General features: G+C 69.2%; 54 protein-coding genes and 1 tRNA gene. 34 read left to right on the plus strand and 21 right to left on the minus strand.

Annotation, left to right across the window (positions count from 1 at the left end; genetic code table 11):
- The 3 genes from glgA to BGN98_RS07010 form a co-directional block, all read left to right on the plus strand.
- Nucleotides 1-782 (plus strand): glycogen synthase (glgA, locus tag BGN98_RS07000; protein WP_288120445.1); only part of this gene is annotated, 782 nt, incomplete at its 5' end.
- 61 nt (nucleotides 783-843) lie between these two features.
- On the plus strand, nucleotides 844-1,635 hold the full coding sequence (locus tag BGN98_RS07005; protein WP_061681523.1) for an ABC transporter ATP-binding protein: 792 nt from the start codon (nucleotides 844-846) through the stop codon (nucleotides 1,633-1,635).
- A gap of 122 nt (nucleotides 1,636-1,757) precedes the next feature.
- Nucleotides 1,758-2,015, plus strand: coding sequence for a type B 50S ribosomal protein L31 (locus tag BGN98_RS07010; protein WP_036289266.1), 258 nt, complete (start codon nucleotides 1,758-1,760; stop codon nucleotides 2,013-2,015).
- Between the two features lie 81 nt (nucleotides 2,016-2,096).
- Here the strand turns inward: BGN98_RS07010 and BGN98_RS07015 are convergent, their stop codons facing one another.
- On the minus strand, nucleotides 2,097-2,855 hold the full coding sequence (locus tag BGN98_RS07015) for an exonuclease domain-containing protein (RefSeq protein WP_414851133.1): 759 nt from the start codon (nucleotides 2,853-2,855) through the stop codon (nucleotides 2,097-2,099).
- Nucleotides 2,856-2,944: 89 nt separating this feature from the next.
- Between BGN98_RS07015 and BGN98_RS07020 the strand changes: the two genes are divergently transcribed.
- Nucleotides 2,945-3,844 (plus strand): alpha/beta fold hydrolase, encoded by a 900-nt coding sequence (locus BGN98_RS07020; RefSeq protein WP_288120448.1) that lies wholly within the window; start codon nucleotides 2,945-2,947, stop codon nucleotides 3,842-3,844.
- On the opposite strand, the gene BGN98_RS07025 is transcribed toward BGN98_RS07020, so the two are convergent.
- On the minus strand, nucleotides 3,804-4,364 hold the full coding sequence (locus tag BGN98_RS07025) for a CGNR zinc finger domain-containing protein (protein ID WP_036289274.1): 561 nt from the start codon (nucleotides 4,362-4,364) through the stop codon (nucleotides 3,804-3,806). The genes BGN98_RS07020 and BGN98_RS07025 overlap by 41 nt on opposite strands.
- Nucleotides 4,365-4,494: 130 nt before the next feature.
- Between BGN98_RS07025 and BGN98_RS07030 the strand changes: the two genes are divergently transcribed.
- Nucleotides 4,495-5,502 (plus strand): DMT family transporter, encoded by a 1,008-nt coding sequence (locus tag BGN98_RS07030; RefSeq protein WP_016465306.1) that lies wholly within the window; start codon nucleotides 4,495-4,497, stop codon nucleotides 5,500-5,502.
- Here BGN98_RS07030 and BGN98_RS07035 read toward each other — a convergent pair.
- Nucleotides 5,432-5,911 carry an Lrp/AsnC family transcriptional regulator gene (locus tag BGN98_RS07035; protein WP_036283806.1) on the minus strand — a complete coding sequence of 160 codons (480 nt, stop codon included), beginning with the start codon at nucleotides 5,909-5,911 and terminating at the stop codon, nucleotides 5,432-5,434. The genes BGN98_RS07030 and BGN98_RS07035 overlap by 71 nt on opposite strands.
- 177 nt (nucleotides 5,912-6,088) lie before the next feature.
- Between BGN98_RS07035 and BGN98_RS07040 the strand changes: the two genes are divergently transcribed.
- The 3 genes from BGN98_RS07040 to BGN98_RS07050 are packed head-to-tail and all read left to right on the plus strand — an operon-like array spanning nucleotide 6,089 to nucleotide 9,617.
- Complete coding sequence (locus tag BGN98_RS07040; RefSeq protein ID WP_288120512.1) at nucleotides 6,089-7,210, plus strand: thiamine pyrophosphate-dependent dehydrogenase E1 component subunit alpha; 1,122 nt, start codon at nucleotides 6,089-6,091, stop codon at nucleotides 7,208-7,210.
- Nucleotides 7,207-8,226 (plus strand): alpha-ketoacid dehydrogenase subunit beta, encoded by a 1,020-nt coding sequence (locus BGN98_RS07045; protein WP_016465303.1) that lies wholly within the window; start codon nucleotides 7,207-7,209, stop codon nucleotides 8,224-8,226. The genes BGN98_RS07040 and BGN98_RS07045 overlap by 4 nt, the downstream gene beginning before the upstream one ends.
- Nucleotides 8,223-9,617 (plus strand): dihydrolipoamide acetyltransferase family protein, encoded by a 1,395-nt coding sequence (locus BGN98_RS07050; protein ID WP_016465302.1) that lies wholly within the window; start codon nucleotides 8,223-8,225, stop codon nucleotides 9,615-9,617. The genes BGN98_RS07045 and BGN98_RS07050 overlap by 4 nt, the downstream gene beginning before the upstream one ends.
- 15 nt (nucleotides 9,618-9,632) lie before the next feature.
- Here the strand turns inward: BGN98_RS07050 and BGN98_RS07055 are convergent, their stop codons facing one another.
- The gene (locus BGN98_RS07055; RefSeq protein WP_016465301.1) at nucleotides 9,633-10,256 is read right to left on the minus strand and encodes a TetR/AcrR family transcriptional regulator; all 624 of its coding nucleotides are present in this window, start codon (nucleotides 10,254-10,256) and stop codon (nucleotides 9,633-9,635) included.
- A 117-nt stretch (nucleotides 10,257-10,373) separates the two neighbouring features.
- Between BGN98_RS07055 and BGN98_RS07060 the strand changes: the two genes are divergently transcribed.
- Entirely contained in the window at nucleotides 10,374-11,570 is a 1,197-nt protein-coding gene (locus BGN98_RS07060) for an acyl-CoA dehydrogenase family protein (protein ID WP_288120452.1), read from the plus strand.
- Nucleotides 11,571-11,579: 9 nt separating this feature from the next.
- Nucleotides 11,580-12,392, plus strand: a complete 813-nt coding sequence (locus tag BGN98_RS07065) for an HpcH/HpaI aldolase/citrate lyase family protein (RefSeq protein WP_288120454.1) — start codon at nucleotides 11,580-11,582, stop codon at nucleotides 12,390-12,392.
- A gap of 33 nt (nucleotides 12,393-12,425) precedes the next feature.
- Here BGN98_RS07065 and BGN98_RS07070 read toward each other — a convergent pair whose 3' ends face one another.
- Together BGN98_RS07070 and BGN98_RS07075 are read right to left on the minus strand one after the other, a co-directional pair.
- Complete coding sequence (locus BGN98_RS07070; protein ID WP_288120456.1) at nucleotides 12,426-13,034, minus strand: histidine phosphatase family protein; 609 nt, start codon at nucleotides 13,032-13,034, stop codon at nucleotides 12,426-12,428.
- 30 nt (nucleotides 13,035-13,064) lie between these two features.
- A complete protein-coding gene (locus BGN98_RS07075; protein ID WP_288120458.1) occupies nucleotides 13,065-13,940 on the minus strand; it encodes a Sir2 family NAD-dependent protein deacetylase in 876 nt (291 codons plus the stop codon).
- A 107-nt stretch (nucleotides 13,941-14,047) separates the two neighbouring features.
- On the opposite strand from BGN98_RS07075, the gene BGN98_RS07080 reads away from it, so the two are divergent.
- Nucleotides 14,048-14,854, plus strand: a complete 807-nt coding sequence (locus BGN98_RS07080) for a TrmH family RNA methyltransferase (RefSeq protein WP_288120460.1) — start codon at nucleotides 14,048-14,050, stop codon at nucleotides 14,852-14,854.
- On the opposite strand, the gene BGN98_RS07085 is transcribed toward BGN98_RS07080, so the two are convergent.
- On the minus strand, nucleotides 14,851-15,723 hold the full coding sequence (locus BGN98_RS07085; RefSeq protein ID WP_005049338.1) for an SGNH/GDSL hydrolase family protein: 873 nt from the start codon (nucleotides 15,721-15,723) through the stop codon (nucleotides 14,851-14,853). The two genes, BGN98_RS07080 and BGN98_RS07085, sit on opposite strands and share 4 nt — an antisense overlap.
- Nucleotides 15,724-15,818: 95 nt before the next feature.
- On the opposite strand from BGN98_RS07085, the gene BGN98_RS07090 reads away from it, so the two are divergent.
- The 6 genes from BGN98_RS07090 (at nucleotide 15,819) to BGN98_RS07115 (ending at nucleotide 21,715) form a co-directional block, all read left to right on the plus strand.
- Nucleotides 15,819-17,657: a DEAD/DEAH box helicase gene (locus BGN98_RS07090; protein WP_121190292.1), complete on the plus strand. Its 1,839-nt coding sequence runs from the start codon at nucleotides 15,819-15,821 to the stop codon at nucleotides 17,655-17,657.
- A 31-nt stretch (nucleotides 17,658-17,688) separates the two neighbouring features.
- A complete protein-coding gene (locus tag BGN98_RS07095; protein WP_036289305.1) occupies nucleotides 17,689-18,219 on the plus strand; it encodes an SRPBCC family protein in 531 nt (176 codons plus the stop codon).
- An 11-nt stretch (nucleotides 18,220-18,230) separates the two neighbouring features.
- On the plus strand, nucleotides 18,231-19,319 hold the full coding sequence (locus BGN98_RS07100) for a VIT1/CCC1 transporter family protein (RefSeq protein WP_288120463.1): 1,089 nt from the start codon (nucleotides 18,231-18,233) through the stop codon (nucleotides 19,317-19,319).
- Between the two features lie 73 nt (nucleotides 19,320-19,392).
- A tRNA-Leu gene (locus BGN98_RS07105) sits at nucleotides 19,393-19,477 on the plus strand.
- A 98-nt stretch (nucleotides 19,478-19,575) separates the two neighbouring features.
- On the plus strand, nucleotides 19,576-20,871 hold the full coding sequence (locus tag BGN98_RS07110; protein WP_288120465.1) for a M20/M25/M40 family metallo-hydrolase: 1,296 nt from the start codon (nucleotides 19,576-19,578) through the stop codon (nucleotides 20,869-20,871).
- A 10-nt stretch (nucleotides 20,872-20,881) separates the two neighbouring features.
- Nucleotides 20,882-21,715: an undecaprenyl-diphosphate phosphatase gene (locus BGN98_RS07115; RefSeq protein ID WP_036287774.1), complete on the plus strand. Its 834-nt coding sequence runs from the start codon at nucleotides 20,882-20,884 to the stop codon at nucleotides 21,713-21,715.
- Here BGN98_RS07115 and BGN98_RS07120 read toward each other — a convergent pair whose 3' ends face one another.
- Nucleotides 21,716-22,582, minus strand: a complete 867-nt coding sequence (locus BGN98_RS07120) for a PAC2 family protein (protein ID WP_288120469.1) — start codon at nucleotides 22,580-22,582, stop codon at nucleotides 21,716-21,718. It abuts the gene before it with no gap.
- A gap of 113 nt (nucleotides 22,583-22,695) precedes the next feature.
- Between BGN98_RS07120 and BGN98_RS07125 the strand changes: the two genes are divergently transcribed.
- From BGN98_RS07125 to lnt, 9 genes are all read left to right on the plus strand, one after another.
- Nucleotides 22,696-23,382 (plus strand): HAD family hydrolase, encoded by a 687-nt coding sequence (locus BGN98_RS07125; RefSeq protein ID WP_288120471.1) that lies wholly within the window; start codon nucleotides 22,696-22,698, stop codon nucleotides 23,380-23,382.
- Entirely contained in the window at nucleotides 23,379-24,425 is a 1,047-nt protein-coding gene (locus BGN98_RS07130; protein WP_061683416.1) for a tRNA (adenine-N1)-methyltransferase, read from the plus strand. The genes BGN98_RS07125 and BGN98_RS07130 overlap by 4 nt, the downstream gene beginning before the upstream one ends.
- Before the next feature lie 4 nt (nucleotides 24,426-24,429).
- Nucleotides 24,430-25,380 (plus strand): FKBP-type peptidyl-prolyl cis-trans isomerase, encoded by a 951-nt coding sequence (locus BGN98_RS07135; RefSeq protein WP_036287765.1) that lies wholly within the window; start codon nucleotides 24,430-24,432, stop codon nucleotides 25,378-25,380.
- 49 nt (nucleotides 25,381-25,429) lie between these two features.
- Nucleotides 25,430-26,434 carry a helix-turn-helix transcriptional regulator gene (locus BGN98_RS07140; RefSeq protein WP_036287763.1) on the plus strand — a complete coding sequence of 335 codons (1,005 nt, stop codon included), beginning with the start codon at nucleotides 25,430-25,432 and terminating at the stop codon, nucleotides 26,432-26,434.
- Complete coding sequence (locus tag BGN98_RS07145) at nucleotides 26,431-27,399, plus strand: helix-turn-helix transcriptional regulator (protein WP_016465288.1); 969 nt, start codon at nucleotides 26,431-26,433, stop codon at nucleotides 27,397-27,399. Before BGN98_RS07140 ends, BGN98_RS07145 begins: the two co-directional genes overlap by 4 nt.
- A 59-nt stretch (nucleotides 27,400-27,458) precedes the next feature.
- Nucleotides 27,459-27,704 (plus strand): twin-arginine translocase TatA/TatE family subunit, encoded by a 246-nt coding sequence (locus tag BGN98_RS07150; RefSeq protein ID WP_036287757.1) that lies wholly within the window; start codon nucleotides 27,459-27,461, stop codon nucleotides 27,702-27,704.
- A gap of 65 nt (nucleotides 27,705-27,769) precedes the next feature.
- A complete protein-coding gene (tatC, locus tag BGN98_RS07155; protein ID WP_036287794.1) occupies nucleotides 27,770-28,522 on the plus strand; it encodes a twin-arginine translocase subunit TatC in 753 nt (250 codons plus the stop codon).
- Nucleotides 28,519-30,999, plus strand: coding sequence for a DEAD/DEAH box helicase (locus BGN98_RS07160; protein ID WP_288120476.1), 2,481 nt, complete (start codon nucleotides 28,519-28,521; stop codon nucleotides 30,997-30,999). Before tatC ends, BGN98_RS07160 begins: the two co-directional genes overlap by 4 nt.
- Before the next feature lie 23 nt (nucleotides 31,000-31,022).
- On the plus strand, nucleotides 31,023-32,627 hold the full coding sequence (lnt, locus tag BGN98_RS07165) for an apolipoprotein N-acyltransferase (RefSeq protein ID WP_288120478.1): 1,605 nt from the start codon (nucleotides 31,023-31,025) through the stop codon (nucleotides 32,625-32,627).
- Nucleotides 32,628-32,630: 3 nt separating this feature from the next.
- Here the strand turns inward: lnt and BGN98_RS07170 are convergent, their stop codons facing one another.
- The 4 genes from BGN98_RS07170 to BGN98_RS07185 all read right to left on the minus strand — a co-directional run bounded on the left by BGN98_RS07170 (nucleotide 32,631) and on the right by BGN98_RS07185 (nucleotide 35,351).
- Nucleotides 32,631-33,005, minus strand: a complete 375-nt coding sequence (locus BGN98_RS07170; protein ID WP_005049356.1) for an RNA polymerase-binding protein RbpA — start codon at nucleotides 33,003-33,005, stop codon at nucleotides 32,631-32,633.
- Nucleotides 33,006-33,106: 101 nt separating this feature from the next.
- Entirely contained in the window at nucleotides 33,107-33,880 is a 774-nt protein-coding gene (locus tag BGN98_RS07175; protein WP_288120481.1) for a glycerophosphodiester phosphodiesterase family protein, read from the minus strand.
- Complete coding sequence (locus BGN98_RS07180; protein ID WP_288120483.1) at nucleotides 33,877-34,836, minus strand: SPFH domain-containing protein; 960 nt, start codon at nucleotides 34,834-34,836, stop codon at nucleotides 33,877-33,879. The genes BGN98_RS07175 and BGN98_RS07180 overlap by 4 nt, the downstream gene beginning before the upstream one ends.
- Nucleotides 34,836-35,351, minus strand: coding sequence for an NfeD family protein (locus BGN98_RS07185; protein ID WP_288120485.1), 516 nt, complete (start codon nucleotides 35,349-35,351; stop codon nucleotides 34,836-34,838). Before BGN98_RS07185 ends, BGN98_RS07180 begins: the two co-directional genes overlap by 1 nt.
- A gap of 151 nt (nucleotides 35,352-35,502) precedes the next feature.
- On the opposite strand from BGN98_RS07185, the gene BGN98_RS07190 reads away from it, so the two are divergent.
- Both BGN98_RS07190 and BGN98_RS07195 read left to right on the plus strand, forming a co-directional pair.
- Complete coding sequence (locus BGN98_RS07190; protein ID WP_039416052.1) at nucleotides 35,503-36,267, plus strand: SDR family oxidoreductase; 765 nt, start codon at nucleotides 35,503-35,505, stop codon at nucleotides 36,265-36,267.
- A gap of 2 nt (nucleotides 36,268-36,269) precedes the next feature.
- Nucleotides 36,270-38,252, plus strand: a complete 1,983-nt coding sequence (locus tag BGN98_RS07195) for a S9 family peptidase (RefSeq protein WP_288120488.1) — start codon at nucleotides 36,270-36,272, stop codon at nucleotides 38,250-38,252.
- A gap of 65 nt (nucleotides 38,253-38,317) precedes the next feature.
- Here the strand turns inward: BGN98_RS07195 and BGN98_RS07200 are convergent, their stop codons facing one another.
- A complete protein-coding gene (locus tag BGN98_RS07200) occupies nucleotides 38,318-38,869 on the minus strand; it encodes an HdeD family acid-resistance protein (protein WP_036287731.1) in 552 nt (183 codons plus the stop codon).
- Between the two features lie 521 nt (nucleotides 38,870-39,390).
- Between BGN98_RS07200 and BGN98_RS07205 the strand changes: the two genes are divergently transcribed.
- The 3 genes from BGN98_RS07205 to BGN98_RS07215 are packed head-to-tail and all read left to right on the plus strand — an operon-like array spanning nucleotide 39,391 to nucleotide 42,341.
- A complete protein-coding gene (locus BGN98_RS07205) occupies nucleotides 39,391-40,419 on the plus strand; it encodes a tyrosine-type recombinase/integrase (RefSeq protein WP_231477158.1) in 1,029 nt (342 codons plus the stop codon).
- A gap of 6 nt (nucleotides 40,420-40,425) precedes the next feature.
- The gene (locus BGN98_RS07210; RefSeq protein ID WP_036287725.1) at nucleotides 40,426-40,764 is read left to right on the plus strand and encodes a helix-turn-helix domain-containing protein; all 339 of its coding nucleotides are present in this window, start codon (nucleotides 40,426-40,428) and stop codon (nucleotides 40,762-40,764) included.
- Nucleotides 40,761-42,341: a site-specific integrase gene (locus tag BGN98_RS07215; RefSeq protein WP_288120490.1), complete on the plus strand. Its 1,581-nt coding sequence runs from the start codon at nucleotides 40,761-40,763 to the stop codon at nucleotides 42,339-42,341. Before BGN98_RS07210 ends, BGN98_RS07215 begins: the two co-directional genes overlap by 4 nt.
- Before the next feature lie 34 nt (nucleotides 42,342-42,375).
- Here the strand turns inward: BGN98_RS07215 and BGN98_RS07220 are convergent, their stop codons facing one another.
- Entirely contained in the window at nucleotides 42,376-43,380 is a 1,005-nt protein-coding gene (locus BGN98_RS07220; protein WP_036291260.1) for a cation diffusion facilitator family transporter, read from the minus strand.
- Entirely contained in the window at nucleotides 43,377-43,742 is a 366-nt protein-coding gene (locus BGN98_RS07225; RefSeq protein WP_288120493.1) for an ArsR/SmtB family transcription factor, read from the minus strand. Before BGN98_RS07225 ends, BGN98_RS07220 begins: the two co-directional genes overlap by 4 nt.
- 24 nt (nucleotides 43,743-43,766) lie before the next feature.
- Between BGN98_RS07225 and BGN98_RS07230 the strand changes: the two genes are divergently transcribed.
- Nucleotides 43,767-44,438 carry a cation diffusion facilitator family transporter gene (locus tag BGN98_RS07230; protein ID WP_197017322.1) on the plus strand — a complete coding sequence of 224 codons (672 nt, stop codon included), beginning with the start codon at nucleotides 43,767-43,769 and terminating at the stop codon, nucleotides 44,436-44,438.
- Between the two features lie 121 nt (nucleotides 44,439-44,559).
- Here the strand turns inward: BGN98_RS07230 and BGN98_RS07235 are convergent, their stop codons facing one another.
- Nucleotides 44,560-44,880: a hypothetical protein gene (locus BGN98_RS07235; RefSeq protein ID WP_036291262.1), complete on the minus strand. Its 321-nt coding sequence runs from the start codon at nucleotides 44,878-44,880 to the stop codon at nucleotides 44,560-44,562.
- Nucleotides 44,881-44,990: 110 nt separating this feature from the next.
- Between BGN98_RS07235 and BGN98_RS07240 the strand changes: the two genes are divergently transcribed.
- Nucleotides 44,991-45,269 (plus strand): DUF2087 domain-containing protein, encoded by a 279-nt coding sequence (locus BGN98_RS07240; protein WP_051498915.1) that lies wholly within the window; start codon nucleotides 44,991-44,993, stop codon nucleotides 45,267-45,269.
- Nucleotides 45,270-45,362: 93 nt separating this feature from the next.
- Nucleotides 45,363-46,616: an MFS transporter gene (locus BGN98_RS07245; RefSeq protein ID WP_442921713.1), complete on the plus strand. Its 1,254-nt coding sequence runs from the start codon at nucleotides 45,363-45,365 to the stop codon at nucleotides 46,614-46,616.
- Nucleotides 46,617-46,643: 27 nt separating this feature from the next.
- On the opposite strand, the gene BGN98_RS07250 is transcribed toward BGN98_RS07245, so the two are convergent.
- The 5 genes from BGN98_RS07250 to BGN98_RS07270 form a co-directional block, all read right to left on the minus strand.
- The gene (locus BGN98_RS07250) at nucleotides 46,644-46,901 is read right to left on the minus strand and encodes a DUF6458 family protein (protein ID WP_036291267.1); all 258 of its coding nucleotides are present in this window, start codon (nucleotides 46,899-46,901) and stop codon (nucleotides 46,644-46,646) included.
- A 92-nt stretch (nucleotides 46,902-46,993) separates the two neighbouring features.
- A complete protein-coding gene (locus BGN98_RS07255; RefSeq protein ID WP_288120497.1) occupies nucleotides 46,994-47,755 on the minus strand; it encodes an SGNH/GDSL hydrolase family protein in 762 nt (253 codons plus the stop codon).
- A gap of 105 nt (nucleotides 47,756-47,860) precedes the next feature.
- A complete protein-coding gene (locus tag BGN98_RS07260; protein WP_288120499.1) occupies nucleotides 47,861-49,231 on the minus strand; it encodes an MFS transporter in 1,371 nt (456 codons plus the stop codon).
- 13 nt (nucleotides 49,232-49,244) lie between these two features.
- The gene (locus tag BGN98_RS07265) at nucleotides 49,245-50,279 is read right to left on the minus strand and encodes an LLM class flavin-dependent oxidoreductase (RefSeq protein ID WP_288120500.1); all 1,035 of its coding nucleotides are present in this window, start codon (nucleotides 50,277-50,279) and stop codon (nucleotides 49,245-49,247) included.
- A 56-nt stretch (nucleotides 50,280-50,335) separates the two neighbouring features.
- On the minus strand, nucleotides 50,336-51,517 hold a 1,182-nt coding region (locus tag BGN98_RS07270), incomplete at its 5' end, for a DUF885 domain-containing protein (RefSeq protein ID WP_288120502.1).

The following is a 51,517-nucleotide window of genomic DNA, read 5'->3' on the forward strand; positions in this document are numbered from 1 at the left end:
CATACGAGAACGCCGCGGCTGTGATCGCGGTCAGCGACGGGATGCGCCGCGACATCCTGCGCAGCTATCCCTCCCTCGATCCCGCGAAGGTGCGTGTGATCTACAACGGCATCGACGTCGAGGCGTGGCATCCGCGAGAGGATCACGCGCTTCTCGAGCGGTACGGCATCGACCCGAACCGCCCATCCGTCGTGTTCGTCGGCCGCATCACGCGGCAGAAGGGTCTTCCCTACTTCCTCCGAGCCGCCGCCGAGCTTCCTGCCGAGGTGCAGATCGTCCTCTGTGCCGGCGCCCCCGACACGCCGCAGATCATGGCCGAGGTCGAAGGTCTCGTGCGTGACCTCCAGGCGTGCCGGGACGGCGTCGTGTGGATCGACGAGTTCCTGCAGCGCGACCAGCTCTGCGCGATCCTGACGTCGGCCACCACGTTCGTGTGCCCGAGCGTGTACGAGCCGCTCGGCATCGTGAACCTCGAGGCCATGGCGTGCGGCGCCGCCGTGGTGGGCACCGCGACCGGCGGCATCCCCGAGGTCGTCGTCGACGGCGTCACCGGGCGCCTCGTGCCGATCGAACAGGTACAGGACGGCACGGGAACGCCCGTCGATCCCGACCGCTTCGTGGCTGATCTTGCGGCCGTGCTCACCGACGTGGTGTCCGATCCCGAGCGTGCGCGCGCGTACGGTGAAGCCGGCCGCGAGCGCGCCGCCACGGCCTTCAGCTGGCAGGCGATCGCGGACGCCACGGAGGCGCTCTATCGCGAGGTCGCCGAGCGCGCGGACTGAGTGCGCGGACTGCGTGCGCGTCCGGCGCGTACCGCCGGGATGCCCCCGATAGGCTGGGGGCATGCCTCAGGTGCTCGAATTCGTCGATGTCGTCGTCCGCCGCAATGCTCGCAACATCATCGATCGCATCGACTGGCACGTCGCCGACGATGAGCGCTGGGTGGTCCTCGGACCCAACGGTGCCGGCAAGACCACCATCCTGCAGCTCGCGGCGACGCTGATCCACCCGACATCGGGTGAGGTCACGATCCTGGACGAGCGTCTCGGACGCACCGACGTGTTCGATCTGCGGCCGCGCATCGGGTTCGCGTCGTCGGCGATGGCCCGCCGGGTTCCGCCGGAGGAGGCGGTGCTCGACGTCGTCCTGACCGCTGCGTTCTCCGTGCTCGGGCGCTGGAACGAGACCTACGAGACGATCGACGAGCGTCGCGCACGCCGCGTGATGGCCGAGTGGAAGCTAGACCACCTCGCCGAGCGCACCTTCGGGACTCTGTCCGACGGCGAGCAGAAGCGGGTGCAGATCGCCCGCGCCGTGATGACCGATCCGGAGCTGTTGCTGCTCGATGAGCCGACGGCGAGCCTCGACCTCGGCGCGCGCGAAGAGCTTCTCGAGCTGCTCAGCGGCTACGCGCAGGCGCCGACGACGCCGGCTATGGTGATGGTGACCCATCACGTCGAGGAGATCCCCGTCGGATTCACCCACGTCCTGCTCCTTCGCGACGGCGCTGTCGTGGCCGCGGGACCGCTCCAGGAGACGCTCACCGCGGAGAACCTCTCGGCCACCTTCGGCATGCCGATCGCCCTGACCGAGGAGGGCGGGCGCTACGCCGCGCGGGCTACGCACGGCGACTGAGATCCGGATTCTTCCGAGCGGCCTCAGGCTGGTATGATCGACCCTTGGTGCATGCGCGCCCGCGCCCGCATCACAGACTTCCCTCGCCCTGGCAAAATCCAGGGCACCACGTTAGGAACCCCATGAAGACTGACATCCACCCCGAGTACCAGGCGGTCGTGTTCCGCGACCTCGGCTCCGGCGAGACCTTCCTGACCCGTTCGACGGTCACGAGCGACAAGACGATCGAGCTCGACGGTGAGACCTACCCGGTCATCGACGTCGAAATCTCCTCGGCCTCGCACCCGTTCTACACGGGCAAGCAGCGCATCATGGACTCGGCCGGTCGCGTCGAGAAGTTCAACCAGCGCTTCAAGAACTTCGGCGGTTCGAGCAAGTAATCCGAATCCCGCGAAAGCCCCGCTCCGGCGGGGCTTTCGTCGTGGTGGGCGTCGAACGCCCACCACGACGCGAGCGGTCGATCAGCGGATCGGCCAGCTGCCGTCGAGGCGGTCGTCGGGGTCGAGCCGGCCGATGCGGATGAAGTAATCGGTGAGGCTGTCGGCCTGCGCGCGTGCCCACCCGATCTGACGGGTGTGCAGCTCGTGGACGGGTGTATCGAGCTCGAACCGTCGTGCCAGCGCCTGTGCGACCCGGCCCGCCGCGATCGCGTCGACGGCCGCGTCGTGCGCGCCGACGAGCGGCACGGCGTAATGCGCCGCGACGGCTTCGAGGGTGCGCTTGCCGCGGCGGAAGCGGTCGTGTGCTTTGTCCAACACGAGGGGATCGATGACCGGCGACGGCTCCAGGATCGGCGGGATGCCGTGTCGGAGCGCCTCGTATTTGAGCAGCGAGAAGTCGAACGGGGCGTTGTAGGCCACCACCGGGATGCCGGCGTCCAGCAGATCGCGCAGTGCAGAGACGACCTCCGCGATCACGGAGGGCGCGGCGGAGCCGTGCGCGCGGGCGTGTGCCGTCGTGATGCCGTGGACGGCGGTGGCGCCCTCGGGGATGTCGATACCCGGATCGGCGAGCCATGACCGCGCCCGAACGGCCGTGCCGCTGGCGTCGAGGAGACCGACATGGGCCGTGACGATACGGTCGGAGGTCACGTCGACGCCGGTCGTCTCCAGATCGAAGACGCCCACGGCATCCGCCCAGCCGAGGCGGGCAGGCCGGGTGGGAGCGATCGCGGCGGCCGGATCCTCCTCCCACAGGGGAATCGTCTGCCACGTCTGCATGCCCCCGAGGTTATGTGTGGGCGCCGACATCGCGGCGCAGGCGCGCGGGCACGACCGCCGGCGAGGGGGCAGCCTTCTAGACTTCAGGGATGACCGTCGCCTCGCCCTACGCCGACCGCCTGGCCGCCATCGCCGTGGGGCGCGACGAGATCGAGATCTCCGGGACGCGGACGGCGTACTGGGTGTACGGAGATCCCGCGGCGCCGATCACGCTCGTCGCCGTGCACGGATACCGCGGTGACCACCACGGACTGGAGCCGGTCGTGGGCTACCTCGACGGCATCCGCGTCATCTCGCCCGACCTCCCCGGGTTCGGTGAGACGCCACCGCTTCCGGGAGTGGAGCACACACTCGACGCCTACGCGCAGTGGCTGCGCGTCTTCGTGGATGCCGTGGCGCCGGGAGCCGTCGTGCTGGGGCACTCCTTCGGGTCGATCGTCGTCGCCGCGGCGGTCGCCGCAGGACTGCAGACCCCGCGCGTGATCCTCGTCAACCCGATCGGTGCCCCGGCACTGGAGGGGCCGCGCGGCGTCCTCACGCGACTGGCGGTGCTCTACTACCGCCTCGGCGCGAAGCTGCCGAAGCGGATCGGTGAGGCGCTCCTGCGAAACCGCATGATCGTCCGCGTGATGAGCGTCTCGATGGCCAAGACCCGTGACCCGCTGCTGCGCCGCTTCATCCACGACCAGCACGACACCTACTTCTCCCTCTTCCACGATCGTGACGTGCTGTACGAGGGTTTCGTCACCTCCGTCTCGAACGACGTCCGCCGCTTCGCACCGGCGATCGCGCAGCCGACGCTGCTGATCGCCGCGGAAAAGGACGACATCACGCCGATCGAGGCCGAGCGGCGGCTGCAAGGGATGTTCCCCGACGCCGAGCTGGTCGAGATCCCCGCGGTCGGCCACCTCATCCACTACGAGACTCCGCAGGCGGCCGCAGAGGCGGTCAGGCTTTTTCTCGCGCCTTCCGGCGACGGTACGCGTTGACGTTCATGCGGTTGCCGCAGTTTCCGGTGTCGCAGTAGCGCTTCGAACCGTTCTTCGAGAAGTCGACATAGACCGACTCGCAGTCGTCCGCCGCGCAGACGCGGACGCGATCCCACGCATCGGAGCGGATGACGTCGACGAACGCCATCGCCGATTCCACGAGCATCCGCATCGCCAGGGGGGCGTCGGGCGCCGTGGCATGGATGTGCCAATCGAACTGATCGTGGATGACGAGTTGGGGCAGTGCCCGACCATCGCGCAGCATCGCGTTGACGAGCGGCACGGCGCGGTCGCGATCGACGTCCCACAGCGCCCGAAGGCGCGAGCGGTTCGCGCGGACGGCGGTGAGCTCGGCGGCATCTCGGCGGAAGGCTCCGGTGTAGGAGAACTCGGCGAGGTAGGCTGCCAGATCCGCCTGCGTCTGGAGGCGGTCGACGCCGGATGTGTCGGTGTCCGGCAGGGTGTTGACCAGGGCTGCGGCGGCACGCAGAGACATTTCGGTGTCATGGATGAAGACCACGTTGACTCCTGACCTCGCCGGGCGATAGTGTCACCAGTGTATTCGCTGTTCAGTCATGACAGCCCGCACTCGAACCCGAGGACCGCCGGTGTCTCGCACCGCTTCATCCGCCCGCACGACGGGGATCGTCATGGCCGTCGTCTCGGCCCTCGCCTTCTCTTCGAGCGGACCGCTGGTCAAGCCGCTGCTCGAGGCCGGGTGGTCGCTCTCGGCGGCGCTGGTCGTGCGCATGGGACTCGCCGCGCTGATCCTGTCGCCCGCTCTCGTGCGTGCGGCGCGGCGTGAGCGCGGATTCCTCCGCCGGCACGCCCTCTCGCTCGTCGCGTTCGGGCTCATCCCGGTGCTGGGGTGTCAGCTGCTGTTCTTCTCCGCGATGCAGCGCATGCCCGTCGCCGTCGCGCTTCTCATCCAGTACCTCGCGCCGGTGATGCTCGTCGGATTCGTCTGGATCCGTACGCGACGCGCCCCGTCGCGACTCGTGATCATCGGATCTGTCGTCGCGATCGTGGGACTCGTGCTCGTCGTCGACGTCACCGGCGCCCGATTCGACCTGCTGGGCACGCTGCTGGCCCTGGGCGCGGCACTCTGCGTCTGTGTCTATTTCGTGATGAGCGAGCGCACCGGCGACGACCTGCCTCCGCTCGCGCTGGCCGCCGGCGGGCTGATGGTCGGGGCCGGTCTCATGCTCCTGCTGGCGGTCGTCGGTGCGATGCCCCTGTCCGCGCCGGCCGTCACGCTCACGTTCCGAGGGATCGATGTTCCCGGCATCCTCGCCCTCGGGTGGGTCGGAGCCGTCGGAACGACCCTCGGCTATGCCTTCGGGGTCATGGCCGTGCCTCGCGTAGGCGCTCGATTGGCGTCGTTCATCGGCCTCAGCGAAGTGCTCTTCGCGCTCGGCTTCGCCTGGCTCCTCCTCGGCGAGGCCCCATCGCCGGTCCAGATCATCGGCGGTGCGGTGCTGTTGGCGGGGGTCGTGCTCGTGCGAATGGATGCCGGCGCCGCACCTCTCGCCCCGCTTGCGGCGGATGCCGTGCTGCCGCCGACGCCCGAGTTCTCGCCCGGCGAGGTCAGCGGATCGCGTCCTCCCGTGCCGACTCCAGGAGTGGGCGGATCCGATATCCGATCACTTCGCCCATGACCAACGACGTTTCGGTGCGTTCGACCCCGTCGATCGCGAGGATCCGCGCGTCGACGTCGAACAGGTGCTGGGTGTCGCGCGCAGCGACGCGCACCAGCAGGTCGACCTGCCCGCTCATGCCGTAGGCCTGCACCACCTCGGGGAGCGTCGCGATCGCCTGCGTGATGCGGGGCAACTCCGCCTGGCGCACGGTGACGCTCACCATCGCTTCGATCGGCAGGCCCAGTGCGAGCGGGGGGATGGCCCGTTCGAACGACTGGAAGACGCCGCCGCGCTCCAGGCGCGCCAGCCGCGCCTGGACGGTGTTGCGGGACAGCCCGAGCCGTTCGGCGAGCGCCACGACCGTGGCGCGGTGATCGTCGGCGAGCGCGTTCAACAAGTCGAGGTCGACGCGGTCAAGAGATCCCATACTGCCCAACTGTACCAGCAGCAGCCGGTGCCGCATGGGCAACATGATCAGCGCGAGCAAAGATGCTTGAGCTAGGTGCCAGTTCGACGTAATCTTCCACGCAACCGGCGACGAGGCCGGCCCGGGCGGCCGCCGCGGTCCACAAGACAGCGGCTGAGCCAGAGAGGGATGACGACGATGTACACCGTGACGACAGACGAAGCGATGACCGCGCTCGACGACACGGCGCGACTGCTGACCCCCGACGGGTGCCGCATCGCGGACGCGCGGCTGGACCCCTGGGTCGAGGACCTGGACGGCGCCGCGGTGCGCGGTCTGTACCGCGACATGGCGATCGCGCGCCGGATGGATGCCGAGGGTGTGGCGCTCCAGCGCCAGGGTCACCTCGGACTGTGGGCGCCTGCTCAGGGGCAGGAGGCGATCGCCGTCGGGACGGCGCGCGCCTGCCGCGCCGACGACTTCCTCTTTCCGAGCTACCGCGAGCTGAGCATCGCGATCCTTCGCGGCGGAGTGCCCGCCGACCTCGTTCTCGCCTGGCGCGGCGAGGTGCACTCCACGTACGACCCCTTCGAGCTCCGCCTGGCATCACCGCAGATCATCATCGGCGCCCAGACCCTCCATGCCGCCGGATACGCGATGGGTATCCAGCGCGATGGTGGCGATCAGGTGGCGGTGACCTACTTCGGCGACGGAGCGTCAAGCCAGGGCGATGTCAACGAGGCGATGGTGTTCGCGTCGTCGTTCACGGCCCCCGTCGTCTTCGTCTGCTCGAACAACCAGTGGGCGATCTCCGAGCCGGTCGCGGTGCAGTCGCGCTTCCCGATCGCGGGTCGCGCCCCCGGCTTCGGCATCCCCAGCATGCGGGTGGATGGCAACGATGTGCTGGCGTGCACAGCGGCGATGCGCTGGGCGCTGGAGCACGCCCGTCGCGGTGGAGGTCCCGTGTTCCTCGAGGCCGTGACGTATCGCATGGGTCCCCACACCACCTCGGACGACCCCACGCGCTACCGGGACCGCGAAGAACTCGAGGCGTGGCGGGCGCGCGCCCCGCTGACGCGCCTGGAGGCGTTCCTGCGCGCCGCCGGTGACCTCGACGATGAGACGATCGCCGCAATCGGGAGGGAGGCCGACGGGCTCGCCGCGCAGATGCGTGAGGCGGTGCTCACGGCGCGCACCCGGCCGGCGATCGAGGTTTTCGATGACGTGTACTGCGAACCGCACACCGGCGTCGAGCATCAGCGCGCGCGTTTTGCGGCGTATCTGGACTCGTTCGCCGCCGACGCGGGGAGTGCGCGATGACGTCGCTGACGATGGGCGCGGCGCTGACGGTGGGCCTGCACCGGGCCATGGCGGCCGATGAGCGCGTGATCGTCATGGGCGAGGACATCGGCCGCCTCGGCGGCGTGTTCCGCATCACCGACGGCCTCCTCGATGAGTTCGGCCCCACGCGCGTCATCGACACCCCGCTCGCAGAGTCCGGCATCGTCGGCACGGCGGTCGGACTCGCGATGCGCGGGTTCCGCCCCGTCGTGGAGATCCAGTTCGACGGGTTCGTGTACCCGGCCTTCGACCAGATCGTCTGTCAGGTGGCCAAGCTGCACTACCGCACGCGCGGGCGCGTTCGCATGCCGCTGACCATCCGCATCCCCTGGGCGGGAGGCGTCGGCGCCGTCGAGCACCACTCGGAGTCGCCCGAGGCGTACTTCGTGCACACGGCGGGGCTGCGCGTGGCGGCCGTGTCGAACCCGCAGGATGCCTACACCATGCTGCAGCAGGCGATCGCCAGCGATGACCCCGTGGTCTTCTTCGAGCCCAAACGGCTTTACCACACCAAGGGCGAGGTCGATCTCGACGGCAACGTGGCCGATGCGGCTCCGATGGGTCTCGCGCGCGTCGAGCGAGAAGGTTCCCACGTCACACTGCTCGCCTACGGCGCGCAGGTGGCGACGGCGCTGGATGCCGCGATCGCCGCCGAAGACGACGGCATCTCCATCGAGGTCATCGACCTGCGCTCGCTCTCACCCGTCGACTACCGCACCATCGCGGCATCCGTCCGCAAGACGGGTCGCGTGGTGGTCACACATGAGGCCGGTGGCGAGGCCGGCGTGGGCGCCGAGGTCATCGCCAGTATCACCGAGCAGTGCTTCCACTATCTCGAAGCGCCTCCGCTGCGCGTCACGGGACACGACATCCCGTATCCGCCGGCCAAGCTCGAGAAGCACCACCTGCCCGATCTCGACCGGATCCTCGACGCCGTCGATCGCGTTCTCGACCGGCCGAACAGCCTCACGCCGACGGCAGGGGCGGAGCGATGATCGCGGAGTTCCTCCTTCCCGACCTCGGCGAGGGGCTGCCCGAAGCGGAGATCGTGCAGTGGCTCGTCGCCCAGGGCGATGACGTGCGTCTGAATCAGCCCATCGCCGAAGTCGAGACCGCCAAGGCGATCGTCGAGCTGCCCTCGCCCTTCGCCGGCACCGTGAGCGCGCTCCACGCCGCCGCCGGCGACGTCGTGGAGGTGGGCTCTCCTCTGATCGCGTTCGAGGTCGAGGCTCCCGCGTCGACACCCGGTGCCGCGCCCGAGCCGGGGCCCGCGGGCGCCGGGCGAGCGGAGCCCGAGCCCCCGCTGCCGAACCTCGTCGGATACGGCGCTGCGCCACGCGGCACGGGACGCCCGCAGCGCCGCGCCCGCGCGGGCGCGCGCCCCGACGAGCTCCAGGTCACCCAGACGGCCGCCGCACAGGTCATGCACGACGCCCCGCATGACGTGGTGACGCCGCTGAGGGACGACGTGCGTGATGAGCGTCCGCGCTCGACTCCGCCGGTGCGCGCCTATGCACGTGAGCGCGGCGTCGACCTGGCGCTCATCGAGGCATCCGGGGTCACCGGGATCATCCGACGCGACGACATCGACCAGTTCCTCGCCGGTCGCACCCTGAGCGCACCGGGCGCGTCGCCGGCTGATGCGCAGCGGGTGCCGCCCGCGGGGGCCGGACGGGCGGCCGGAGACCGGGAGACGCGCCTGCCGATCCGCGGCGTCCGCAAGCACACGGCCGCGGCGATGGTGCGCAGCGCCTTCACCGCCCCGCATGTCACGACGTTCCTGGAGGTCGATGTCACGGAGGCGACGCGGTTCGTCGCGAGCCTGCGCACCGACCGGCGACTGGACGGTCACCGCGTCGGCATCATGGCGGTGGTGGCGAAGGCCGTGTGTCTCGCGCTGCGCGCCGAGCCGACTCTGAACGCGGCATGGGACGAGGATGCCGCGGAGATCGTCCAGTACCACTACGTCAACCTCGGCATCGCCGCCGCGACGGAGCGTGGCCTCGTCGTCCCGCACGTCGCCGACGCCGACAGCCTCAGTCTGATCGAGCTCGCCGACGAGATCGGTCGTCTGGCGGAGACCGCGCGTTCGGGACGCACGAGCCCGTCCGCCCTCAGCGGCGGGACGTTCTCCATCACCAACTTCGGCGTCTTCGGGATCGACGCAGGCACGCCCATCCTCAACCCCGGCGAGGCCGGCATTCTCGGTCTGGGGTCAGTGCGCCGTCGGCCCTGGGAGCACGAGGGCGACATCGTGCTGCGTGACGTGATGACGCTGAGCCTGTCATTCGACCACCGGCTGGTGGACGGTCAGCAGGCGTCGCGTTTCCTGACGGCGGTCGGTGACATCCTGCGCGAGCCTGGGCGTGCGCTGCTGTTCGGGTGAGCGGTGTCGCGCGGTTCAGGGGCTGGCGAGTGCTGCGTAAGCCATCTCGGAGAGGATCTGACGCAGGAGTGCGTCCGTCTCGGCATCCACCGCCACCTCCCGACGTGTGCGCACGACGTAGGGCGTGGAGTTGATCAGCCCGAACCCCGCGTGGGCCCGCACGCGCAGGTCGGTGTCGCCGCGGTCCGGGTGCACGGCGCGGAGCGCGTCGACCCACAACTCCATGTACTCGCGCTGCAGGCGGCGGACGGTGCCGCGATCCTCATCGCTCAATCGGGTGAGGTCACGGTCCTGCACGCGGATGACATCGGCGCCTCGCACTGCGAAGTCGACGTGGAAATCGACGAGCTCACGGAGGCAGCGCTGGGCGTCGTACCCTGCCGCCGTCACGCGGCGACCGCCGGTGAGCAGATCGGCGCTGGCTCGCAGGAGGATGGCGCCGAGGAGTGCGCGCTTGCTGTCGAAGTGTCGGTAGACGGCGGGCCCGCTGACGCCGACGGCCGAGCCGAGCTCTTCGAGGCTCACGCCGTCGAACCCGTGCTGGGCGAACAGGCGTGCTGCCGCCTCGACGAGTGCGTCCGCACGCTCCGCCTTGGCGCGCTCGCGAGTGGTGCGCGATGCCCGGGAGTGCGTTGTCATTCCAGTTAATCCTCGATAACCTGAACCGGTGGGTTAATGAACACTAACCCACACGCTCGCCCGTGCGCCACGCGCGCGCGTGAGCCGTTACGCGACCGCGACATCGAAGGAGATGGCATGGCGATCCTCGACCCCCACGACTACGGATTGAGCGACGAAGAGCGGGAGTTGGCGGGGATGGTCGGTGCCTTCGCCGACGAGCGAGTCGCACCGCAGGCCTATGAAGCCGACCGCACCAAGACCCTGCCGCTGGACATCGTCGCCGAGATGGGGGAGATGGGGCTGTTCGGACTCCCTTTCCCCGAAGACGTCGGCGGGCAGGGCGGCGACTACACCGCGCTCGGGCTCGCGATCGAGGCCCTGGCCCGCGTCGACCAGTCGATCGCGATCACGCTCGAGGCCGGCGTCAGCCTCGGCGCCATGCCCGTGTACCGTTTCGGCAGCGACGCGCAGCGGGAGGCACTTCTTCCCGACCTGCTCGCGGGGCGCGCGCTCGCCGGCTTCGGTCTCACCGAACCCGAAGCGGGATCGGATGCCGGCGCGACCCGCACCACCGCTCGTCTCGAAGGCGGCGAGTGGGTCATCGATGGAGCCAAGCAGTTCATCACGAACTCCGGCACGGCCATCACGCGCTTCGTCACCGTCACGGCGGTGACCGGCCACAGCGGCGCGCGCAAAGAGATCTCCACGATCATCGTGCCCTCCGGAACCCCCGGTTTCACGGTGGGCCCGGCGTACGACAAAGTGGGGTGGCACGCGTCCGACACCCATCCGCTGAGCTTCTCGGGCGCCCGCGTCCCGGCCGAGAACCTGCTCGGCGAGCGCGGCCGCGGCTTCGCCAACTTCCTCAGCATCCTCGACGAGGGCCGCATCGCCATCGCGGCCCTCGCCACCGGTGCGGCGGAGGGCTGTCTGGAGGCGGCGCTGGACTACGCCGGCAGTCGCATCGTGTTCGCCGAACCGCTGGGTTCGCGCCAGTCGATCCAGTTCCTGCTGGCACGGATGCAGCAGCGCGTGCATCTGTCGCGCCTGGCGTGGCTGCACGCCGCGCGCCTGCGTGATGCCGGACGACCCTTCGCGACCGCTGCCGTGCTGGCCAAGCTCACGGCGGGGGAGGCGGCGATGGACAATGCGAGGGATGCGACGCAGATCTTCGGTGGCAACGGCTTCATGAACGAGTACCTCGTCGCGCGCCACTACCGCGATGCGAAGATCCTCGAGATCGGCGAGGGGACCACCGAGGTGCAGCTCCTCCTGATCGCTCGTGCCCTCGGACTGACCAGCCTCGGCGTCGGTGCACGAGAGGCCCGGTAGCGTGAACGCATGACCGCCGATTTCACGCTCGGACCCGCCCTGCTGTTCTGCCCGGCTGATCGTCCGGAACGCTTCGAGAAGGCCCTCGATCGCGCCGATGGCGTCATCCTCGACCTCGAAGACGCTGTCGCACCCGCCGACAAGGTGGCGGCGAGGGTCGCGCTGATCGACTCACAGCTCGACCCCGAGCGCGTCATCGTCCGAGTGAATGCCCTCGGGTCCGCCGAGATCGTCTCCGACCTCGCCTCGCTCTCGCAGACCGATTACCGCCGCGTGATGGTCGCCAAGGCGGAATCGGCGACGGCGATCTCCCGCATCGACCCGCGGTTCGACGTCATCGCGCTGTGCGAGACCGCTCGCGGCATCGTCGCGGCCGAGAAGATCGCCGCTCAGGACAACGTCGTCGCCCTCATGTGGGGCGCGGAGGACCTCGTCGCTTCGCTCGGAGGGACATCCAGTCGCACGCCGAAGGGGCGCTACCGCGATGTCGCACGTGCCGCCCGTTCGCGTCTTCTGCTGGCGGCGGGGACGGCGGGTATCGCGGCGATCGACGCGGTGCACCTCGACATCGCCGACGAGAAGGGGCTGGCGAAGGAGGCGCGGGATGCCGCCGCGAGCGGCTTTCGGGCCACCGCGTGCATTCATCCGGCGCAGGTCCCGACGATCCGGGCCGCCTACCGGCCCGACCCCGATACGCTCACCTGGGCCCGCGACGTGCTGGACGCCGCCGTCGGCGAGCGTGGCGCCTTCGCGTTCCGTGGTCGGATGATCGACGAACCGGTGCTGCGTCACGCCCGCACCCTCCTCGCCCGCGGAATGTGATGCCGCGGCATCCACGGAGGGATCGCGCGCGGGTCAGGTCATCGGGATCGCGGCGTACGACTGCACACTGAGGCGATCGCGCTCCAGGAGGAAGCGATGCGTGGACGCGTTGGCCAGACGCTCACCGTCGAGCGGGAACGCGCCGGAGGACGCATGCCGGATGACTTCGCGGATGAGGGCGCCGTGCGAGACGACGATCACCGTGGGCGCATGCGGTGCGGTATCGCGCCGCGCGTCGCGGACGGCGCGTTGGAGCCCCGCCAGCGCGCGGCGGCGCACCTGCGGCCAGGTCTCCGCCTCCGGCACCTCTGCCTCGGCCCACGATCCCCACCGGTCGCGGAACTCCTCGACGCTCGCGCCCTCGGCGATGCCGTACGAACGTTCGCGCAGCTGCCGGTAGGTTCGCGGCGCCGGCACTGCCAGAGTGGCGGCGATGATCCGAGCGGTCTCGACGGCGCGCGACAGATCACTCGACGAGACGACCACGGGGCCGGCGTCCGCCAGTTCTTGGTGCAGTCGTTCGGCGACCTCCTGCGCTTGAGCGCGGCCGGTGTCGTTGAGGGGGATGTCGGTGGAGCCCTGGATGCGTCTCGTCGCGTTCCAGTCGGTCTCGCCGTGGCGCACGAGGATGAGGGTCGTCACGCTTCGAGCCTAGGCGAGGTCGGCGTGGGTTCAGCGCGCCGCCGGCAGCGCGCGGGCGAACGCGCGCAGCACCTCGGTCGTGCCCGCGTCGATCTTGACCGTCGCCCGCGCATCGCCGCGTGTCTGGCCGCGGTTGACGATCACGACCGGGAGCTTGCGACGTCGGGCGCGCTCGAGCAGTCGGATGCCGGAGTTGACGACGAGAGACGAGCCGGCGATGACGAGGGCCTCGCTGGTCTGTACCAGCTGCTCGGCCTCGGTGAACTTGGCGACGGGGATGTACTCGCCGAAGAAGACGACGTCGGGCTTGAGCATCCCGTGGCACACGCTGCACTCCGGCACGACGAAGCCGTCGCTGGAGGAGGGGAGGACGTCGCCGTCGGGGCCGAGCTCGACGGCATCCGGCACCGTGATCCAGGGGTTGTCCGCCTCGACGCGCGCCGCCAGGTCGCGGCGATCGAACACCTGCCCGCAGTGCGTGCAGAGCACGCGGCGCATCGTGCCGTGCAGTTCGACGACACGGCGGCTGCCCGCGCGCACGTGCAGGCCGTCCACGTTCTGGGTGATGACCCCGCTCGCGATACCGCGGCTCTCCAGCTCGGCGAGGGCGAGATGGCCGTCGTTCGGCTGAGCGGCGGCGAAAGCGCGCCATCCCAGGTGGCTGCCGACCCAGTACCGTCGGCGAGAGGACGCACTGGAGAGGAACTGCTGCGCCGTCATCGGGGTGCGTGTGGGAGCGCCCTTGCCGCGGTAGTCGGGAATGCCGGAGTCCGTCGACACACCCGCGCCGGTGAGCACCGCGATGCGCCGACCCGAGAGGGCATCCACAGCGCGCTCGACGGCATCCGCGGTCTCCGGATCGAGGTGCGGTACGGCCTCGTGCGAGTGATCCAGCAGCGTCGACATGGCGTCCTCCCTCCCACACTCCCTCTTCGAGACTACGCGTCCCGCTTTTCGCGGAGGTTACACGCTGGTCCGTCGCCGCGGCGTCCGGGGCGTGCCAGCATGGACGGATGCCTGTGGTGCGCATCGACGATCCTGCCGACGACCGTCTCGCGGACTACCGCGACCTGACCGACGTCACCCTGCGGCGTGTGCTGGAGCCCGCGGGCGGTCTGTACATCGCCGAGTCGTCGAAGGTGATCGCCCGAGCCGTCGCCGCGGGCCACCGGCCACGATCCCTGCTGGTGCAGCAGAAGTGGCTCGACGATACGGCGCACCTCGCCGGTGACGCCCCCGTCTACCTGGTCGACGACGACGTGGCCGAGCGGCTCACCGGCTACGCCGTGCACCGCGGAGCACTCGCGGCGATGCACCGGCCGGCGCTGCCGCCCGTCGAGGAGGTCGTCGCCGGTGCGCGCCTGGTTCTCGTCCTGGAGGACATCGTCGACCACACCAACGTCGGGGCGGCGTTCCGCGCGGCCGCCGGGCTCGGCGCCGACGCCGTGCTGGTCACGCAGCGCTGCGCCGACCCCCTCTACCGTCGGAGCGTCCGCGTCAGCATGGGGACGGTGTTCCAGGTGCCGTGGACACGCCTGCCCGACGAGGCGGACGGCGGCTGGAGCGCGGGCTGCGACCTGCTGCACGATGCCGGGCTGCACCTGGCCGCCCTGGCGCTCGCCGACGATGCGGTCGCCCTCGACGCGTTTGCCGCCGCTCGTCCGCCGCAGGTCGCGCTGCTCATGGGCGCCGAAGGCGACGGGCTCTCGCGGCGCGCGCTGGCCGCGGCCGACACGGTCGTCACGATCCCGATGACGGGCGGCGTCGACTCCCTCAACGTCGCGGCGGCCGCGGCCGTGGCGCTCTGGGCCCTGCGCTAAGCCTGCCGACCCGGGGCCGCGGTGCGGTCGCGGGCCGGAGCCTCGACGGTGACCGGCAGCGGCTCGGGGCGCTTTGCGGTGATGTTGTCGCCGGAGGACTGGTGACGAAGGCGTCGCAGCACCCAGGGAACGAAGTGCGTGCGCGCCCAGACGAGGTCATTGGTGCGGGCCTCGCGCCACGTCAGCCGCGGCAGCGGATCGGGCTGCATGGGCTGCAGCTCGTTCGGCACGTTGAGCGCGCGCAGCACCATGCGGGCGATCTCGTGATGGCCGAGCGCGTTGTAGTGCAGGCGATCGTCGTCGAAGAATCGCATGTCCTGCACCTCCTTCAACGCCCACTGGTCGGCGACGATGCAGTCGTAACGGTCGGCGATCGCCCGGATGTTCTCGTTGTAGATGGCGACGCGCCCGCGGATGCCGCGGAACACCGGCGTGAACTCGGTGTCGACGCCGGTGAAGACGAGAAGCGTCGCCCCCTGGGAGCTCAGGCGCGCGACGGCGTCCTCGAACTGCTGCGCCACGGCGTCGGGATCGCCGTTGGGACGCAGCACGTCGTTCCCGCCGGCGGAGAACGTGATGAGGTCGGGGTTCAGGGCGAGGGCGGGCTCCACCTGGTCGGCCATGATCTGCGTGATCAGCTTTCCGCGGACCGCGAGGTTGGCGTAGGCGAAGTCGTCGACCTGGGCGGCGAGCACCTCGGCGACGCGGTCGGCCCATCCACGGTGACCGTCGGCGGTGCCGGGGATGGGATCGCCGATGCCCTCGGTGAAGGAGTCGCCGATCGACACCATGCGACGCCAGGGGTGCGCACTCTCGTTGGGAATGTAAGGCGAACGGTGCTCGTCGGGGGTTGCTTCGTTCCTGCGCATGGCTCTCCTGACTCGTGGTCTTCTTCGAGGCTACCGGGGAGCGGCCTTCCCACCGAGAGCCGCCGTGGGGGAGGCGTCGTTTAGGGTGGTCAGTCGTGGACGGGACGGACGAGCGAGGACAGGAGCACTTCGGCAACTTCGCCGCCGAGCACCTCTCGCCCGCCTTCCCCCAGCGCGCCCCGTGGGGAACGGCGCAGAACCTCCGCGCGTGGCAGGCCGAAGCGCTCGAGGCCTACTTCTCGGCCGACGGGCCGGACGGTGTGGGGTCCGGTCCGCGCGACTTCCTCGCCGCGGCGACCCCTGGCGCCGGCAAGACGACCTTCGCGCTGCGTCTGGCCAGTGAGCTGCTGCGCCGCGGCATCGTGGACCGCCTCGTCGTCGTCGCGCCGACCGAGCATCTCAAGACACAGTGGGCCGACGCGGCGGCACGTGTCGGCATCCGCCTCGACCCGCGCTTCACCAACCGTCAGAGCGCGCCGGCTCGTCACTTCCACGGCGTAGCCGTCACCTATGCGCAGGTCGCGGTGAAAGCCTCGGTGCATCAGCGGCTGACGATGGATGCGCGCACGCTGGTGATCCTGGACGAGGTGCACCACGGTGGCGATGCGCTCAGTTGGGGCGATGCGCTCCGCGAGGCGTACGGGCGCGCGACGCGCCGGCTGCTGCTGTCGGGAACGCCGTTTCGCAGTGACACCGCGCCGATCCCGTTCGTCGAGTACCACCCGAACGAGAAGGGCATCCGCCTTTCGCGCACCGATTACAACTACGGCTACGGGCGCGCGCTCGCCGACGGGGTCGTGCGCCCGGTGCTCTTCCTCGTCTACGCCGGCAAGATGCGCTGGCGCACGAAAGCCGGCGACGAACTCGAAGCGCATCTCGGGCAGGACAACACGAAGGACGTCACCGCCCAAGCCTGGCGCACGGCGCTCGATCCGGAGGGCGACTGGATCCCCGCCGTGCTCCGCAGCGCCGACCGCCGTCTCACCGAGGTGCGTCAGGACGTCCCGGATGCCGGGGGCCTGGTCATCGCGACGGATCAGACGGCGGCACGCGCCTACGCGGCGATTCTCCGCGAGATCACGGGCGAAGCGCCGACGGTCGTCCTGTCCGACGACAAGGCCGCCTCCGGCCGCATCGAGACGTTCGGAAATGCGACGACCCGTTGGATGGTCGCCGTGCGCATGGTGTCCGAAGGCGTCGACGTCCCCCGCCTCGCGGTCGGTGTCTATGCCACGAGCGCGTCGACGCCGCTGTTCTTCGCGCAGGCGATCGGCCGCTTCGTGCGGGCGCGGCGTCGGGGCGAGTCGGCATCCGTCTTCCTTCCCAACGTGCCGGTGCTGCTCACGCTGGCGGGGGAGATGGAGCGTGAGCGCGACCACGCCCTCGACCGCGAGGGCGGCGACGACGACGGGCTCGAAGACACCTTGCTCGCCGAGGCGGAACGAGAGGACAAGGCCTCCGACGACCTCGAGCAGGAGTTCTCCTATCAGGCGCTCGGTTCGGTCGCCCACTTCGACCGTGTGCTCTACGACGGCAAGGAGTTCGGTCAGCTGGCGGTGCCGGGAACGCCCGAGGAGGAGGAGTTCCTGGGCCTTCCGGGACTGCTCGAGCCCGAGCACGTCCACGAACTGCTCATGCAGCGCCAGTCCCGCCAGAGCCGGCACCGCCGCGCCCGCGAGGCGAAGGAGGGTGCGGCGGTCACCGAGGCACCGGATGCCGAGTCGACACTGCCGCCGGCGCTGCACCGCACGCTGCGCGAACAGCGTCAGCTGCTCAACAGCCTCGTCGGTCTCTACGCGCGCCAGAGCGGAGAGCCGCACGGAGCCGTCCACGCGGAACTCCGTCGGATCTGCGGGGGACCCGAGGTCGCGCGAGCGACGGTGGCACAACTGCAAGCGCGGATCGAGGTGCTGCGCTCGCGCGTGCGCTCCTGATCGAGCCTCGGCGACGGCTACACTCGCGCGCATGTCGCGGGAGTACGCCTTCACTTCGCACTGGCTCGTGCCGGTGTCCGCCGAGGAGTGCTGGCGCCTGTGCGAGCGGAGTCTGACGACGGGCGTCGTCGCGTGGTGGCCGGCCGTCCGCGTCGAGCCCCAGCCCCACCCGCCCACGCCCGGCGACGTCGTGCGGCTGCAGGTGCGCAGCCCGTGGGGGTATCGTCTGCGGGTCGCGCTCACGATCACCGCCGCTACGCCGCCCCGACTGTTGGCGGCCGCGAGCACGGGCGACCTGGCCGGTCGGGGGAGTCTCCGGCTCACGCCCGAAGGCGGCGCCGCCGGTGCGCGGACGGGGCTCACGTGGGTGTGGGAGGTGGCCCTCGTCCGCCGGTGGATGCGGGTGGCGAGCCCCGTTCTGCGGCCCGCGTTCGCTGCCGCGCACGCGATCGTGATGCGCCGCGGCGAGCGCGGACTCCTGGCCGAGATCGCGCGGGGTTCGGACGTCCGAAATGCTGGCAATCCCGGCGATCGGGAGTCACCCGGCACCACGCGCGGCTAGCGTGAACTCCCGTGACCGCGCAGCCCGTTCCCACGCCTCGTGACCGCCGCCGTTGGGCGCGCTACCTCGCCGACGAACGCGCGGAAGCGCAGGTGTACCGCGACCTCGCGCAGCGCCGGGAAGGCGAGGAGCGCGAGATCCTGCTGGCCCTGGCCGACGCCGAGGGGCGCCACGAGGCGCACTGGCTCGAACTGCTCGGCGGCGAACCGTCGCGCCTGCCCTCTCCGGGCCTCGGCTCCCTCCTGCTGGGATGGATGGCTCGGCGGTTCGGCTCCATCTTCGTGCTCGCTCTGGCCCAGAACGCGGAAGGGCGCTCGCCGTACGAGAGCGAGCCGTTCGCGACGGCACGCATGGTCGCTGACGAGAAGATCCATCGTGAGGTCGTGCGAGGTCTGGCCGCGCGCGGGCGGCGGCGATTGTCTGGCACGTTCCGCGCCGCGGTGTTCGGCGCCAACGACGGCCTCGTCTCCAACCTCGCTCTCGTGATGGGCATCGGCGCCACCGGCGTGGGGGCGCAGTTCGTGCTGTTCAGCGGCGTCGCCGGCCTTCTCGCCGGCGCCCTGTCCATGGGGGCGGGGGAGTACGTGTCGGTGCGCTCACAGCGGGAACTGCTGGATGCCACGGAGCCGAGTGACTACGCCGACCATGTGCTGCCGGACCTCGACCTCGATGCCAACGAGCTCGCTCTGGTCTACCGTGCGCGGGGTGTCGGTGAACGCGACGCCGAGAAGCGTGCGCGCCAGATCGTCGAGGCCGCGCAGGCCGCCGACCGCAGTGAGCCGTACCGCTTGCACCGCGCCGCCGGAGCCGATCACGAAGTGGTCGGCAGTGCTCTGGGCGCCGCCGGGTCGAGCTTCCTCTTCTTCGCGTCCGGCGCGATCATCCCGGTGCTGCCCTGGATCTTCGGGCTCAGCGGGCTCCCCGCCGTCGTCCTGGCCCTCGTGCTCGTCGGGACGGCGCTGCTGGGCACGGGAGCGATGGTGGGCCTGCTGTCGGGTGCGCCGCCGCTGCGGCGAGGGCTGCGGCAGCTGGCGATCGGTTTCGGGGCGGCGGCGGTGACGTACGTGCTCGGTCTGCTCTTCGGTGTCTCGGCGGGATGAGCCCGGCCCCGATTCCGCGTCTGGCTCGGAATCTGGTACTGTCGATCTTCGGTTGCGAAACCGAAAACCACCTGCGCGGGTGGCGGAATAGGTAGACGCGCTAGCTTGAGGTGCTAGTGCCCGTATAGGGCGTGGGGGTTCAAGTCCCCCCTCGCGCACAGAAGGAGAAAGGTCCCGTCAGGGGCCTTTTTCTTTTGTCTCCAGAGACGTGTCCTCCGCTCTCGGATCGTGGCATCGGGAGCGCTAGCGTGGAGGCATGCCCTCCTCCGAACTCCCCGAGGTCGCCCGCGTCGCGCGTGACCTGATCCGTTTCGACACCACCAACTTCGGCGAGGGGCGCGCGCACGGGGAGCGAGAGGCCGCCGAGTACGTGGGCGCCTACCTGGAGGCGCTCGGCCTGCGTCCCGAGTACTACGAGCCCATCCCGCGCCGCACCAACCTCAGCGTGCGGGTGCCGGGACGCAATCGCGACAAGCCCGCCCTCGTCCTGCACGGCCACCTCGACGTGGTCCCCGCCGTCGCTGACGACTGGAGCGTCGACCCGTTCGGCGGCGTGATCAGGGACGGAATGCTGTGGGGGCGCGGTGCCGTCGACATGAAGGACATGGACGCGATGATCCTCACCTCTGTCGCCGAGCTCCTGAGAGCGGGGGAGCAGTCGGAGCGCGATCTGATCCTCACGTTCTTCGCCGACGAGGAGAACGGCGGGGTGGAGGGCTCGCAGCTGGTCGTGCGGGATCGGCCGCACTGGTTCGACGGCGCCACGGAGGCCATCAGCGAGGTCGGCGGCTACTCGATCCCGGTGGGCGAGCAGCGCGCCTATCTGCTGCAGGTGGGGGAGAAGGCCCTCGTGTGGCTTCGGCTGCGCGCTCGCGGCACCGCCGGCCACGGCAGCCGCTTCCACCCGGACAACGCCGTGACGCGGCTGGCCGAGGCCGTCGCCGCCCTCGGCCGGTCGGTCTGGCCGCTCGAGCTCACCGCCACCACGCGCCAGACCGTCGACGGTCTCGCGGCCCTGTGCGGCGTCGACCCCGCCGATCCGGATGCCGTGGCAGACGCGACCGGCGCGGCATCCGGTTTCCTGCGTTCCACCTTCCGCACGACGACCAACCCCACGGGTCTCGTCGCGGGGTACAAGCACAACGTCATCCCGGATGCCGCGGTCGCGACGATCGACGTGCGCACGCTCCCGGGGCAGGAGGAGCGGGTGCTCGCGGAGATCCAGCGCATCGTGGGCGACGACATCGAGGTCGAGATCTCGCATCGCGACATCGGGCTCGAGGTGCCCTTTCATGGAGAGCTCGTGGAGGCGATGGTCGGGGCGCTCGAGCGGCACGATCCGGGGGTTCCGGTGCTGCCCTACCTGATGGGCGGCGGCACCGACAACAAGGCCCTCGCCGAGCTCGGCATCGCCGGATACGGGTTCGCGCCGCTGCGGCTTCCCACGGATCTCGATTTCACCGGTATGTTCCACGGTGTGGACGAACGCGTCCCCATCGACGCGTTGGTCTTCGGGCAGCGCGTGCTCACCGATCTGATCCGCACGTACTGAAAGGGCCCCCATGCACCTGTTCGAGGCGATCATCCTGGGCCTGGTCCAGGGACTCACCGAGTTCCTCCCCGTCTCCTCCAGTGCCCACCTGCGCATCATGGGCGAGTTCCTCCCGTCCGCCGAAGACCCCGGCGCGACCTTCACCGCCATCACCCAGATCGGCACCGAGCTCGCGGTGCTCGTCTACTTCTGGGGCAAGATCGTGCGGATCATCTCCCAGTGGGCGAAGTCGCTGACCGGCCGCGTGCCGCGCAACGACCCCGACGCCCGCATGGGGTGGATCGTCATCATCGGCACGATCCCGATCGGCATCGCCGGATACCTGTTCCAGGAGTCCATCCGCAACACGTTCCGCAACCTCTGGCTGGTCGCGATCGTGCTCATCGTCTTCGGTCTCCTGCTCGGCGCCGCCGACGCGTTGGGGCGCCGCACCCGCACCGAGAAGGACCTGACCTACGGGCACGGCCTCGCTCTGGGCCTGGCCCAGATGCTCGCCCTCGTCCCGGGTGTCTCGCGCTCCGGTGCGACGACGACGATGGGCCTGGCCCTGGGCTACACCCGTCCGGCCGCGGCGGAGGTCGCGTTCCTGCTTGCGGTGCCGGCCGTGTTCGGCAGCGGCCTCTACGAGCTGGTGCAGGCCATCAAAGACCCGGGCGACCAGGTGTACAACATGTTCGAGACGGGCGTCGCCACGGTCGTCGCGTTCGGCGTGGGCCTCGCGGTGATCGCGTTCCTGATGCGCTACCTCAAGCGCGGCAGCTTCCTGCCGTTCGTGCTCTACCGGCTTGCGCTCGGCATCCTGTTGATCATCCTGCTCAGCTTCGGCGTCCTGCAGGCGTACTGATCAGGAGCGGCGAGGGTCGGGCGGACCAGGTTTGCCGGGACCCTCGCCGCCCCGGCGCAGGTACCGCTCGAACTCCTGCGCGATGGCGTCGCCGGACGCCTCGGGCGAGTCCCAGGTGTCGCGCGTCTGCTCCAGCTGGTGGATGTACTCGGTCATCTCCTCGTCGTCGGCCGCGGCCGCGTCGATCGATGCCTCCCAGGCCAGTGCCTGAGCGGGGAGCTCCCCGCGCGCCACGACCGCGCCCGTCAGATCGGTGACGCGGTCCAGCAGCGCGACCGTGGCCTTCGGTGACGGGGTATGGCCGGCGACGTAATGCGGAACGTTCGCCCACAGCGCCGCCGTCGGGATGCCGGCCGCCTCGGCAGCCGCAGTGAGCACGCTGAGGATGCCCGCCGGGCCCTCGTAGGTGGGCTTCTCGAGGCCGAGCGCGCCGCGGAGGGTGTCGTTCTCGCTGCCGGCGAACACCGAGATCGGTCGCGTATGCGGAACGTCGGACATCATCGAGCCCAGCGCGACGATGCCGGTGATGCCCTCCGTGAGCGCGGCGTCCACGAGCTCGGCGGCGAACGACTGCCAGGCGCGCGCGGGCTCGACCCCGGACAGCACCCACAGGCGTGTGCCGTCGGCGGGATGGAGCGGTCGCCACAGTGTGGCGTCCGGCCAGGTGAGCGTGCGCGAGCCGTCGGCGTCGAGAGTGATCTGTGGGCGGGTGTACTGGTAGTCGAAGTACAGCTCCGGGTCGACGGCGAAGACCTCCCGGTACGCGCCGGACTCGCGGATGTGCGCCGCGGCGGCGGAGGCGGCCTCACCCGCATCATTCCAGCCGTCGAAGGCCACGATCAGCACGCGGTTACCCAGTTCGTCCACTCCGCCCCTCTCGCACGGTCCATCGATTCCTCCACGATACGCGCCGACGCCGTCGCGAGGGCGGCCGTCACGCGCGCGACAGCGGCGCCGAGGGGCGTCGGTAGCATGGACCGATGAGCTCCGCCCTCCCCGCCGCCGTTCTCTGGGACATGGACGGCACCCTCGTGGACACCGAGCCCTACTGGATGGAGGCCGAGACGGCCCTCGTCGAGAGCTTCGGCGGCACCTGGACGCACGAACAGGCCCTGACTCTGGTGGGTCAGGGACTCGAGACCTCCGGGGCGATCCTTCAGGAGGCCGGCGTGCGGATGTCCGTCGCCGACATCATCGCCCACCTCACCGCAGAGGTGACGCGCCTGCTTTCGGAGCGGGGGAACCCTCTGCGTCCCGGGGCGCACGAGCTGCTGACCGCGCTGCGCGGCGCCGGCATCCGCTGTGCGCTGGTGACGATGTCGATGCGGCGGATGGCATCACAGGTCGTCGCGCCCTTTCCCGAGCTGTTCGAGATCATCGTCGCGGGCGATGACGTCACGCGTCCCAAGCCGTTCCCGGACGCATATCTGCATGCGTGCCGTGCCCTCGGCATCGACCCCGCCGACGCCGTCGCGATCGAGGACTCGCCGACGGGCGTGCGCGCCGCCGTCGCCGCGGGCGTCACGACGATCGGGGTGCCGCTGATGGTCTCGCTCGTCGGGACGGGCGCCCACACCGTGTGGCCGACACTCGCAGGCCGTACGCCCGAGGACATCGCCGCGGTCCACGCGGCGCACCGGACCCACCGCACAGGAGAGCACGCGTGACCACCCCGACATCCCTCGTCGACCTGCGCCCGAGCGGCCCGTTCCGCCTGGGCGACCGCGTGCAGCTGACCGGACCCAAGGGCCGCCTCCACACCGTCACCCTGCGGGAGGGCGGCGAGTTGCACACCCACCACGGCGTGCTCAAACACGAACAGCTGCTCGGTCAGCCCGACGGGTCGGTGGTGACCAACTCCGGTGGTCACGAGTACCTGGCACTGCGGCCGCTGCTTCGCGACTTCGTGATGTCGATGCCGCGCGGTGCTGCCATCGTGTACCCGAAGGATGCCGCGCAGATTCTGGCGTCCGCCGACATCTTCCCCGGCGCGACGGTGGTCGAGGCGGGTGTGGGCTCGGGCGCGCTGTCGATGTGGCTGCTGCGCACGATCGGTCCGGCGGGGCGCCTGATCTCCTTCGAGCGCCGTGACGAGTTCGCGGAGGTGGCTCGTGCCAACGTGGAGACCTTCTTCGGGCACACGCCCGGCAGCTGGGAAGTTGTCGTGGGTGATCTCGTGGAAGAGCTTCCCGGTGCGGTGGGCCCGGCATCCGTGGATCGCGTCGTTCTGGACATGCTGGCCCCGTGGGAGTGCATCGACGCGGTTGCCGACGCTCTCACGCCCGGGGGTGTGGTGCTCTGCTACATCGCCACCGCGACCCAACTCAGTCGTGTCGCGGAGTACATCCGCGCCACCGGTCTGTTCACCGAGCCCGAAGCGACCGAGACGATGGTGCGTGGATGGCACGTCGAGGGACTCGCGGTGCGACCGGATCATCGGATGGTCGCACACACGGGGTTTCTCATCACGGCGCGTCGCCTGGCACCGGGTGCGATGCCCCCGGACGTGCGCAAGCGCGCACTGAAGAAGCCCAGTTATGCCGATGAGGACGTCGAACTCTGGACGCCCGGGGCCGTCGGCGACCGTCAGATCACCGACAAGAACCTCCGCAAGCGCGTGCGCGAGGCACAGCGCGCAGCGGACGGCGCTCGGCAGGCGACGGCCGACGCCGTCACGGCCGGGCGCGGTGCACCGGACGACGTAGACTGATCCGGTGCGCCGGATCCCTGCTGCCCTCGCCGTCATCGGCCTGTCTGCTCTGACCCTCGTCGGATGCGCTTCGACGCCCGGATCGGCGGCCTCGTGCGACCGCCCCACCGACAGCTCGGGTGTGCTCAACACGGTGAGCGTCTCCGGGGCTGAGGGCGCCCCCAACGTGACCTTGAGCGCTCCGGTCTACGTCGATCACACGGTCGCCGTGGACGAGACCGTCGGCTCCGGCCTGCGGGTCACCTCCGACATGCAGGATGTGCAGTTCACCATCACGATCATGAGCGGGTCGACCGGTCAGAAGATCCTGACGTCGGGCACGCAGGTGACGCCGCTGTCGAAGTGGCGTGAGCAGTACGCCGGCTTCGCCGAGCTGATGACCTGCGCGACCGAGGGCTCCCGCATCCTCGGCGCCGTTCCGGCCAGCGCGCTGTCGGCCGAGGCCGCGCAGGGGTGGGGCCTCACCGGCGCAGACTCGATCGTCGTGGCGATCGACCTGCAGAAGGTCTACCTCGCCGCGGCGGACGGCACGCCCCAGTACAACGATCGACGGGGGATGCCCTCCGTCGTGCTGGCTCCCAACGGCACGCCGGGCATCATCATCCCGGACACCGCGCCGCCGTCCGACCTCGCCGTGGAGGTGCTGAAGAAGGGCGACGGCCCCGCCGTCGGAGACGGCGATCAGATCCGGATCAACTACACGGGCCTCACGTGGGCCGATCGTAAAGTGTTCGACTCGACGTGGGATAAGGGGGCATCGACGGCGGTCACGCTGGATGCCGTCGTGCCGGGCTTCGCGCAGGCTCTGAAGGGGCAGACGGTCGGGTCGCAGATCCTCGTGGTGATCCCGCCGTCCCTCGGCTATGGGGACAAGACCACCTCATCGATCCCCGCGGGCTCGACGCTCGTGTTCGTCATCGACGTGCTGGGCGTGGACACTCCCGCCGCCCCCTGACCCCGCGCGGCACCGCCGCCGCTCCACAGGCGGCGCCTAAGATTGACGGGTGCCCACCGAGACCAGCCGCAGCGCGCCCGAGGAGCGCCTCGTCAACCTGGTGGTCGCACTCATGGCGACGGAGCAGGGGCTGACGAAGGACACGATCCTCTCGTCGGTGGCCGGCTACCGCGAGCAGGGTTCCGCGGGGGCTTCCAAAGACGCGCTGGAGAAGATGTTCGAGCGCGACAAGGAGAATCTCCGCTCGCTCGGCATCCCCGTGGAGACCATCGGCGACTACGCCGACCCCGACGATCTCCGTGAGGCGCGGTACCGCATCCCCACCGCAGAATACGAGCTTCCCGCCGACATCGAGTTCACGCCGGCCGAGCTCGCCGTGCTGAACCTCGCCGGCGGTGTGTGGAGCGAGAGCTCGATGTCGGCCGATGCGCGCAGCGGCCTGCGCAAGATCCGGGCGTTGGGCATCGACGTCGACGCGCCGATCATCGGCTACTCGCCGCGCGTGAACCTGCGCGAGCCCGCCTTCGCGCCGATGCAGCGCGCGATCGAACAGGGCCGCGTCGTCGAGTTCTCCTATCTGAAGGCGGGAGAGGAGAGTGCGCGCGTGCGTCGCGTGCAGCCCTACGCGTTGATCGAGTACGAGGCGCGGTGGCACGTCTACGGGTTCGATCTGATTCAGGGTGACGTGCGCACGTTCCTGCTGTCGCGGATCGTGTCGGATGTCGCGATCACGCGGACGACGTTCGATCTCGCCCTGCGCGAGGGCGCCGGCGAGCGTGCGCTGACCGGACTGGCGGAGCTCGCCGCCCGTCAGCAGGCGCTGCTGGAGATCGCCCCGGGCACCGAGGCCGCTCTGCGACTCACGCGCCGGGCGACGCCCGCCGACCAGGGAATCCGCGTGCCCTACGTCGACGTCCACATCTTCGCCGACGAGCTGGCCTCGTACGGCCCGGAGGTGCGCGTGGTCGAACCGGGAGAACTGCGCGACCAGGTGATCGCGCGTTTGGAGCGCACGCTACGTGTGCACGGCACCGGCGCGGGGGAGCGATCATGAGTGCGCGGCGTAAGCCTCTTCTCGCCACCGATCGCGCTGCCCTGATCCTCCAGCTGGTGCCCTACCTGATCGGGAAGGGCGAGGTTTCGCTCACCGAGGCGGCAGAGGAGTTCGACGTCACGGTCGAGCAGATGCGGACCATGGTGGAGAAGCTGACCGTCATCGGGCTACCCGGCGACGGCGGCTTCTGGCAGATGGCGAACGATCTGTTCGACATCGATTGGGATCTTCTCGATCAGCAGGATCTCATCGTCATCACCAACACCGTCGGGCTCGAGCGCACCCCGCGTCTGACGGCACCGGAGGCGGCGGCCCTGCTCGCCGGACTCCGCGTCGCGGCATCGCTGCCCGGCGTCGGCGACAGCGGCGTGATCCAGGGGCTGCTCGCCAAGCTCGCGCGTGGCGCTTCGGGCGTGCCGGCCGATGTCATCGTCGCGTCCGGCGAGGTCGACGACGTCCGTCTGACGGTCGATCGCGCGCTGCGCGACGGCGTCGCCGTGGCCTTCACCTACCAAGCTCCGGATGCCGCGCCCACCACCCGCACGGTCGACCCGGTCAAGGTCCACCTCGCCGGTGGTCAGTGGTACCTGCAGGGGTGGTGCCACCTGCGTCAGGCGATGCGCACCTTCCATCTCGATCGCGTCTCCGATGTGCATCTCACCGACATCGTGAGCACCCACGGCGACGACAGCGTTCCCGCGTTGTTCGAGGGTGCCTCCCGCGACGTCGAAGTCGTCGTCCGCTATCGGGCATCGGCTGCGCCCCTGCTGGCCGACTACGTCGTGATCGACGACCCGGCCGATGCCGGCGCCGCGGTGCGCTCGGCACGGGTGCGCGTGGGGGATGCCCGCAGCCTGAAGCGTGTCGCGGCGAAGCTCGGCGGAGATCTGGAGATCGTCGGACCGGATGCCGCGCGTCACGCAGCCGCGGCGTGGGCCGAGGCGGGGCTCGCCCAGTACGCCTGAGCCCGGCGGCGGGACCGACAGGTAGACTGGGCGATATCCCCAGACCCGAGGAGACCCTCATGCTCGGAGGCTTGACCGGCTGGCACCTGCTGGCCCTTGTCGTCATCATCCTGCTCCTGTTCGGAGCGGCGAAGCTCCCTGCGCTGGCCAAGAGCGTCGGTCAGTCCGCGCGCGTCTTCAAGGGCGAGATGAAGGCGATGAAGGAAGACGACGCCGCCGCGGCGCCGCCCGCACCGCCGGTGACCGGAAGCGCAGCCGGGACGGCCGCCTCGAGCGCCGAGCCCGGACCCGACGCCAAGCCCTGACGTCGGTGGCCACGGTCGAGTCCGCTCGTCTCGGCGAGGACGACGCGCCCCGTCGCGATCGCCGGATGTCGCTGGCGGAGCACCTCACGGAGCTGCGCCGACGCTTCATCATCGGCATCATCGCGCTCGTCGTCGGCATGATCATCGCGTGGATCTTCACTGATGCCATCATCTGGGCGATGACCGAGCCGATCCGGGTCGTCGCCGCGCAACGCGGCGACGGCGACGTTGTCACTCTGATGTACCAGAGCATCACGGGCCCGTTCGATATGCGGCTGCGCATCGCACTGGCCGTCGGCGTCATCTTCTCCGCACCGGTGTGGGTCTGGCAGATCTGGGCGTTTCTCGTTCCGGGTCTGACCCGGAAGGAGATCCGCTACACCATCGGGTTCGTGAGCGCCGCCGTGCCCCTTTTCGCCGCCGGCGTGTTCGTCGGGTGGCTGATCATGCCCCACATCGTGGAGCTCATGGCCTCCTTCACTCCGCAGGGCGCGTCGAACATCTACGACTCGAAGTACTACTACGACTTCGTCTTCAAGCTGCTGCTCGTCGTCGGCGTCTCCTTCGTGCTTCCCGTCTTCCTGGTCGCGTTGAACCTCGCCGGTGTGATGAGCGGTATGGCGATCCTGAGGGGCTGGCGGGTCGCCGTTCTCGTTGCGTCACTGTTCGCGGCGCTCGCCACGCCCGCCGCCGACATCGTCAGCATGCTGCTGCTGGCCGGCATCCTCACCGTGCTCTACTTCGCCGCGGCTGGGCTGTCGGTGCTCTTCGATCGCAGACGCGCCAAGCGCGAGAAGGCGCTCGGGCTCGACCTGTGACGGATCCCGCCAGCCGCTACGCGCAGGCCCAGGCCCGCCAGGCGCATCCGATCACGGCCTCCTTCGCCGACGGCCAGCGCTTCGACCTCGATCCCTTCCAGATCGCGGGATGCCACGCCCTCGAGGACGGACGCAGCGTGCTGGTGGCGGCGCCCACCGGCGCGGGAAAGACCATCGTGGGCGAGTTCGCCGTGCATCTGGCCATGCGCGAGCCCGGCGAGAAGGCCTTCTACACGACGCCGATGAAGGCGCTGTCGAACCAGAAGTTCCGCGAGCTGCAGCAGGTGTACGGCGAGGACGAGGTGGGCCTGCTCACGGGCGACACGAACATCAACGGCAACGCCCGCGTCGTCGTGATGACCACCGAGGTGCTGCGCAACATGCTCTACGCCGACTCCCCGGCGCTGCGCGGTCTGCGCTACGTGGTGATGGACGAAGTCCACTACCTCGCCGATCGGTTCCGCGGCGCGGTGTGGGAGGAGGTCATCATCCATCTGCCGTCGCGCGTGAAGCTGGTGTCGCTGTCGGCCACCGTGTCCAATGCCGAGGAGTTCGGCGACTGGCTCGACACCGTGCGTGGTGACACCGCGGTCATCGTCTCCGAGACCCGACCCGTTCCGCTCGAACAGCATGTGCTGGTCCGTGGCGATCTACTGCCGTTGTTCGACGACCGGGCCGGCATCGCGACCGCGCAGGTCAATCAGGAGCTCATGCGCCTGCGATCGGTGCGCGGCTCCACGTTCGAGAGCAATCGCCGGGCTCAGGATTACCGCTCACAGCGTCACCGGTCGCAGGGCGATCGATCCGGCGGCCCGCGGCCCTCGAAGGGGGCAACGCGGCCGCTGCGCTCTGCCGACATGCAGCGCATCGAGCGCGTCGACCGGCCACAGGTGGTGGAGCTGCTGGCGCGGGCGAACCTCCTGCCGGCGATCTTCTTCATCTTCAGCCGTGCGGGCTGCGAGGGCGCGGTGCAGCAGGTTCGACGCTCCGGTGTGCGTCTGACAGACCGCGACGAGCGCGATGAGATCCGCCGGATCGTCGACGAGCGTACGCTGACGCTTCCCGACGAGGATCTCGCCGTGCTCGGCTTCTGGGAGTGGCGGGAGAACCTCGAACGCGGTGTCGCCGCTCACCACGCGGGCCTGCTCCCCGCGTTCAAGGAGATCGTCGAGGAGCTCTTCCAGCGCAAGCTCGTCAAGATCGTCTTCGCGACGGAGACACTCGCGCTCGGTATCAACATGCCGGCGCGCACCGTCGTCCTCGAGAAGCTCGAGAAGTTCAACGGTGAGGCGCGGGTCGCCATCACTTCCGGCGAGTACACCCAGCTGACGGGGCGCGCGGGACGGCGCGGCATCGATGTCGAAGGCCACGCGGTCATCCAGTGGAGTGAGAATCTCGATCCCCAGGCCGTGGCCGCCCTGGCCTCGCGGCGCACCTACCCGCTCAACTCGAGCTTCCGCCCGACGTACAACATGGCGGTCAACCTCATCGACCAGTTCGGTCGTTCCCGAGCGCGCGAGATCCTCGAGTCGTCGTTCGCTCAGTTCCAGGCCGACCGCGCCGTGGTCGGGCTCGCGCGCGAGGTCAAGGATGCCGAGGTCTCCCTGGCCGGCTACGCGGCGTCGATGGCGTGCGATCGGGGTGACTTCGCCGAGTTCTCCCGGATGAGACGCGAGCTCGGCGACCTCGAACGCAAGGGCGACCGCTCCGGCCCTCCGAAGGTGCGCCAGCAGCGTCAGGAGCAGATCGAGTCGCTGCGGCGCAGTCTCAAGCGGCATCCGTGCCAGAGCTGCCCCGACCGCGAGAAGCACGCCCGATGGGCCGAACGGTACGGGAAGCTCCGGCGCCACAGCGACAAGTTGCGTCAGCAGATCGACATGCGCACCGGAACCGTCGCCCGCATCTTCGACCGGGTCGTCGACGTGCTCACCGCGCTGGACTATGTGCACGTCGATGCCGACGGAGCCACCGCGCTGACGGCGGCCGGTGCGACGATGAAGCGGATCTACGGGGAACGGGATCTCCTTGTGGCGGAGTCTCTGCGCACCGGTATCTGGAAAGACCTCGATCCATCCGGCCTGGCCGCCCTGGCCTGCTGTCTCGTGTATGAGCCGCGTCGCGACGAGAGCGGCCCGGGCGAGCACGGACTTCCGCGCGGTACGTTCCGGGGGGCCTTGACGGCGACCCAGGAGCTGTGGGCGCGCCTCGACGATCTGGAGCAGGACCATCGCCTGCCGGGGTCGTCCCCGGTGGCCACGGGGCTTGCCCAGGCCATGCACTCCTGGGCGCGCGGGGCCTCGCTGGACCGTGTGCTGCACGAGGCGGATCTCGCCGCGGGCGACTTCGTCCGCTGGACGAAGCAGACCATCGATCTGCTCGATCAGCTGTCGATGGTCGCCGACGCTCCGCTCGCCACGACGGCGCGCGCCGCCCTCGATGCCGTCCGACGCGGGATCGTCGCGTACGGCTCCTCCTGAATCCGCTCGCCTAGGCTCGATCCGTGCCCGAACGACTTCGTCCTGCCGCCCCGCCGGTGCGACCGCTTCTTCCGCTGTGGGCGGCAGCTGTCGTCGCGACGGCCGCGGGCCTGGTGCTCACGCTCGCGTTCCCCGCGCTGTCGTGGTGGCCCGCGGTCTTCGTCGCCGTGCCGTTGGGGCTGCTGACGCTCATCGGACGGCGCACCGGCGGCGCGTTCACGGTCGGACTCCTCTTCGGCGTCGGCCTGTTCTTCGTGAACTTCTCCTTCACGGCCCGCTATCTCGGGCCGGTGCCGTGGATCGCGCTGTCGACGCTGGAGTCGGTGCTGACGGCGGTCATGGCCATTCCCATCGCCTGGGCCTATCGATGGCTGCCCCGCTGGGCACCCGGCGCCGCAGGACGCCTCCTCGCGCTGCCGGCTCTCGTGGCGGGGTTGTGGGTGTCGCGGGAGGAACTGCAGGGCACGTTCCCCTACGGAGGCTTTCCCTGGACCCGCGTCGCCGTGACGCAGGCGGACTCGCCGCTCGTGCACGTCACGTCGTGGACGGGGATGAGCGGTCTGTCGTTCCTGATCGTGTTCGCCTGTGCCGCGGCGATCGAGGCGGCGCGGCTCGGACGATCCCGCGGTGTGCCCGCCGCGGCGCTGCGGATCCTGCCGGCGGCGATCACCGTCCTGGTGCTCTTTCTTCTTCCCGCCTTTCCCACGACGGATGCCGGCAGCATCCGCGTGGGGGCCGTGCAGGGCAACGGGCCGGCCGGCTACTTCGATCAGCGTGCCGCCTACGACGTGTTCCGCGCGCAACTTGCGGCGACGCGACCCATCGAAGACCGCGACATCGATCTGCTGCTCTGGCCGGAGGGTGGGATCGATGCCGACCCGCTGTCGAACACGTCGGTGCGCACAGCTCTGGACGCTCTGGCAGACCGTGTCGGCGCACCGCTGCTGGTCAGCGGCGTCACCCAACGCGGCGATCAGTACTTCAACTCCTCGCTGCTGTGGAAGGCCGGGGCCCAGAACCCGACGGCGCTGTATGACAAGCGCCACCCGGTTCCGTTCGGCGAGTACGTGCCGGACCGTTGGTTCTACAACATGCTCGCCCCGGATCTCATCGGCCTCATCCAGCGCGAGTACACGCCGGGGACGACGACGCCCATGTTCGAGGTGAACGGTGTGGGAGTCGGGCTCGCCATCTGCTTCGACGTGATCTACGACGATGTCATCCGCGAGGGCGCCGTGTCCGGGGCCCAGGTGTACATGTTCCAGACGAACAACGCCGACTTCCGCGGAACCGACGAGAACCTCCAGCAACTCGCGTTCGCCCGCATTCGAGCCGTCGAGAGCGGCCGCGCCGTCGTCAACCTGTCGACTGTCGGCACCAGTCAGATCATCGGACCCGACGGCCGCACGATCGACGCGCTGCCCGCCGACGAGCCGGGTGCGATGGTCACCGACGTGCCGCTGCGTACCGGTCTGACCCCCGGCATCCTTCTGGGCGATGCCATCCAGACCTTGCTCGGGTGGGGCAGTGTGGTGGCGCTGGCCCTGGTCGGCCTCCTCGTCCGCCGTCGCGCGCGCACGCCGAAGACGCCGACCCCCGAAGGGGCCGGCGTCGAAGCGGGGGAGTGAGCGTCAGGCGCTCAGGCGGGAGTCGTCCGCAGCGCCGCGACGGGCGCGCAGCAGGGAGAGGCGCTCTTCGAGCAGCTCCTCCAGCTCGGGAACGGTGCGACGCTCCAGCAGCATGTCCCAGTGGGTGCGGGGAGCCTTGTCGCCGGAGTGGTCGACCTCGACAACCGAATCGCCCACGCGGAGCACGGCCTCGGCGCCGCACGTGCGGCATTCCCAGGCGTCGGGAAGCTCGGCGTCGGCCGCGAAGGTCATCACGGTCTCGCGTCCGCACTGCGTGCAGACATAGGTGTGGTTGGCGCGCTCATGGAACACGACGCCTTCTTCGCTCTGTAGGCTCGAGGCGCCGAGTCGGATGCCGCGCAGGCTGCGATCTGCCATTGTGTGGTCCTCTCGTCGTGTCAGGTATAACGTGCGGACCTGTGTGCCTCATCCGAACGGCCGTGCCAAATCGCCCTTTCACAGGGGATCCCCAGCCCTGATCAGGGGCGCGAGGCGGTGGCGTTCAGTGCGAGGTCGGCGCGATCGGTGACGAGACCGTCGACGCCGAGAGCCAGCAGTCGATCCATGTCGTGGCGGTCGTTGACCGTCCAGACGTGCACCTCGACGTCGGCGTCGTGAACGAGGCGCAGCAGGCGTGGTGTCACGATGCGCATCGGTCCCTGGCGCTCGGGGATCTGCACGGCATCCACCCCGCGAAGTACGCGTTTGACCAGAGCGCTCGATCCCGTCGACACGGCAGCCAGCAGTCTCGCGATGGTCTCGCGGCCGGCCGAGGTCGCCGGTTCGCCGCCGAGACGACGTGCCGCATCGAGCGCTCGCCTGCGGCGCGCGTCCGAGAAGCTCGTGACCAGCACGCGATCCGCGTGCCCGGCGACCACGCGGCCCAGGGGGCGAGCAGCATCGGGCGACTTGACGTCGATGTTGAAGCGCAGCGTCGGAAACGCCTCGATCGTGTCGGCGGCGCTCGCGAGACCGCCGCGGTCGGCCATGATCTCCGCGAGCTCGTCATGACGCACGGCGGCGATCTTGCGAGGATCGGCGGCCACCCGCAGCAGATCCTCATCGTGGAAGAAGACCACGACGCCGTCGGCGGTCAGATGGCAGTCCGATTCCACATACCTCGCGCCGATCGCATGCGCGGCGGCGAAAGCGGCGACCGTGTTCTCCACGATGCCCTCAGCGTCGCTCGGAACGAAACCTCGATGAGCCAGCACACGCGGAGCCGCGGTGGCGGCGAACCACGGGTGGCTCACGAGAGATCAGTGGGAGGCGTGGCCGTCGTCGCGGGCGGCCTCGGTGCGTCGCCAGCATCCGCGCGCGCGGCGAACGCGCTTCCGAGACCCTTCATCGCCTCCGTGAACTCACTGGGAATGATCCACAGCTTGCTCGACGCGCTGTCGCTGATCTTCGGCAGGGTCTGCAGGTACTGATACGCGAGGAGCTTGTCGTCGGGGCGGCCCGCGTGGATCGCGGAGAAGACGTTCTGGATCGCGGCGGCCTCGCCCTCGGCACGGAGGATCGCGGCCTGCTTGTCACCCTCTGCGCCCAGGATCGCCGCCTGACGGCGTCCCTCCGCCTCGAGGATCTGCGACTGCTTCGATCCCTCGGCGGTGAGGATGGTCGCGCGACGCTCGCGCTCGGCCCTCATCTGCTTCTCCATCGAGTCCTGGATGGAGTGGGGCGGGTCGATGGCCTTCAGCTCGACGCGCGACACCCGCAGGCCCCACTTGCCGGTTGCCTCATCGAGGACGACGCGCAGCTGCCCGTTGATGTTGTCCCGACTCGTCAGCGCCTCTTCCAGGTTGAGACCGCCGACGACGTTGCGGAGCGTGGTCGTCGTGAGCTGTTCGACGGCCGACAGGTAGTTGGCGATCTCATACGTCGCGGCGCGCGCGTCGGTCACCTGGAAGTAGACGACCGTGTCGATCGAGACGACGAGGTTGTCCTCGGTGATGACCGGCTGCGGCGGGAAGGACACGACCTGTTCGCGCATGTCGACGAGGGGTCGCAGGCGGTCGATGAACGGCACCAGGATGTTGAGCCCGGGGGAGAGGGTGCGCTGATAGCGGCCCAGCCGCTCGACGACACCGGAGTAGGCCTGCGGGATGATCCGAATGGATCGGAAGAGAACCACGATCACGAAGATCGCGACCACGACGAGCAGGACGATCACGAAGATCTGACCCACGAACGCTCCGACGTCGACCATCAGTCGGTGCTCCTTTCGGGAGAGTCGGATGCCGCCGGGGAGCCGGTGGCGGGGGAGGAGGGGACAGGTGCCACTTCGACCGTGGCACCGCGCACCGCAGTGACCACAGCCCGGTCGCCGGGAGACAGTGCGGTGGCCGCCGGGGCGAGCTCTGCCGTCCACTGCTCGCCGTTGTCGAGACGGACGAAGCCGCGACCATCGACGAAGGGCGCCGTCACGCGTACGGCCATGCCGTAGAGCGCGTCGACGTTCGTCGGGTGCGGCTGGCTCGATCGGCGCAGCGCGGTGAGCAGGAGCGGGCGGATCGTGAACAGCAGCAGTGCCGACACGGCAGCGGCGATGAGTACCTGAAGCCACCAGGGGCCGCCGAGCAGGTTCACGCCGAGGCCGCCGATGACCGCGCCGGCGGCGAGCATGAGGAAGGTGAACTCGAGGGTCAGCAGTTCGATGATCACGAAGACCACGGCGAGCACGATCCAGGCGATCCAGAGATATTGCGTGAGATCGGGCAGCATGCGCGCTCCCTTCGTGGGTCTTGTTCGAACCCTAACACCCGGCCGTCTCGATGCGGTGGCCAGCCGCCGGGTGTTCGTCGGGCACCGGTTGATAGTGTCGAGAAGGCTGCGGCGACATCCGCCCGGCATCCGTCTTCTTGCAGGAGCAATCATGTCCCAGCCCATCCCCGCCGGCTCCCTCGCCGGACGGACGGCCCTCGTCACCGGATCTTCGCGCGGCATCGGTGCCGACACGGCTCGCTACCTCGCCGAGGGTGGCGCGAACGTCGTCATCAACTTCCGCAACAAGGCGCCGCGGGCCGAGAAGCTCGCTGCCGAGCTGCGGGAACTCGGCGTCGAGGTGCTGGTCGTCGGCGCCGATCTGACCGATGCCGGTTCGGTCGCGGCGATGATGGAAGCCGTCAAGGAGACGTTCGGGACTCTCGATCTGCTCGTCCTCAACGCGTCCGGCGGCATGGAGAGCGGAATGGGCGCCGACTATGCGCTCGTCCTCAACCGCGACGCCCAGCTGGGAGTCCTCGAGGCCGCGCTGCCCCTGCTGCACGACGGCTCTCGGGTGGTCTTCGTCACGAGCCACCAGGCCCACTTCATCCGCACGACACCGACGATGCCCGAGTACGAGCCGGTCGCCTTGTCCAAGCGTGCCGGTGAAGACGCGCTGCGCGAGCGGATCCCCGCCCTCGCCGAACAGGGCATCGACTTCGTCGTCGTGTCGGGTGACATGATCGAGGGCACGATCACCGCCACGCTTCTCGAGCGCGCCAACCCGGGCGCCATCGCCGATCGCCGCGAGTCGGCCGGCAAGCTGTACAACGTGTCGGAGTTCGCCGCGGAGGTCGCCCTCGCGGCCGTCGAGCCGGTTCCCGCCGACAACACGCGTCTCGTCGGAGACGTGAGCTCGTTCGGCGGAGAGTGAGCATGCGTGCCGCAGATATCGCCTCCCTCGTCAGCGTCGGGCGCCCCAGCCTCGCCCCGGACGGATCCTTCACCGTCTTCGCCACTTCGCGTCCCGACCTCGATGCCGACCGCAACGTGGGTCAGATCTGGCGGATCGACCTGCCGGACGGCGCACCGCGGCGCCTCACGCGCGGAGTGTCGGACTCGTCGCCGCAGGTCTCGCCCGACGGCCAGCACGTCGCTTTCGTGCGCGCCGATGCCGACGGAATCCCGCAGATCTTCGTGATTCCGGCATCCGGTGGCGAGCCGGTGCAGACGACCGAGGCCCGCGGTGGCGTGAGCTCCTTCGCGTGGTCGCCCGACGCAGGACGCATCGCGTTCACCGCGCGGGTGCCCGAGCAGGGACGGTACGGAACCGTCGAGGGCCGCTCGGCAGAGGCGGAATCGCCGCGCCGCATCACGGGTGTGCGCTGGCATGCCAACGGTCTTGGCTACCTCGCCGACCGTCCGTCGCATCTCTTCATCATCGATGCCCCCGACACCGGTGCGGAGCCGTTCTATGCGCCCGCGCCGACGGCTGCGGGCGAGGCGGGCAAGGAACGGCGAGTCGGGGCACAGGCGACCGCGCTGACCTCGGGCGCCGCTTCGCATCACGGCGTCGTGTTCACGGCCGATGGCGCTCATCTGCTGACGGTCGTCGACGAGATCGAGGACGATCGTCGCGATCTGCGGACGCCGCTGGTCGCCGTGGCCGTCGACGGCTCGGGCGCGATCGAGGTGCTCTCTCGCGATGCGGGCTACTCCGTCGACGACGTGGGCGTCGCCGACGACGGCACGATCGCCGTCCTGGCATCACGACCGGGGGAGTCCGGCATCGATTTCATCGCTCCGGACGTCGCGCTCTACGTGCTCGAGGGACCGCTGTCTGCGCCCGCGCCGCGCGCGCTCACCGACCCCGACGCCGTCGACCTCGGAGAGGTGGGCTCCCACACCACCCCGTTCGGAGAAGACTTCCTCGTCCAGAACCGCACGCGTGGCCGCGTCGAGCTCCTGCGCGTGACGCGTGCCGGGGATGTCTCGGTGCTGGTCGACGGCGATGTCGAGGTCGTCGGTCACGCGGCGGCGGGGGAGCGCATCGTCTTCTCCTACGCGACGCCGTTCAGCCTCGGCGAGGTGTCACTGCTCGGGTCCGGCCCGCTGACGACGTTCGGTGCGGACGCCGCGGCCCGGGCCATCGTGCGGCCCGAGGAACGGGAGATCGTCGCCCGTGACGGCTATCCCGTGCACGGGTGGGTCGCCGTCCCAGCGGGGGAGGGCCCCTTCCCGGTGATCTTGCAGATCCACGGCGGGCCGTATGCGTCGTACGGCATACATCTGTTCGATGAGACGCAGGTTCTCGTCGATGCCGGCTACGCCGTTGTGTACTGCAACCCGCGGGGGAGCGCCGGATACGGTCGGGCGCACGGTCGGAGCATTCGCGGCGCCATGGGCACCGTCGACATGACGGACGTCCTCGATTTCCTCGACGGTGTCGTCGCCGGCGATGCTCGTCTGGACGGCGCGCGCGTCGGCATCCAGGGCGGGTCGTACGGCGGGTATCTCACCGCGTGGACCATCGCACACGACCACCGGTTCGCCGGTGCCATCGTCGAGCGCGGCTTTCTCGACCCGGTGAGTTTCCAGGGCACCAGCGATATCGGATCGTTCTTCGGAGACGAATACGTCGGCACCGATGCGGAGGACATGGCACGGCAAAGCCCGATGGCCGTGGTGCACGACGTGCGCACGCCGACTCTCGTCCTGCACTCCGAGCTGGACTTCCGCTGCCCCCTCGAGCAGGCGACGCGTTATTACGCGGCGCTGAAGCGACAGGGGACGGATGCCGAGATGCTCATCTTCCCGGGGGAGAACCACGAACTGACGCGCTCGGGACGCCCTCGCCATCGCGTGGAGAGATTCGACGCGGTCCTCGACTGGTGGTCGCGTCACCTCCCGGCCGACTGAGTCACGGCATCCGCCACGACGAAGCGCCCCGCTGCCTCACGGCGAGCGGGGCGCTTCGTGTCGTGTCACTTGCCGAACGAGAAGGCGCGTCCGATCTGGATGATGCCCATGACGACCGCGGAGATTCCGATGAGCCACCACAGCACGACGGCGCCCCACAGCGGCGAGAAGAGCAGCGTGAGACCGGCGATGATCGAGATGATCGCGTAGAAGATCGTCCATCCCCGGGAGGGCGCCAGATCGAGCGTCGAGAGCGCCACGACGCCCTCGATGACCCACATGATGCCGACGAGGATGCCGAGGAAGACGGCCAGCGCGAGTGCGGCCAGGCCGAGGTTGGAGAACGCGACGATACCGGCGACGACGTAGAGCACGCCGAGGAGCACGTGACCGACGCGCGACCACCCGCCCTTTCCGGTTGCGAAGATTCCCATTCCCGCGTACACGAGTCCGGCGACGATGGCGTAGATCGCGATGATCGCGGTCACGACCATCGCGGTCTTTCCTGGCCAGACGAGAATGACGATGCCGAGGATGACGGACAGCGCGCCGCCCAGACCGAGAGCGGTCCGGATGCCGTTGGTCGCCGTCTTCTCGAGGGTAGGTTCAGCAGTCATGGCGGAGCCCTCTCTAAAATCTCCTGTGAGTGGAGATGTTCTCAGGTTAGCGCTGACAGCTCGGTCGTGCGATCCAAGACGCGCCGCACGCGTCATCGGGCCCGTTCTGTCGCTCGGCGGTGCGGAATCCGCCCGTTCGCGCCGGATGAGCAGTGGTGCCGCTCGACCGGCGTCGCGCCTGTGGAGCTTTTGCCGATAATGCACATTATGTCAGAAAGAAGATGGCCCGTTCTCGCTAGATGCGAATACGACACCTGGTACGACTCCCCTGGTGCGGTCTGGAACTGCGGGGTCATGTCGTCCGCGTGGAGGGCGTCGTGACTGCGGCTGCGGTCGTCAGGCTGACATTCCGAATTGCTCCTGACCTGGCTTTTCTCTGCCGCACTTGCGGACGATTCGCGGATAGTGCGAGACTTTCGCGTATTATGCGAGTGTCTGAAGGGCCTGTTCCGGGCGCGGTTCCTGCCTATTTGCGGTCGGGTTCGGCGGTCTTGAATGAGGCTGAGAACGTCTGGGTGGCAATGCTGGATGGGTGGCGGGCGCAGCAGTTCGCACGCAATCTCGCCCCCTCGACCGTGGAAGCGCGCCGGTCGATCGTGCTGCGTTTTCGTGCGTTCGCGGAGTCTTACCCGTGGTCGTGGACGGCGGGGCTGGTGGACGAGTTCTTCATGGAGCTGCGCGGCGTTCGTGGTGCGTCGCGCTCGACGGTGCTGGGCTATCAGAACGCGCTGCGGATGTTCCTGGAGTATCTGACCGATCCCGCTTACGGGTGGAGCGAGCAGTGCTGGGAGCGGTTCGGCGATCACCCGGCACAGGTCTTCCACGACTGGAACACGGCACGGCACGCGTCGGAGTCGATCGCGGAGCCAGGCAAGCGCCCCTACACGCGGGACGAGCTGGAGGATCTCTTCGACTGCGCGGACGAGCGTGTGCTGCGGATCCGACGCGCTGGGGTGAAGGGGTGGGTGCCGGCGTTCCGGATTGCGACGTTGATGAAGGTCGCCTACGCCTGGGGTCTTCGTCGCAACGAGGTCCGTCAGCTCGATTTGGTCGATCTCGCCTCCAATCCCCGGGCGCGCCAGTTCGGCGACGCGGGCATCATCTACGTCCGATTCGGGAAGGCGATGAAGGGCTCTCCCCCGAAACGCCGCACGGTGCTGACTCTGCCGGAGTTCTCCTGGGCGGTCGAGTACTTGCAGCAATGGCGTGACGAGGTCCACCCGCTTTACGCCCCGCCCGGGTCCACGAGTCTTTGGCCGAGCGAGCGCGGCAACCAGATCATCACCGCCGGGCAGATCAGTCGGACGTTCACGGAGGTGAAACGAGAAGCCGGCCTGGACGACGATCTCGACTTCCACTCCCTGCGCCGCTCCTACGTCACCCACCTGGTCGAGGAAGGCTACGACGCGTTCTTCATCCAGCAGCAGGTCGGCCACGAGCACGCGTCGACCACATCCATCTACACCGGTCTCTCCCCCGACTACCGGGCCCGCGTCGTCGACGATGCGATCGCCCGCATGGCCACACAAGCCCTCACGACACAGGAGTGATATCTGATGATCCGACGCGTTGACCACGGCTGGCGCCTGCGGGAGCTGATGGCTGCCCGCGGGATGACCACCATCTCCGACCTGATCCCCCACCTTGCCGACCGCGGCATCACACTCTCCGACTCGCAGCTCTACAGGCTCCTCAGCAGCACACCGGAGAGGATCAACCTCACCTTGCTCGGCGCGATCCTCGACACCCTGGACTGCGCCTTCGAGGACCTGGTCCCCGTGACGGTCACTGCCACCGCGTCCCGCACCCGCGCCACCGGAACCGCGGATGCAGCTGCCACGGTCCGCTCCGATGGAGTCCGGCCCGCTCGCGCGCGAATCCATCGACCCAGTTGAGCCGGCACCGCGTCGATGCCGGCTGCGCACGCTGCGAACGCACCGGCGTCAAGTTCGCAACGACATGGCCCGAGGGACGCATCTGTCGGCGCTGCTACCAGAGAGCCACACGCATCCACGGCACCTGCCCGGGATGCGGCACCAACCGGCTCCTTCCCGGCCTCCTCGACAGCGCTCCCGCCTGCACCGACTGCACAGGGATCCCGAAAGACTTCCACTGCACCCGCTGCGGGCGCGAAGACGAACCCGTCCGCGCTGGACTCTGCGCCCACTGCTGCCTCACCGATGACCTCACCCACCTCTTCGACAACGGCGACGGCGAGATTGCCCCGCACCTGCAGCCTCTGTTCCATGCCCTGACAGGACAGAAGCATGCCCGCAGCGCGAAGATCTGGCTGATCACGAACACAGAGGCCGTCGCCCTGATCAGAGCGCTTGCCCGCGGCGACGTCCCACTCGAACACACCACCTTCACCGAGCATCCCGCCCCGAGCCGAGTGGGGTTCCTCCGCGAGCTCTGCATCGAGCACGGGATCCTCTCCCCCGTCCATCTCGACATCGAAAGGTTCCAAGCCTGGCTGGCACGGAAGGCCGCGCTCGCGCACCCGGACGATGCACGATTGATCATCCAATATGGCCGCTGGGTCCACCTCAACCGCATGAACTATCTCGCCGAGACCGGCCAGCTGAAGAAAGGCACGTTCCTCTCCGCTAAACAATCCACCACCGTCGCGCTCGAGTTCCTCGCCTACCTCCGCGCGCAACACACCACCCCGGCGGGCTGTCGGCAAGCGCACATCGACGGCTGGCTCACCGGCGGCCCCACCACACGAAGCCTGGCCCGCGGATTCATCCGCTGGGCCATGAAACATGGCCACCTCCCCGTCATCGAGATCCCCTACCGGCTCGCGAAGACCACCCCTGTCATCACCCAACAACAGCGCCTCGCGCACATCCAGCAGCTCCTCGTCCCCGCAACATCCCTGCGCCCGCTCGAGCGCACTGCAGCACTGCTGCTCCTGATCCACGGGCAACCATTGGCGCGGATCGCGCGCATGCAGCTCGATCAGCTCCGCATCGACGGCCACGGGATCACCATCCGGTTCGCCGCCGAGCACCTGCGCATCCCCGAGCCCTTCGCGAGCGTCGTCCACGCGCGCATCGAGGACCTCCCCAACCTGAACACCGCAGCCCACCGAGACAACCGCTGGCTCTTCCCCGGTGGCCGCCCCGGCCAGCCCATCCACCAGGGCACGCTGATGAGCCTGCTCCGCGACGCCGGCATCGATCTCCGCGGCACCAAGAACGCCGCCCTCCGCGAGCTCGTCCTCCAGATGCCCGCACCCATCGTCGCAGACTCGTTCAACTACAGCTACACGGTCACAGAGCAACATCGCCGCAACGCCGGCGCCCAGTTCATCGACTACCTCACCAACGCACGCAACCATAAAGCAGCCCGGCCGTGCGCATGCCCCGACTGCTCTTGCACCGACGAAGCCGACATGGGCGCACCCGACGACCGAATCTACGGATGCTGCCTCGCTGACTGCCCCTACGCCCATTCACCAACCGCCTAAGCCTCACGCAAGCGGCCCACCGCCTGGCCCGCGATCAATAACGGACGCTGATGAGGAACTCATCGACGTTAGGCAGATGCGCGTGAATGCTCGCCTCGGCCTGCTCGCGGACATCGGCATGCTCGGCAACCGCAGTGATGATCGCGTCGCCTTCGAGACGGTGGCCGACCCAACGCAGCCGAACCCGCTCCACGCGTTCGATGCCGTCGACATGCTCCAAGGCGTGCTCTGCGCGGTCAAGGAGATCGGGTTCGATCGCGTCCATGAGACGGCGCCCGATGGAGCGGATCGTTCCGAGCAGCAGAATGAAGATCGCAATCGAGATGACGATGCCGACGATCGGATCGGCGAGCGGGAACCCGAGCAGGACCCCGACCCCGCCGATCACGACCGCGAGGGACGTGAACCCATCGGTTCGAGCATGGACCCCGTCAGCGACAAGAGCCGCGGAGCCGATTCGACGGCCGATGCGGATCCGATAGATCGCGACGGCCTCATTTCCCGCGAAGCCGATAATGCCCGCGGCGATCACCCACCACACGTTCTGCAGCGGCTGCGGATGCAGCAACCGGTCGACAGATTGCCAGGCCGCGACCACCGCGGACAGCAGCACCACGAAGACGATGAACAAGCCCGCGAGGTCCTCGGCACGGCCGAACCCATACGTGTATCGGCGTGTCGCAACGCGGCGGCCGAGGACGAACGCGACCCACAGCGGGATCGCGGTGAGCGCGTCAGAGAAGTTATGCACCGTGTCTGCCAGCAAGGCCACCGACCCGCTGAGGAAGAACACCACCGCCTGCAGGATCGTCGTGACGAGCAGGATCACCATGCTGATGATCAGAGCGCGCACGCCCTCGTGACTGGCCTCCATCGCATCATCGATCGAGTCCGCCGCGTCATGGGTATGCGGCACAAACAGCCCATACAGAAAGCCCTTGAACCCGGTCGGTTGGTCGTGGTCGTGGTCGTGGTCGTGGTCATGATCGTGAGCGCTGTGGTCGTGGCCGTGAGCGAGATGATCGTGCGGGTGGCTCATCGGGCATCCTGATCGAGGTGGTGGTGACGGGGGGTCCCGCCGAGGGAATGCTCGGCCTGGAAGATCGCATCGGCCACGAGACGGGACGCGTGCTCGTTCTCGAGCCGGTAAAACACCCGCTGCCCCTCCTGGCGGGTCGAGACGATCCGGGCCAGACGCAGCTTCGCCAGGTGCTGGGACACCGCAGTCGGCGACTTGTCGACCATGTCGGCGAGATGGTTCACGGACAGTTCGCCAGCCTCCTGCAGCGCGAGGATGACCCTCACGCGGGTCGCGTCAGCGAGCATCGCGAACACCTCAACCGCGAGCTCCACATACGGGCTCTCGGTCGAATACCCACACTGCTGCTTATCTGCACTCATACGCAGATACATTACGCTGGTTCCGTGAGCGACAAGACCAACCCCACCACCGCGGCCACACGAACACCGCGCTGGAGCCAGCGTCGCCGAGTGACGATCGTGCTCTGCCTCAACGCGGCACTCATCCTCGGCCTCGTGATCGTCGGGGTGGTCGCGAACTCGGTGAGCGTGCTCGCCGCCGCTGGCGACACCATCGCAGACTGCCTCGCCCTGATCCTCGGCCTCATCGCGATCGCTCTGCGCGACCGGGACCCGAATCACCCGCACGCGCACCGACCGATCGCGATCGCCGCGCTGATCAACGCAACCCTGCTCCTCGTGGTCACCGTCGCGGTGGTCTTTGAGGCGGTTTCGCGGTTGCGCGAAGGGTCCCCGCCGATCGAGGGACTGCCCGTCGTGATCGTCGCGCTGATCACGCTCGTCGTGATGTTGACCGGCGCGTTCGTACTTGGCTTCTCTGCCGGCAATGAGGACCTACACATGCGCTCCGTGCTCCTCGACGCCCTCGCTGATGCCGCAATCGCGGCCGCGATCGTCATCGCCGGCCTGATCATCCTCGCCACCGATGGGCTCTACTGGCTCGACCCGATCCTCGCCCTCGCAGTCTCCGCGCTCATCGCAGTCGCAGCCGTCCGATTGATCAGCAAGGCCATCGCGGCCCTGCGCGGCAAGGACGTCGACTTCGACGACGGCTGACGCAAGCGCGATGAAGTCTCCAGCCCGACAGCCCGAGATGCTTCCCCCACTCGACAGCTGTCGGCGAACCACCGAGGGAGAATACGCCGCTCAGCAATACGCACCCACACCACTATGAGGATCACCCGATGCGTGCGCCGCGGGTGGGCCACACGACGTGCGCGACCGAGATCGAGAAGATGGACCACGCTGCGAGCAGTGCCCACCCATCGGGGCCGCGCGCGAGGTAGCCGTGCGATCGCCACCACGACCGGAGGCTGGGTATGAGGCGGATCGGGAGTCCGAGCACCATGGCTGCGATGATTGATACCACCGCAACGATGAGCGCCAGAATAGGCCACCCGATCAAGCTCAGTATCCCGTCGTATGACATCGCGGAGCCAAAGATGAGCGCGAGCGCCGCCGCGAAGAGTACCGCGCCGCCGGCGAAGAAGTGGTGCACCGTGAGAGCGAAGCGCGACGACGATGTGCGCGCGGTTCTGGGCGAGACGGCATCCGCTCCCCTCACCGCGCGGCGGCGTGCGCGCGCTCTACGACGATTGCAGGCGCTGGGTGTCGTCTCCGCGCCCGCGCGGTCCTGAGCGCTTCCTCGACAGCGACGGCCGCATCGATCGCTACCCCGCACAGGCCGCTGGTCGTCTCGCGGTCCTGCGGCACGTCGCCGGGCGCGCCTTCTCCCCCGACACCGTCCTGCGCGAGCGCGACGTCAACGAGCAGCTAGAGCCAGACGCGCCGAACGGCGACGTCGCCGTGCTTCGGCGTTACCTGGTCGATCACGGGCTCCTTCGCCGCACGGCATCCGGGTCCGAACACGTGCGAACGCACGAGTAGCGTGGAGGGGTGACTACGACCCGCCCCTCTCCTGCGTCAGCCGGACCGGACTACCGGGCATGGATCATCTGGGGAGTCGGTGTCGCTGCCTACATGCTCGCGGTGATCAATCGCAGCTCGCTCTCGGCCGTGGGGGTCGATACCGCCCAGCGCTTCGGAGCGGATGCCGCGACGCTGTCGATGTTCGCCGTCGTCCAGCTGGCCGTCTACGGCGGCATGCAGATTCCGATCGGGCTCTTCCTCGACCGCTACGGCGCCCGCCCCATCATGACCATCGGGATGCTGCTGATGGCAGCCGGGCAGCTCACCCTCGCCTTCTCCCCCAGCGTCGGCGTCGCGATCTTCGCCCGCATGCTGCTGGGTGCCGGGGACGCCGCGGTCTTCCCCGGCGTGCTCCGTCTGGTCGCCGTGTGGTTCCCCGCGCAGCGCGGTCCGCTGATGAGTCAGCTGACGGGTCTCGTCGGCCAAGCCGGACAGCTCCTGGCGCTGGCCCCGCTCGCGGCGATGCTCCATGCGACCAGCTGGGAGATCGTGTTCGGCGGCATCGCCGGACTCTGTGTGTTGTTCGGCATCCTGGTGTGGGCGGTGATCCGCAACCACCCGCCCCAGCTGCGAGCGGACGTCTCCGTCGACACGAACACCGGCGCGATCCGGGTCGTGCGTTCGTCGATGGACACCGGCGTCGGCATCCGCGCCGCCTGGGCGCACCCGGGAACCCGCCTCGCGTTCTGGTCGCACTTCACGGCGCCGTTCGCCGGCACCGCGTTCGTGCTGCTCTGGGGAACGCCGTTCCTCACCGCCGGCGAGGGACTCAGCCTCGCGCAAGCCGCGGGCGTGCTGTCGACCTATGTCGTGGTGGGAATGGCCCTCGGACCGGTCATGGGCGACATCTCTCGCCGCATTCCCCACCTGCGCTCGCGGGCGCTGGTGCTTCCGGCCGTGGGCACCCAGTTCGTCGCGTGGACAGTGGTGATCGCGTGGCCCGGGCCTGCGCCGCTGTGGCTGCTGTACGGGCTCGCCGTGTCGCTGGCGATGGGTGGACCCGCCTCGATGATCGCTTTCGATCACGCGCGCACCCACAACCCCGCCCACCGCCTGAGCACCGCGACGGGAATCACGAACGTCGGCGGCTTCCTCGCCGCGCTGGTCGCGATCTTCGCGATCGGGATCGCCCTCGACCTACAGGGCGCCGGCACGCCGGAGACCTACCGACTCGATGCGTTTCGGTTGGCGTTCCTCGCACAGGTTCCGCTCTGGGCGCTCGGCTGGACATTCATCGTGATCGAGCGGCGCAAGACGCGGGTCCTGCTGGGGATGGACCCGCCGCGCCGACCGCGCGCCGAGTGATCGGCGTGCGCGGCCGGCGCGCGGGAATCAGACCGTTCCGTCGCCCGAGGTGCGGGACTCGGTCTGCGTGATCCGCTCGCCCACACCGGGCTCGACGGTCCGCGTGACCTGCTGCGTGGAGCGACGTCGCAGCATGAGGACGAGTCCGATGACGAAGATGAGCACGCCCGCGCCCATCAGGATGTAGCCGATCATGTCGAGGTTCACGTAGGGGACGTCGACGTTGACGGCGAACACGAGGATCGCTCCGATGACGAACAGTGCGATTCCGGCTCCGATGCTCATGAGTGCGTCTCCTTGTTCGGGGATGGGACGTCCTCATGGTGGCGGAACCCACGACGCTCGCCCATGCCCTTGACAGGCTCGGCTCCCGACGGCTAGTGAGGCTCCACCAGGCTCCAGGTCCCGCCGAACTTCGGCTCCCGGCCGTCGCCCGACGAGGTGCCGGTCAGGCGCCGGCGCACCCACGGACCCAGGTGTTCGCGCAGGTACTCGCGCTCCGCCAGGCGCACGGCATCCGGCAGCTCCGGCATGGCCCACCAGCCGTCGGGGACCGTCTCCCCGATGGCTTCCAGGACGCGGGCGGCGACACGGTGGTGACCACGACTGTTCATATGCAGGCGATCCTGAGACCAGAACGATGGATCCGACAGCTCGGCATCCGGCCAGTTCAGCGCGCGGATGACATCGGGGCGTTCGCCGACGCGCTGCACGACGGCATCCGACATGAGATCGCCGCGCCGCTGGATGAGCCGGTTCATCGGCAGCTGCGCCGAAGGATTGGCGCCCGACAGCAGAATCAGTGTGACGCCTTCCTCATCGCACCGCCGGAGCACCTGGCTGAACGCATCGGCGATGTGGCCGATCGACGTGCGCGGTCGCAGCATGTCGTTGCCGCCACCGTTGAACGACAGGTGGGTGGGCTTGAGTGCGAGAGCAGGCTCGAGCTGCTGGGCGACGATCGGCCAGATGAGCTTGCCGCGGATCGCAAGGTTGGCGTACTGGATGGGTTCGCCGCGGGAGTGCGCCCATCCCTGCGCGGTGAGGTCGGCCCACCCGCGCACGCGGCCGTCGGGCCGCTCGTCGCCGACGCCCTCCGTGAACGGGTCCCCGATCGCCACGAACCGCACCTCTGCCATCCGATCAGCCTACGCCGCGCTCTGCCGCGGGCTCACCGGTCCCCTTCGGTCGCTGCGGCGCAGCGAAAGCGGCAGATGCGGACGGATGCCGCGGATGCCGCGGCCTCAGCGGTCGTCGAGTGCCGCCCCGCGATGGTCGGCGAGGGCCCACGCGGCCGTCGCCGCGAGCACGAAGAACGTGGCGAACACGACGAAAAGCAGCGGCGCGCCACCGGCGGCGAGCAGGGGCGGCACGCTCAACGGCGCGACGATGGACGCGATACGGCCGACGCCCGCGGCCCATCCGGCTCCGGTGGCACGCAGCGACGTGGGGTAGTTCTCCGGGGTCACGGCATACAGTGCGCCCCAGGCACCGAGGTTGAAGAACGATAGCGCCATCCCGGCCGCGATGATCACGCCTTCCGTCGATGCGGTGCCGAAGAACAGCGCGGCGACCGCGGATCCCGCCAGAAAGACCGACAACGTCACGCGCCGCCCCCATACCTCGATGAGCCAGGCCGCCACGGCGTAGCCCGGCAACTGTGCGAGCGTGATGATCAGGGTGAAGCCGAACGATTTCACCAGCCCGTACCCCTGCGCGAAGAGGATCGTCGGCATCCAGATGAACGCGCCGTAATACGAGAAGTTGACGCAGAACCAGACGATCCACAGCGCCCCCGTGCGCACGCGGAACTCGCCCGACCACAGTGCGCGCAGGCCGCGGTCCGCCAGCTGTGCGCCGGCCGCGGTGCCCACCGGGGCATGGCGACGAGGCGTTCCCTGCAGCGCCGGCGACGACTCGAACGTGCGGGTGACCGCGTCGGCCTCGCGGTGGCGTCCGCGTCGCGCGAGCCATCGCGGCGACTCCGGCAGCGACCAGCGGACGATGAGCGCGTAGATCGCGGGGATCGCCCCCAGCGCGAAGGCCCAGCGCCATCCGTCGGCGGATGCCGGGATCACGAAGAAGCCGATCAGTGCCGCCGCCGTCCATCCCAGGGCCCAGAACGCCTCGAGGATGACGATGAGTCGCCCGCGCATGCGTGCCGGGGCGATCTCGCTGACGTAGGTGCTCGCCACCGGCAGCTCGGCTCCCAGACCGAGCCCGACGATGACGCGCAGCGCGATGAGCGCCGCAAGTCCCCCGGCCAGGGCGCTCGCCCCGGTCGCCAGACCGTAGACGAGCAGCGTGACCGCGAACACCGAGCGGCGGCCGAAACGGTCCGCCAGGAGGCCGCCCAGGCTCGCGCCCCCCGCCATGCCGACGAAACCGGCCGACGCGATCCACGACGCCTGCTCGCCGGTCAACGACCACTGTGCGATCAACGCGGTCAGCACGAATGAGACGAGGCCGACGTCCATCGCGTCGAGCGCCCAGCCGAGACCCGAACCGGTCAAGACCCGCAGGTGCCGGCGGGTGAACGGGAGAGCGTCCAGCCGCTCCCCCACGTCGGTGCCGGTCAGCGTCGGCGCAGAGGGAGAGGCAGCGGCATCCGTCATGCCTGAATGCTACTCAGGATGTCGAGAGCATCTCCGACACCAGCGGCGCGACCTTCGTGCCGTACAGCTCGATCGAGCGCATGAGCTTCGCGTGCGAGAGGGTGCCGTTGGCGTACTTGAGGTCGAAGCGCGTCGCCCCGAGGGTCTTCATTGTGGCCGCGATCTTTCGAGCGACGGTCTCGGGCGATCCCGCGTACACGGCGCCCTCCGGGCCGATGTCATGTTGGAACTGCAGCCGGCTGTACGGCGGCCACCCGCGCTCGGCGCCGATCGCGTTGCGGTTGGCCTCCATCGCCGGGTACAGCTCCTCCCACGCCTGAGCGTCACTGTCCGCAACGTGGCCGGGTGAGTGTACGCCGACGGGCATCGCCTCGCTGTGCCCGAACGACGCGAGCGAGCGGTGGTAGAGGTCGACGTAGGGGCGGAAGCGATCGGCCGAGCCGCCGATGATGGCCAGCATGAGTCCGTAGCCGTAGCGGGCCGTGCGCACGACCGACTCGGGCGAGCCACCGACTCCTACCCACGCGCGAATGCCGTTCTCCGTCTTCGGAAAGACGTCGGCGTTGGTCAGCGCCGCCCGCGTCGTGCCCTGCCAGGTCACGGGCTTCTCGGTGAGCAGCTGCGAGAAGAGGTCGAGCTTCTCCTCGAAGAGCACCTCGTAGTCGCCGAGGTCGTAGCCGAACAGCGGGAAGGACTCGATGAACGAACCGCGACCGAGGATCACCTCGGCGCGCCCCGCGGACAGCGCGTCCAGCGTCGCGAAGCGCTCGTACACGCGCACCGGGTCGTCGCTGGAGAGCACGGTGACGGCCGTACCGAGGTGGATCCTCTCGGTACGGGCCGCCGCCGCAGCCAGCACCAGTTCCGGACTGGACACCGCGAATTCGTGGCGGTGGTGCTCCCCTACCCCGAAGAAGGAGAGCCCCACCTGGTCGGCGAGCACCGCCTGATCCACGATGTCGCGGATCGTCTGAGCGTCGCTCAGGCGCTCGCCGTCCTCGCCCACGGTGACGTCGCCGAAGGTGTCCAGTCCCAGTTCTACATTCATACGAATGAGAACCCTCCCTGTGCCGTGATCATTCCGTGCGGAGATTCTCGGCCGGATCAGCCCTGAGCCAGTGCCATCCGCAGTGTGTCGAGACCGACACCGCCCAGACGCAGCGCGCGCATGTGGAAGCGCTTGATGTCGAAGTCGGCGCCCTCGCGCTCGGCCGTCTCGTCGCGGATCTGCTCCCAGATGCGCTGGCCGACCTTGTAGGAGGGGGCCTGACCCGGCCAGCCGAGGTAGCGGTTGACCTCGAACTGGATGAACTCGTCCGACATGTTGACGTTTCGACGCATGAACTCAAGGGCGAAGTCGGCGTCCCAGATGCCCTCGCCGTCGGGACGAGGCTTGCCCAGGTGCACGCCGATGTCGAGCACGACGCGGGCGGCCCGCATCCGCTGGCCGTCCAGCATGCCGAGCCGGTCGGCCGGGTCGTCGAGGTAGCCGAGCTGCTCCATCAAGCGCTCGGCGTACAGGGCCCAGCCCTCCGCGTGTCCGCTGGAGCCGGCAAGCAGACGCCGCCACGAGTTGAGCTCCGCGCGGTTGTAGACCGCCTGGGCGATCTGCAGGTGGTGGCCGGGAACGCCCTCGTGGTAGACCGTGGTGAGCTCGCGCCACGTGTCGAACGAGTCGACGCCCTCGGGCACCGACCACCACATCCGGCCGGGACGCGAGAAGTCGTCGGTCGGTCCGGTGTAGTAGATGCCGCCTTCGTTGGTCGGCGCGATCATGCACTCGAGCCGACGGATCTCCTCCGGGATGTCGAAGTGCGTCTTGCCGAGCTCCTCGACGGCACGATCGCTCGTGGCCTGCATCCACTCCTGAAGGGCCCGCGTGCCGCGCAGCTTGCGGGCCTCGTCGTTCTCGAGGAACGCCACGGCCTCCTCGACGGTCGCGCCCGGCAGAATCTCGTTGGCGATCGACTCCTGCTCCGCCACCATGCGGGCGAGCTCCTCGAGACCCCACTCGTAGGTCTCGTCGAGGTCGATCACGGCCCCGAGGAAGCCGCGCGAGTGCAGCGCGTACAGCTCGCGTCCGACCGCATCGTTCTCGGATGCCGCGGGCGCCAGCTCGGTGCGCAGGAAGTTCGCGAGTTCGTCGTACGCGACGCGGGCGGCGCCCGCGTGGCCGGAGAGGGTCTTCGCGAGAGAGGCGGGGAGCTGTCCCTGCGCCGGGGCCGCGTCAGCCGCGAACGTCGCGAAGAAGCCGTTGTCGGCGGTATAGCGGGCGATCTGGCCCAC

The organism is Microbacterium sp. 69-7 (assembly GCF_001897985.1).
Taxonomy (GTDB): Bacteria; Actinomycetota; Actinomycetes; order Actinomycetales; family Microbacteriaceae; genus Microbacterium; species Microbacterium laevaniformans.

Bases quoted from the DNA above. Each gene is read 5' to 3' on its own strand.
- BGN98_RS07005 (WP_061681523.1), top strand. From the start codon at position 844: ATGCCTCAGGTGCTCGAATTCGTCGATGTCGTCGTCCGCCGCAATGCT.
- BGN98_RS07010 (WP_036289266.1), top strand. From the start codon at position 1,758: ATGAAGACTGACATCCACCCCGAGTACCAGGCGGTCGTGTTCCGCGAC.
- BGN98_RS07015 (WP_414851133.1), bottom strand. From the start codon at position 2,855: ATGCAGACGTGGCAGACGATTCCCCTGTGGGAGGAGGATCCGGCCGCC.
- BGN98_RS07020 (WP_288120448.1), top strand. From the start codon at position 2,945: ATGACCGTCGCCTCGCCCTACGCCGACCGCCTGGCCGCCATCGCCGTG.
- BGN98_RS07030 (WP_016465306.1), top strand. From the start codon at position 4,495: ATGGCCGTCGTCTCGGCCCTCGCCTTCTCTTCGAGCGGACCGCTGGTC.
- BGN98_RS07035 (WP_036283806.1), bottom strand. From the start codon at position 5,911: ATGGGATCTCTTGACCGCGTCGACCTCGACTTGTTGAACGCGCTCGCC.
- BGN98_RS07040 (WP_288120512.1), top strand. From the start codon at position 6,089: ATGTACACCGTGACGACAGACGAAGCGATGACCGCGCTCGACGACACG.
- BGN98_RS07045 (WP_016465303.1), top strand. From the start codon at position 7,207: ATGACGTCGCTGACGATGGGCGCGGCGCTGACGGTGGGCCTGCACCGG.
- BGN98_RS07050 (WP_016465302.1), top strand. From the start codon at position 8,223: ATGATCGCGGAGTTCCTCCTTCCCGACCTCGGCGAGGGGCTGCCCGAA.
- BGN98_RS07055 (WP_016465301.1), bottom strand. From the start codon at position 10,256: ATGACAACGCACTCCCGGGCATCGCGCACCACTCGCGAGCGCGCCAAG.
- BGN98_RS07060 (WP_288120452.1), top strand. From the start codon at position 10,374: ATGGCGATCCTCGACCCCCACGACTACGGATTGAGCGACGAAGAGCGG.
- BGN98_RS07065 (WP_288120454.1), top strand. From the start codon at position 11,580: ATGACCGCCGATTTCACGCTCGGACCCGCCCTGCTGTTCTGCCCGGCT.
- BGN98_RS07075 (WP_288120458.1), bottom strand. From the start codon at position 13,940: ATGTCGACGCTGCTGGATCACTCGCACGAGGCCGTACCGCACCTCGAT.
- BGN98_RS07080 (WP_288120460.1), top strand. From the start codon at position 14,048: ATGCCTGTGGTGCGCATCGACGATCCTGCCGACGACCGTCTCGCGGAC.
- BGN98_RS07085 (WP_005049338.1), bottom strand. From the start codon at position 15,723: ATGCGCAGGAACGAAGCAACCCCCGACGAGCACCGTTCGCCTTACATT.
- BGN98_RS07095 (WP_036289305.1), top strand. From the start codon at position 17,689: ATGTCGCGGGAGTACGCCTTCACTTCGCACTGGCTCGTGCCGGTGTCC.
- BGN98_RS07110 (WP_288120465.1), top strand. From the start codon at position 19,576: ATGCCCTCCTCCGAACTCCCCGAGGTCGCCCGCGTCGCGCGTGACCTG.
- BGN98_RS07115 (WP_036287774.1), top strand. From the start codon at position 20,882: ATGCACCTGTTCGAGGCGATCATCCTGGGCCTGGTCCAGGGACTCACC.
- BGN98_RS07125 (WP_288120471.1), top strand. From the start codon at position 22,696: ATGAGCTCCGCCCTCCCCGCCGCCGTTCTCTGGGACATGGACGGCACC.
- BGN98_RS07145 (WP_016465288.1), top strand. From the start codon at position 26,431: ATGAGTGCGCGGCGTAAGCCTCTTCTCGCCACCGATCGCGCTGCCCTG.
- BGN98_RS07150 (WP_036287757.1), top strand. From the start codon at position 27,459: ATGCTCGGAGGCTTGACCGGCTGGCACCTGCTGGCCCTTGTCGTCATC.
- tatC (WP_036287794.1), top strand. From the start codon at position 27,770: ATGTCGCTGGCGGAGCACCTCACGGAGCTGCGCCGACGCTTCATCATC.
- BGN98_RS07170 (WP_005049356.1), bottom strand. From the start codon at position 33,005: ATGGCAGATCGCAGCCTGCGCGGCATCCGACTCGGCGCCTCGAGCCTA.
- BGN98_RS07180 (WP_288120483.1), bottom strand. From the start codon at position 34,836: ATGGTCGACGTCGGAGCGTTCGTGGGTCAGATCTTCGTGATCGTCCTG.
- BGN98_RS07185 (WP_288120485.1), bottom strand. From the start codon at position 35,351: ATGCTGCCCGATCTCACGCAATATCTCTGGATCGCCTGGATCGTGCTC.
- BGN98_RS07190 (WP_039416052.1), top strand. From the start codon at position 35,503: ATGTCCCAGCCCATCCCCGCCGGCTCCCTCGCCGGACGGACGGCCCTC.
- BGN98_RS07195 (WP_288120488.1), top strand. From the start codon at position 36,270: ATGCGTGCCGCAGATATCGCCTCCCTCGTCAGCGTCGGGCGCCCCAGC.
- BGN98_RS07200 (WP_036287731.1), bottom strand. From the start codon at position 38,869: ATGACTGCTGAACCTACCCTCGAGAAGACGGCGACCAACGGCATCCGG.
- BGN98_RS07205 (WP_231477158.1), top strand. From the start codon at position 39,391: ATGCTGGATGGGTGGCGGGCGCAGCAGTTCGCACGCAATCTCGCCCCC.
- BGN98_RS07210 (WP_036287725.1), top strand. From the start codon at position 40,426: ATGATCCGACGCGTTGACCACGGCTGGCGCCTGCGGGAGCTGATGGCT.
- BGN98_RS07220 (WP_036291260.1), bottom strand. From the start codon at position 43,380: ATGAGCCACCCGCACGATCATCTCGCTCACGGCCACGACCACAGCGCT.
- BGN98_RS07225 (WP_288120493.1), bottom strand. From the start codon at position 43,742: ATGAGTGCAGATAAGCAGCAGTGTGGGTATTCGACCGAGAGCCCGTAT.
- BGN98_RS07245 (WP_442921713.1), top strand. From the start codon at position 45,363: ATGCTCGCGGTGATCAATCGCAGCTCGCTCTCGGCCGTGGGGGTCGAT.
- BGN98_RS07250 (WP_036291267.1), bottom strand. From the start codon at position 46,901: ATGAGCATCGGAGCCGGAATCGCACTGTTCGTCATCGGAGCGATCCTC.
- BGN98_RS07255 (WP_288120497.1), bottom strand. From the start codon at position 47,755: ATGGCAGAGGTGCGGTTCGTGGCGATCGGGGACCCGTTCACGGAGGGC.
- BGN98_RS07260 (WP_288120499.1), bottom strand. From the start codon at position 49,231: ATGACGGATGCCGCTGCCTCTCCCTCTGCGCCGACGCTGACCGGCACC.
- BGN98_RS07265 (WP_288120500.1), bottom strand. From the start codon at position 50,279: ATGAATGTAGAACTGGGACTGGACACCTTCGGCGACGTCACCGTGGGC.